Source organism: Streptomyces sp. SID8352, assembly GCF_009862265.1.
Lineage (GTDB): Bacteria > Actinomycetota > Actinomycetes > Streptomycetales > Streptomycetaceae > Streptomyces.
This window is the reverse complement of sequence record NZ_WWGX01000060.1, coordinates 1-57671: the sequence shown is the minus strand read 5'-3', so window position 1 is coordinate 57671 and position 57671 is coordinate 1. Positions and strand designations below refer to the sequence as shown.

At 75.8% G+C, this 57671-nt stretch carries 42 protein-coding genes and 1 pseudogene (1 of these 43 running past the window's edge); 32 read left to right on the top strand and 11 right to left on the bottom strand.

Annotation, left to right across the window (positions count from 1 at the left end):
• Positions 1-314, top strand: partial view of an acyl-ACP desaturase gene (locus GTY84_RS19540; RefSeq protein ID WP_161227588.1) — the 3' end only. Its footprint begins 661 nt before the window's first position; the window shows 314 of its 975 coding nt (coding positions 662-975); its start codon lies off the left edge, out of view; it ends in the stop codon at positions 312-314.
• Between the two features lie 37 nt (positions 315-351).
• Here GTY84_RS19540 and GTY84_RS19535 read toward each other — a convergent pair whose 3' ends face one another.
• On the bottom strand, positions 352-597 hold the full coding sequence (locus GTY84_RS19535; protein WP_161227608.1) for a WhiB family transcriptional regulator: 246 nt from the start codon (positions 595-597) through the stop codon (positions 352-354).
• Positions 598-786: 189 nt separating this feature from the next.
• On the opposite strand from GTY84_RS19535, the gene GTY84_RS19530 reads away from it, so the two are divergent.
• Complete coding sequence (locus GTY84_RS19530) at positions 787-1575, top strand: VOC family protein (protein WP_161227587.1); 789 nt, start codon at positions 787-789, stop codon at positions 1573-1575.
• A 373-nt stretch (positions 1576-1948) separates the two neighbouring features.
• Here the strand turns inward: GTY84_RS19530 and ligD are convergent, their stop codons facing one another.
• Positions 1949-3001, bottom strand: coding sequence for a non-homologous end-joining DNA ligase (gene ligD, locus GTY84_RS19525; RefSeq protein ID WP_161227586.1), 1053 nt, complete (start codon positions 2999-3001; stop codon positions 1949-1951).
• A gap of 74 nt (positions 3002-3075) precedes the next feature.
• Here ligD and GTY84_RS19520 point away from each other — a divergent pair, with 74 nt between their 5' ends.
• Both GTY84_RS19520 and GTY84_RS19515 read left to right on the top strand, forming a co-directional pair.
• Entirely contained in the window at positions 3076-4143 is a 1068-nt protein-coding gene (locus GTY84_RS19520; protein WP_161227585.1) for an ATP-dependent DNA ligase, read from the top strand.
• A 161-nt stretch (positions 4144-4304) separates the two neighbouring features.
• A complete protein-coding gene (locus tag GTY84_RS19515; protein WP_161227584.1) occupies positions 4305-5285 on the top strand; it encodes a DUF3048 domain-containing protein in 981 nt (326 codons plus the stop codon).
• On the opposite strand, the gene GTY84_RS19510 is transcribed toward GTY84_RS19515, so the two are convergent.
• Positions 5286-5798 (bottom strand): MarR family transcriptional regulator, encoded by a 513-nt coding sequence (locus tag GTY84_RS19510; RefSeq protein WP_161227583.1) that lies wholly within the window; start codon positions 5796-5798, stop codon positions 5286-5288.
• A 577-nt stretch (positions 5799-6375) separates the two neighbouring features.
• On the opposite strand from GTY84_RS19510, the gene pcaH reads away from it, so the two are divergent.
• From pcaH to pcaD, 4 genes are read left to right on the top strand one after another with little or no spacing between them, the layout of a single operon-like run.
• On the top strand, positions 6376-7149 hold the full coding sequence (gene pcaH, locus GTY84_RS19505; protein WP_161227582.1) for a protocatechuate 3,4-dioxygenase subunit beta: 774 nt from the start codon (positions 6376-6378) through the stop codon (positions 7147-7149).
• 5 nt (positions 7150-7154) lie between these two features.
• Positions 7155-7781, top strand: a complete 627-nt coding sequence (pcaG, locus tag GTY84_RS19500) for a protocatechuate 3,4-dioxygenase subunit alpha (RefSeq protein WP_161227581.1) — start codon at positions 7155-7157, stop codon at positions 7779-7781.
• Positions 7778-9127 carry a 3-carboxy-cis,cis-muconate cycloisomerase gene (gene pcaB, locus GTY84_RS19495; RefSeq protein WP_161227580.1) on the top strand — a complete coding sequence of 450 codons (1350 nt, stop codon included), beginning with the start codon at positions 7778-7780 and terminating at the stop codon, positions 9125-9127. The genes pcaG and pcaB overlap by 4 nt, the downstream gene beginning before the upstream one ends.
• Entirely contained in the window at positions 9124-10245 is a 1122-nt protein-coding gene (gene pcaD / locus GTY84_RS19490; protein WP_161227579.1) for a 3-oxoadipate enol-lactonase, read from the top strand. Before pcaB ends, pcaD begins: the two co-directional genes overlap by 4 nt.
• 109 nt (positions 10246-10354) lie before the next feature.
• Here pcaD and GTY84_RS19485 read toward each other — a convergent pair whose 3' ends face one another.
• Entirely contained in the window at positions 10355-13039 is a 2685-nt protein-coding gene (locus GTY84_RS19485) for an AAA family ATPase (protein ID WP_161227578.1), read from the bottom strand.
• 627 nt (positions 13040-13666) lie between these two features.
• On the opposite strand from GTY84_RS19485, the gene GTY84_RS19480 reads away from it, so the two are divergent.
• The gene (locus tag GTY84_RS19480) at positions 13667-14779 is read left to right on the top strand and encodes a DUF2510 domain-containing protein (RefSeq protein WP_161227577.1); all 1113 of its coding nucleotides are present in this window, start codon (positions 13667-13669) and stop codon (positions 14777-14779) included.
• Positions 14780-15010: 231 nt separating this feature from the next.
• On the opposite strand, the gene GTY84_RS19475 is transcribed toward GTY84_RS19480, so the two are convergent.
• On the bottom strand, positions 15011-15622 hold the full coding sequence (locus GTY84_RS19475) for a TetR/AcrR family transcriptional regulator (protein ID WP_161227576.1): 612 nt from the start codon (positions 15620-15622) through the stop codon (positions 15011-15013).
• 542 nt (positions 15623-16164) lie between these two features.
• On the opposite strand from GTY84_RS19475, the gene GTY84_RS19470 reads away from it, so the two are divergent.
• The gene (locus tag GTY84_RS19470) at positions 16165-17268 is read left to right on the top strand and encodes a hypothetical protein (RefSeq protein ID WP_345943487.1); all 1104 of its coding nucleotides are present in this window, start codon (positions 16165-16167) and stop codon (positions 17266-17268) included.
• A gap of 799 nt (positions 17269-18067) precedes the next feature.
• On the opposite strand, the gene GTY84_RS19465 is transcribed toward GTY84_RS19470, so the two are convergent.
• Positions 18068-18727 carry a hypothetical protein gene (locus tag GTY84_RS19465; RefSeq protein ID WP_161227575.1) on the bottom strand — a complete coding sequence of 220 codons (660 nt, stop codon included), beginning with the start codon at positions 18725-18727 and terminating at the stop codon, positions 18068-18070.
• A 232-nt stretch (positions 18728-18959) separates the two neighbouring features.
• Between GTY84_RS19465 and GTY84_RS19460 the strand changes: the two genes are divergently transcribed.
• From GTY84_RS19460 to GTY84_RS19450, 3 genes are all read left to right on the top strand, one after another.
• Positions 18960-19616, top strand: a complete 657-nt coding sequence (locus tag GTY84_RS19460) for a helix-turn-helix transcriptional regulator (protein ID WP_161227574.1) — start codon at positions 18960-18962, stop codon at positions 19614-19616.
• A 47-nt stretch (positions 19617-19663) separates the two neighbouring features.
• The gene (locus GTY84_RS19455; RefSeq protein ID WP_161227607.1) at positions 19664-20203 is read left to right on the top strand and encodes a toxin-antitoxin system, toxin component; all 540 of its coding nucleotides are present in this window, start codon (positions 19664-19666) and stop codon (positions 20201-20203) included.
• Positions 20204-20321: 118 nt separating this feature from the next.
• Complete coding sequence (locus GTY84_RS19450) at positions 20322-20561, top strand: hypothetical protein (RefSeq protein ID WP_161227573.1); 240 nt, start codon at positions 20322-20324, stop codon at positions 20559-20561.
• A 567-nt stretch (positions 20562-21128) separates the two neighbouring features.
• Here the strand turns inward: GTY84_RS19450 and GTY84_RS19445 are convergent.
• The 3 genes from GTY84_RS19445 to GTY84_RS19435 all read right to left on the bottom strand — a co-directional run bounded on the left by GTY84_RS19445 (position 21129) and on the right by GTY84_RS19435 (position 24267).
• Entirely contained in the window at positions 21129-21812 is a 684-nt protein-coding gene (locus GTY84_RS19445; protein WP_161227572.1) for a 4'-phosphopantetheinyl transferase superfamily protein, read from the bottom strand.
• Positions 21809-22666, bottom strand: a complete 858-nt coding sequence (locus GTY84_RS19440; RefSeq protein WP_161227571.1) for a metallophosphoesterase — start codon at positions 22664-22666, stop codon at positions 21809-21811. The genes GTY84_RS19445 and GTY84_RS19440 overlap by 4 nt, the downstream gene beginning before the upstream one ends.
• A 263-nt stretch (positions 22667-22929) precedes the next feature.
• A complete protein-coding gene (locus tag GTY84_RS19435) occupies positions 22930-24267 on the bottom strand; it encodes a 6-phospho-beta-glucosidase (protein ID WP_161227570.1) in 1338 nt (445 codons plus the stop codon).
• A 642-nt stretch (positions 24268-24909) separates the two neighbouring features.
• Between GTY84_RS19435 and zwf the strand changes: the two genes are divergently transcribed.
• From zwf to GTY84_RS19410, 5 genes are all read left to right on the top strand, one after another.
• Positions 24910-26688, top strand: coding sequence for a glucose-6-phosphate dehydrogenase (gene zwf / locus GTY84_RS19430; RefSeq protein WP_161227569.1), 1779 nt, complete (start codon positions 24910-24912; stop codon positions 26686-26688).
• Positions 26685-27620: a glucose-6-phosphate dehydrogenase assembly protein OpcA gene (opcA, locus tag GTY84_RS19425; RefSeq protein ID WP_161227568.1), complete on the top strand. Its 936-nt coding sequence runs from the start codon at positions 26685-26687 to the stop codon at positions 27618-27620. Before zwf ends, opcA begins: the two co-directional genes overlap by 4 nt.
• Complete coding sequence (locus GTY84_RS19420) at positions 27613-27756, top strand: hypothetical protein (protein WP_161227567.1); 144 nt, start codon at positions 27613-27615, stop codon at positions 27754-27756. The genes opcA and GTY84_RS19420 overlap by 8 nt, the downstream gene beginning before the upstream one ends.
• A 1-nt stretch (position 27757) precedes the next feature.
• Complete coding sequence (gnd, locus tag GTY84_RS19415) at positions 27758-28639, top strand: phosphogluconate dehydrogenase (NAD(+)-dependent, decarboxylating) (RefSeq protein WP_161227566.1); 882 nt, start codon at positions 27758-27760, stop codon at positions 28637-28639.
• 123 nt (positions 28640-28762) lie between these two features.
• Positions 28763-29335, top strand: coding sequence for a GNAT family protein (locus tag GTY84_RS19410; protein ID WP_161227565.1), 573 nt, complete (start codon positions 28763-28765; stop codon positions 29333-29335).
• A gap of 51 nt (positions 29336-29386) precedes the next feature.
• Here the strand turns inward: GTY84_RS19410 and GTY84_RS19405 are convergent, their stop codons facing one another.
• Entirely contained in the window at positions 29387-29737 is a 351-nt protein-coding gene (locus tag GTY84_RS19405; RefSeq protein WP_161227564.1) for a hypothetical protein, read from the bottom strand.
• A 512-nt stretch (positions 29738-30249) separates the two neighbouring features.
• Here GTY84_RS19405 and GTY84_RS19400 point away from each other — a divergent pair.
• The 5 genes from GTY84_RS19400 (at position 30250) to GTY84_RS19380 (ending at position 37768) form a co-directional block, all read left to right on the top strand.
• On the top strand, positions 30250-30768 hold the full coding sequence (locus GTY84_RS19400; RefSeq protein WP_161227563.1) for a hypothetical protein: 519 nt from the start codon (positions 30250-30252) through the stop codon (positions 30766-30768).
• A complete protein-coding gene (locus GTY84_RS19395; protein WP_161227562.1) occupies positions 30768-32159 on the top strand; it encodes a hypothetical protein in 1392 nt (463 codons plus the stop codon). Before GTY84_RS19400 ends, GTY84_RS19395 begins: the two co-directional genes overlap by 1 nt.
• A complete protein-coding gene (locus GTY84_RS19390) occupies positions 32156-33670 on the top strand; it encodes a VWA domain-containing protein (RefSeq protein ID WP_202551424.1) in 1515 nt (504 codons plus the stop codon). The genes GTY84_RS19395 and GTY84_RS19390 overlap by 4 nt, the downstream gene beginning before the upstream one ends.
• Positions 33671-33728: 58 nt before the next feature.
• The gene (locus tag GTY84_RS19385; protein ID WP_161227561.1) at positions 33729-34853 is read left to right on the top strand and encodes an AAA family ATPase; all 1125 of its coding nucleotides are present in this window, start codon (positions 33729-33731) and stop codon (positions 34851-34853) included.
• A gap of 170 nt (positions 34854-35023) precedes the next feature.
• Entirely contained in the window at positions 35024-37768 is a 2745-nt protein-coding gene (locus tag GTY84_RS19380) for a DUF5682 family protein (RefSeq protein WP_237532405.1), read from the top strand.
• 438 nt (positions 37769-38206) lie between these two features.
• Here the strand turns inward: GTY84_RS19380 and GTY84_RS19375 are convergent, their stop codons facing one another.
• A complete protein-coding gene (locus tag GTY84_RS19375) occupies positions 38207-38371 on the bottom strand; it encodes a hypothetical protein (RefSeq protein ID WP_161227560.1) in 165 nt (54 codons plus the stop codon).
• Between the two features lie 860 nt (positions 38372-39231).
• Between GTY84_RS19375 and GTY84_RS19370 the strand changes: the two genes are divergently transcribed.
• The 9 genes and pseudogenes from GTY84_RS19370 to GTY84_RS19330 form a co-directional block, all read left to right on the top strand.
• Positions 39232-42495 carry a non-ribosomal peptide synthetase gene (locus GTY84_RS19370; protein ID WP_161227559.1) on the top strand — a complete coding sequence of 1088 codons (3264 nt, stop codon included), beginning with the start codon at positions 39232-39234 and terminating at the stop codon, positions 42493-42495.
• On the top strand, positions 42492-48350 hold the full coding sequence (locus GTY84_RS19365) for a non-ribosomal peptide synthetase/MFS transporter (protein ID WP_237532402.1): 5859 nt from the start codon (positions 42492-42494) through the stop codon (positions 48348-48350). The genes GTY84_RS19370 and GTY84_RS19365 overlap by 4 nt, the downstream gene beginning before the upstream one ends.
• Positions 48347-49852, top strand: coding sequence for a class I adenylate-forming enzyme family protein (locus GTY84_RS19360; protein WP_345943486.1), 1506 nt, complete (start codon positions 48347-48349; stop codon positions 49850-49852). Before GTY84_RS19365 ends, GTY84_RS19360 begins: the two co-directional genes overlap by 4 nt.
• Positions 49849-52917, top strand: coding sequence for a non-ribosomal peptide synthetase (locus GTY84_RS19355; protein ID WP_161227558.1), 3069 nt, complete (start codon positions 49849-49851; stop codon positions 52915-52917). Before GTY84_RS19360 ends, GTY84_RS19355 begins: the two co-directional genes overlap by 4 nt.
• A 4-nt stretch (positions 52918-52921) precedes the next feature.
• Entirely contained in the window at positions 52922-53149 is a 228-nt protein-coding gene (locus GTY84_RS19350; protein WP_161227557.1) for an MbtH family NRPS accessory protein, read from the top strand.
• A complete protein-coding gene (locus GTY84_RS19345; protein ID WP_161227556.1) occupies positions 53146-53421 on the top strand; it encodes a phosphopantetheine-binding protein in 276 nt (91 codons plus the stop codon). Before GTY84_RS19350 ends, GTY84_RS19345 begins: the two co-directional genes overlap by 4 nt.
• The gene (locus tag GTY84_RS19340; RefSeq protein ID WP_161227555.1) at positions 53418-54959 is read left to right on the top strand and encodes a condensation domain-containing protein; all 1542 of its coding nucleotides are present in this window, start codon (positions 53418-53420) and stop codon (positions 54957-54959) included. The genes GTY84_RS19345 and GTY84_RS19340 overlap by 4 nt, the downstream gene beginning before the upstream one ends.
• Positions 54960-55024: 65 nt before the next feature.
• Positions 55025-56854 (top strand): N,N-dimethylformamidase beta subunit family domain-containing protein, encoded by a 1830-nt coding sequence (locus GTY84_RS19335; protein ID WP_161227602.1) that lies wholly within the window; start codon positions 55025-55027, stop codon positions 56852-56854.
• Positions 56855-57468: 614 nt separating this feature from the next.
• Positions 57469-57671 (top strand): annotated as a pseudogene (locus tag GTY84_RS19330) (chitinase); the annotation flags it as partial.

Genomic DNA, 57671 nt, shown 5'->3' with positions numbered 1-57671 from the left:
ACCTGACGATGCGGGCGGTGCGGGACGTCGTCGTCAACTTCCGCATGCCCGGCCACGGCATCCCCGGCTTCGAGCGGGCCGCCGCGCAGATGGCCATCGGCGAGGTCTACAACCTGCGCATCCACCACGACGACGTGCTCCAGCCCGTGCTGCGCTTCCTGCGGATCATGGAGATCGACGGGCTGGGGCCCGAGGGGCTGCGGGCGCAGGAGGAGCTGGGGCTGTTCATGGGCGGCCTGGACGCCGAGGCGGCCAAGTTCGACGAGCGGCTGGCCGCCCGCAAGGCCCGGATGGCGAGCCGCGCCGCGGGCTGAGCCGACCGTCCACGGGGCGGGGATCAGCGGGGCGGGGTCAGAGGGAGGCGCGTCTGAGGGCGAGGCGCTCCTTCTCCGAGAGCCCGCCCCAGACCCCGAAGCGCTCGTCGTTGTCGAGGGCGTACTCCAGGCAGGCCGAGCGGATCGGGCACATGGCGCAGATCCGCTTCGCGTCCCGGACGGAGCTGCCGGGCTCGGGGAAGAAGAAGTCGCCCCCGGTCTGCGCGCACAAGGCCTCCTGCTGCCAGTCGAGGCCGGGCGTCACGGTCATGTCGAAGTGCATGTGCCCGAGCGTGCCCGACGCCGCAAAACGTTTGCTCAACGCCGGATCAACGCCACCGCGGCCGGGCCCCGCCCACGATGGTGGCTCGGCCGCACCGGCCGCGCACGGCGGCGCGCGGAAGCGCCGAGCGGCGGTCGGTGGAAGACTCGGCAGGGAAGCCAACGGGATTCCTTCCCCGGGAGGGCCATCATGCTCACCACCCGCTTTGTCACCGGCGCCCCGAACTGGATCGATGTGGGCACGACCGACATCGACGGCGCCACCTCCTTCTACGGCGGCCTCTTCGGCTGGCGGTTCCGCTCAGCGGGGCCCGAGGCCGGGGGGTACGGATTCTTCGAACGGGACGGCCGGATCGCCGCCGGGGGCATGCAGACCGGCCCGGAGCAGGGGCCGCCCTCGTGGACGGTGTACTTCCGGAGCCCGGACGCCCGGGCCGCGGCCGCCGCCTCCGAGACGGCCCACGGCACGGTGCCGGTACCGCCGATGGAGGTGATGGACCAGGGCACCATGGCGGTCCTGGCCGACCGGGCGGGGGCGGCGTTCGGGATCTGGCAGCCGGGGCAGCGGGCCGGGCTCGACGTCGCCGGTGAACCCGGCGCGCTGTGCTGGGTCGAGCTGTACACACCGGACACGGCCGCCGCCGCTGCCTACTACGGCGCGGTGCTCGGGCTGGAGACGTCCGCCGTCGACTTCCCCGGCGCGGGCACGTACACCTGCGTGAACCCCGCCGGACAGGGCGAGGAGGGCATGTTCGGCGGCATCGTCCCGCTCGCGGACGACTCGGAGGCGACGCTGCCGCACTGGCTGCCGTACTTCGCGGTGACCGACACCGACGCCACCCTCGCCCGCGCCGTGGAGACGGGCGGCACCGTGGTGGTGCCGGCCACCGACATCGAGGGCGTCGGCCGCCTGGCCCGGCTCACCGACCCGTACGGGGCCCGCTTCGCGGTGCTCACGCCCGCGCCCCGGTCGGAGTGACGGCGCGCGCGGCACGGCACCGCGACGGCCTGCGGAGTCGTGCCGCGCCCCGGCGCCGCCGCAGCACGGGATGACGCGGCACGGTCCCCGGGGGCCGGCCCCGGGGCGCGGCACGGCCCCGGGCGCCGATCCGGCGCTGGGACACGGTACGGATCCGGCCTACGCGCGGTCCCCGCGGTCCCCCCGCGTCGATTCGGTACCGGTACGGGCCCCGGTACGGGCGTGGGCCCCACGCAGCGGTTGCGCACCGCCGCCCTACCCCAGTAGGGGACCGCCGCCCGACCCCGGTACGGGACCGACGCGCGGCCCCCGTACGGGCTCGGGCCCGCGGGCCGATTCGGTAGGGCCGCCCCGGGCATCGGCGCGGCCCCCGTCAGCCCTCCCGCCCGGCCCCCTCGTCCCGCCCGTCCTCCGAAGGGCGCTTCCGGGCCCTGCTCGGCTGCACCCGCCGCGGTTCCCCGGGCATCTTCGGGTACTCGGGCGGATAGGGCAGGTCTCCCAGCCCGTGGTCGTGCTCGTCCTTCGTGGCGAGGTCGAGCAGCGCCTCCAGGGAGAAGGCGTGCTCGTCCATGTCCGCGTGCAGGTCGCCGAGTTCGGCGAACCGCGGGGGCATGGTCCGGATGTCGAAGTCCCGGGGGTGCGCCACGCTCACCTCGTCCCAGCGCAGCGGTGCCGAGACGGGGGCGTGCGGGCGGGGGCGCACCGAGTAGGCGGAGGCGATGGTGCGGTCCCGTGCGGTCTGGTTGTAGTCGACGAAGATCCGCTCGCCCCGCTCCTCCTTCCACCACTTGGTGGTGACCCGCTCCGGCATCCGCCGTTCCAGTTCGCGTCCGGCGGCGATGGCGGCCCGCCGTACCTGGGTGAAGGTCCAGCGGGGCTCGATGGGCACGAAGACATGGAGCCCGCGTCCGCCGGAGGTCTTGGGCCAGCCCCGCAGTCCCCCGAACTCCTCCAGCACCGACCGCAGTTCGTGGGCTGCGCGGACCGCGTCGTCGAAGTCCGTGCCGGGCTGCGGATCGAGGTCGAGGCGCAGTTCGTCGGGGTGGTCGACATCGGCGCGGCGGACCGGCCAGGGGTGGAAGGTGAGGGTGCCGTACTGGGCGGCCCAGACGACGGCGGCCTGTTCGGTGGGGCACATCTCGTCGGCGCTGCGGCCGCTGGGGAAGGTGATGTGCGCGGTGGGGATCCAGTCGGGCATGCCCTTGGGCGCGCGCTTCTGGAAGAACCACTCGCCGTCGAGGCCGTCCGGATGGCGCTCCAGGGTGGTGGGCCGGTCCCGCAGGGCGCGCAGGATGCCGGGGGCGACGGCCTGGTAGTAGCGGGCGACGTCCAGCTTGGTGTAGCCGGGCCCGGGGAAGAACACCTTGTCGGGGCTGGAGAGCCGCACGGTCCGCCCGTCCACGTCCAGTTCCACCGCTCGCGCCATGCGAGCCACGGTAGGCGCGGCCCGGCCGCCGCGCACATCGGGCGGCCGGGGCCGCGGGCGCGCAGAATCGGACCATGGACCTGCCGGTGATGCCGCCCGTGAAGCCGATGCTCGCCAAGTCCGTGAAGGACGTCCCGCCCGGCATGCAGTACGAGGCGAAGTGGGACGGGTTCCGGGCGATCGTGTTCCGCGACGGGGACGAGGTGGAGCTGGGCAGCCGTACCGGCAAGCCGCTGACCCGGTACTTCCCCGAGCTGGTGGCGGCGGTGCGGGAGCGGCTGCCGGAGCGGTGCGTGGTGGACGGGGAGATCGTGATCGCGCGGGAGGGGCGGCTGGACTTCGACGCGCTGAGCGAGCGCATCCATCCGGCGGACTCCCGGGTGCGGACGCTGGCGGAGCGGACCCCGTCCTCACTGGTCGTCTTCGACCTGCTGGCCCTGGACGACGAGTCGCTGCTCGACGTGCCGCTGTCCGGTCGTCGGGCGCTGCTGGTCCGGGCGCTGGCTGGGGTCACCGCCCCGGTGCACCTGGCCCCGGCGACGCGGGACGTGGCGGTGGCCCGGCGGTGGTTCGAGCAGTACGAGGGGGCGGGCCTGGACGGGGTGGTCGCCAAGCCGCCGGAGCTGCCCTACCGCCAGGACCAGCGGGCGATGTTCAAGGTGAAGCACGAGCGGACGGCGGACGTGGTGGTCGCCGGGTACCGCCCGCACAAGAGCGGCCCGGTCGTCGGCTCCCTGCTGCTCGGCCTCCACGACGACCGGGGCGTGCTCCAGCACGTGGGGGTGAGCGCGGCGTTCACCATGAAGCGGCGGGCGGAGCTGGTGGCGGAGCTGGAGCCGCTGCGCATGGACGACGCCCGGGAGCATCCGTGGGCGGCGTGGGGCGAGGAGGCGGCGCACGCCTCGGCGCGGCTGCCGGGGGCGCCGAGCCGCTGGTCGGGCGGGAAGGACCTGTCGTGGGTGCCGCTGCGGCCGGAGCGGGTCGCGGAGGTGGCGTACGACCACATGGAGAACGGGGCACGCTTCCGCCACACGGCCCGGTTCCGCCGCTGGCGGCCGGACCGGACGCCGGAGAGCTGCACCTACGCGCAGTTGGAGGAGCCGGTCCGCTACGACCTGGGGAAGATCCTGGGCGGCCCGTGAGCGGTCCGCGCGCCGCCCGCGGCTCGCGCGCGGCCCTCCCCCGCGCCCCGGCTGCGCCGGACGGCGGAGCCCCGGGTGCGCGGGCGGATCCGGCCGGGTAGGGACCGGGGGTCTTCATCGGCGCACAATGTACGGCACGGAACGGGTGGCGGGTGGTCGTGATGCGACGGGGAACGCGGGAACGGAACAGCGGCGCGGGGCGGGCCGGGGTCCGGGCGGTCCTGTCGGCCGCCGTCCTGGCGGCGGTGCTGGCCTCGGGCTGCTCCGTGACCGGCTCCGGCCCGGACGGGCGGACGCCGTCCGGACGGCCGTCCGGGGGGACCGGCGCCGGTCCGGTGCTCGCGGTGAAGGTCGACAACGTCGGCGGGGCCAGGCCGCAGACCGGCCTGGAGACGGCGGACGTCATCTACGTGGAACCGGTCGAGGCGGGGCTGAGCCGTCTGATGGCGATCTACGCGACCAGGCTGCCGCACCGGGTCGGCCCGGTGCGCAGCGCCCGCGAGTCCGATCTGGAGCTGCTGCGCCAGTTCGACCGGCCGGAACTGGCGTTCTCCGGCGCGCAGAGCGCGCTGCTGCCGCTGATCGACGCCGCCCCGCTGCGGGCCCGCACGCCCGAGAAGGCACCCGGCGCGTACGAGCGGGACGGTTCGCGCCCCGCCCCGCACAACCTCTACGTGCGGCCCGGCCGGCTGCTGCCGGCGCCCGCCGGGGCCGCCGGGCTGACCACGGGCTTCTCCTACGGCGAGGCCCCCGCGGGCGGCCGGGCCGCCTCCTCGCGCTCGGTGCGCTACCCGGCGGCGGGCTTCACCTTCACCTGGTCCGGTGAGCGGCACCGGTGGCTGGTCGACATGGACGGCAGCCCGGCGCGCACGGCCGGGGGCGAGCCGCTGGCACCGGCGACGGTGGTGGTGCAGCACGTCCGGGTGCGCGCGTCGCGGTTCCAGGACTTCCGGGGGAGCAACTCCCCCTACACCGAGTCGGTCGGCGCCGGCCGCGCCGAGGTGCTGCGCGACGGGCGGGCGTACGAGGCGACCTGGCGGCGGCCGGCGGCCGGGCGGGGCACGGCCTTCACCGACCGGAACGGCGCGCCGGTGAACTTCGCGGAGGGCCAGGTGTGGGTGGTCTTCGCCCCGGACTCCTGATCAGCCGGAGGCGCCCGTGGGCGCGGGTGCCGGTGTCTCCGCCGGGCCGTCCGCCCGCGCGGTCGCGGGCGGCACCGGGTTGCGGAGCCCCTCGGCGGTGTCGGCGAGCCGCCGGACGAGGTCGAAGAAGACCCCCTGCTCCTCGGCGGAGAGCGGGGCGAGGAAGACCTGGTTCATCCGCGCGGTGCGCACGGTCAGCCGCCGGTGGACGCGCAGCCCCTCGTCGGTCAGCCGGAGCAGGAAGCGTCGCCCGTCGTGCGGGTCGCGGACCTTGTCCAGCAGCCCCCGGCGGCCGAGGCGGCTGATCACCTCCGCGATGGTGGACCGGTCCAGCCCCACCCGCTCGCCCACGGTGCGCTGGTCGAGCCCCGGTTCGGCCACCAGGGTGTTGAGGACGGCGAACTGCGGCGAGGTCGTCTCCTCGGAGACCATGGTGTTCCACAGCAGGTGGTGCGCCTGCTGGAGACGCCGGGCGAGATGCCCGGGGTGGGTGGTCAGATCGACCGCTGCCATGTGCGCTCCCCTGGGTCCACTTTCGTAGGTGCACTGACGATACCCCGGCCCTCATGGGTTCGATCAGCACCCTGACACGTCTCTCACCTTGTGTTTCTTCTCCTCTTGACGGTTCGCCCCGGCGATGGCAGCGTGTGGAGCACCTCGCCGAAATAGTCAGTGCCCTGACTAATTCCGGATCACCGGCTTCCGGTCGCACACATGGAGGCGTCCGGGACCCGGTCAGGGACCGTGGACCCGGTCCCCGGTCCGGCGGCGCGGCCGTGGGCGCACCCGCAGGAGAGGGGCTTCTCGGATGGACGAGCTGGTGGCTACGGCCGGGGACACCCCGGACCGCGCACCGGACGGCGCGCCGCCCGCAACCGGCCCCGCCGCGCCCGCGCGGAGGGTCTGCGGAACTCCGGCTCCGCACCACCGGACCCCCGCCCCACCGCCATCCCCGGCCCAGGAGCACCCCGACGCCCCGGGCCCCGCGCCGCCGGACGGCCTCGCCCCCGGCCCCGCACACGGGGCCACGGCCCCGGTCCCCCTCGGCGGGGACCGCACCCGACCACCGACCACTCCCAGGGAACCCACCATGACCCTCACCCAGGCGGACATCGACGCGGAGATAGCCGCCGCGCGCACCGCGTACCGCGAGCGGACCGCCGACGGCGCGCCCGTCGAGCACCACCCCCGCCGCGACTACGCCCCCTACCGGTCCTCGCTGCTGCGCCACCCCCGGCAGCCCCTCGTCACCGTCGACACCGCCCGGGACCCCGAGCTGGTGGAACTGTCCTCCCCGGCCTTCGGGGACCGGGACGTGACCGAGGTCGACAACGACCTGACCCGGCAGCACACCGGGGAGCCGATCGGTGAGCGCATCACCGTCTCCGGCCGGCTGCTGGACCGCGACGGGCGTCCGGTGCGCGGCCAGCTCGTGGAGATCTGGCAGGCCAACGCGGCCGGGCGCTACGCCCACCGGCGCGAGCAGCACGACGCCCCGCTGGACCCCCACTTCACCGGCGCCGGCCGCACCCTCACCGGCGACGACGGCTCGTACCACTTCACGACGATCCAGCCCGGCCCCTACCCGTGGCGCAACCACCACAACGCCTGGCGCCCGGCGCACATCCACTTCTCGCTGTTCGGCTCGGCGTTCACCCAGCGGCTCGTCACCCAGATGTACTTCCCCAACGACCCGCTCTTCCCCTACGACCCGATCCTGCAGTCGGTGACCGACGACGCCGCGCGGCAGCGGCTCGTCGCGGCCTACGACCACGGCCTGTCGGTGCCCGAGTTCTCCCTCGGCTACCACTGGGACATCGTGCTCGACGGCCCGAACGCCACCTGGATCGAGGAAGGACGCTGACCGTCATGACACAGGACACCACGGCCGGGACCGCTACGGGGACGGCCGACCCCGGCCACCCGCTGCCCACCCCCTCCCACACCATCGGCCCCTTCTACGGCTACGCGCTGCCCTTCCCCGGCGGCGAGGAGATCGCCCCGCTCGGCCACCCCGCCACGGTCACCGTCCACGGCCGGGTGCTCGACGGCGCGGGCGACCCGCTGCCGGACGCCCTGGTGGAGGTCTGGGGACCGGACCCCGACGGGAACCTCCCCTCGGTCGACGGCTCGATGCGGCGCGACCCCGCCTCCGGCGGCTTCACCGGCCGCAACGGGCTGGAGTTCACCGGCTTCGGGCGCGCCCAGACCGACGCCGACGGCCACTGGTACGCGCGGACCCTGCGCCCCGGCGGACGCGGCGGGAACGCCGGGTACCTCAGCGTGTGCGTGTTCGCTCGCGGGCTGCTCACCCATCTGTTCACCCGGATCTACCTGCCGGGCGACGAGGCGGCGCTCGCCGCCGACCCGCTGCTCTCCAAGCTGGCCCCGGAGCGGCGCGACACGCTGATCGCCGTGCGGGAGGCCGACGCCACGTACCGTTTCGACATCCGCCTTCAGGGCGAGGGCGAAACGGTTTTCCTGGAGTTCCGGTGACATCACCCGACGGCCCCGGCACCGACGACGCCGGCCTGCTCGCCCCCGGGTGGGCGGGCTCGCCGGCCGCGGCGGCGACCGGTGACCGCGCCTACCTGCGGGCGCTGCTCGACGCCGAGGCCGCCCTCACCCGGGCCCAGGCCGCCCTGGGCCTGGTGCCCGCGGCGGCGGGCCCGGCGGTGACGGAGGCCGCCGACCCCGCCCGGTTCGACCTCCGCGCCCTGGCGCTCCGGGCCCGCTCCGGCGGCAACCCGGTGATCCCGCTGGTCGCGGAACTGACCCGGGCCGTCGGCGACCCGTACGGCCCCTGCGTGCACCGGGGGGCGACCAGCCAGGACATCCTCGACACCGCGACGATGCTGGTCGCCGCCCGCACCCTGGACCTCCTGCTCGGCGACCTCGACCGCGTCCAGCGGGCGCTGGCCCGGCTCGCCGCCGAGCACCGGGACAGCGTGCTGCCGGGCCGGACGCTCACCCAGCACGCCGTGCCGACGTCCTTCGGGCTCAAGGCGGCGGGCTGGCGCTCCCTGGTGCTCGACGCCCGGGACCGGGTCACCGCCGTGCGGGACTCGCTGCCCGCGCAGCTCGGCGGGGCGGCGGGCACCCTGGCCGCCCTCGCCTCGTACGGCGCCCCGGACCCGCTCGCGCTGGTGGCCGCCTACGCCCGCGAGGTGGGCCTGCGGGAACCGGCGCTGCCGTGGCACACCCTGCGCACCCCGGTCGCCGACCTGGCCGGCTGCCTGGCCCTGACCGCCGGGGCGCTGGGGAAGATGGCGGTGGACGTGCTGACCCTGTCCCGCACCGAGATCGCGGAAGTGGCCGAGGGCAGCGGCGGCGGCTCCTCCGCCATGCCGCACAAGGCCAACCCCGTGCGCTCGACGCTGATCGCGGCGGCGGCCCGGCGGGCGCCCCAGCTCGCGGCCACCCTGTACGGGTCGCTGGCCGCCGAGGACGAACGGCCGCCCGGCGCCTGGCACGCCGAATGGGAGCCGCTGCGGGACCTGCTGCGGCTGGCCGGCGGTGCCGCGCACGAAGCCGCCGAACTGGCCGAGGGACTGCGGGCGCGCCCTGGGGCGATGCGCGCCCATCTGGACCTCACCCGCGGGCTGATCGTCTCCGAGCACCTGGCCGCCGTGCTGGAGCCGCTGCTCGGCCGCGCCCGCGCCAAGGAGCTGCTCAGCGAACTGGCCCGCCGCGCCCACGAGGAGGACCGGACCCTGGCCCGGCTCCTCGCCGACGTGCCCGAGTTGCGCGACAGCGGACTCGACCTCGACGCCCTGACCGATCCCGCCCGCCGCACCGGCTGTGCCGGCGAGCTCACCGACCGTGCCCTGGAGCGACGTTGACCCTGCTCGACCATCTTTCCGAAGGCCCCTCCTCCGCTCCCCCGCTGCTGCTGGGCCCCTCCCTGGGCACCTCGTACGCGCTCTGGGACACGGTGGCTCCCGAACTGTCCGTCCGGCACCGGGTGATCCGCTGGAACCTGCCGGGACACGGCGGTTCGGCGCCGGATCCGATCGGGCCCGGCGCCACCGTCGGCGACCTGGCCGGGCTGGTGCTGGAGCTGGCCGACGCGCTCGGGCTGGACCGCTTCGCCTACGCCGGTGTCTCCCTGGGCGGCGCGGTGGGACTGCACCTGGCCGTGCACCACCCCGACCGGGTGGCGTCGCTGGCCGTGCTCTGCTCCGCGGCGCGGTTCGGCGACGGGGGGCCGTGGCGGGAGCGGGCGGCGCGGGTGCGGGCCGAGGGCCTGGGATGGCTGCTGGAGAGCGCCCCGCAGCGCTGGTTCACCCCCGGGTTCACGGTGCCGGGGCTGCTCCGGGACCACCGGGAGGCCGACCCCGGGGCGTACGCCGCCTGCTGCGACGCGCTGGCCGCCTTCGACCTGCGGGACCGGCTCGGGGAGATCACCGCGCCGACGCTGCTCGTCGCCGGACGGGAGGACCCGGCCACACCCCCGGCACGGCTGCGGGAGATCGCCGACGCGGTGCCCGGCGCCGCGCTGGCGGAGATCCCGGGCGCCTCGCACCTGGCGCCCGCCGAACGCCCGGAGGCGGTGCTCGCCGCCCTGCGCGGGCACCTGGACGGGAACGCGAGGCGGGGCATGGCGGTGCGGCGGGAGGTGCTGGGCGACGCGCACGTGGACCGGGCGCAGCAGCGGCAGACGCCCTTCACGGCAGGCTTCCAGGACTTCATCTCCCGTTACGCCTGGGGGGAGGTCTGGACCGATCCGACGCTCTCGCGGCGCGAGCGCAGCATGATCACGCTGACCGCGCTGGTGGCGCACGGCCACTACGAGGAGCTGGCCATGCATGTGCGGGCGGCGCGGCGCAACGGGCTGACGCCGGACGAGATCGGTGCCGTCCTGCTCCAGACGGCCGTGTACTGCGGGGTGCCCGCGGCCAACTCGGCGTTCGCGGCGGCGCAGCGGGTGCTGGCCGAGGAGGACGGCGCCGGGGGGTGAGCCGAGCTGCTCCCCGGGGGGTGAGCCGGGCGACGCTCCGCGCTGCTCCCCGGGCCGCACTCCGGGTGGTGTGCCGGACGGCGCGCCGGGCTGCTCCCCGGACGGCCCGTCATCCGGCGACGCGGAGCGCGTCCAGCGCCCGGCGGGCGCGGGCCGCCAGTCCGTCGGCGCCGCAGGACAGGGCGAGGTCCAGGCCCTGCCGCAGGTCGGCGGCGGAACCGGTGAGCAGCCCGTACTCGACCCGGGCGGCGGCGTACTCGTACTGGCAGGGCGACGCCTCCAGGTAGGTGACGGCCTGGGCGGCGAGCCGGATCGCGTGCTGTCCGCTCTCCAGGGCGGCGGCGCAGCGCAGGGCCTCTCCTATGGCGGTGTCGGTGCCGAGGCGCTCGGCCCGGAGCCGGGCGTCGGAGGCGAGCCGGGCGGCGCGTGCCGGGTCGGTCGCCGCGAGGGCCCGCGCGAGGTCGACGGCCCAGGGAACGAGGACCGGGTTCTGCCGGCCGGGTGCGGTCGACGCCCGCTCGGCGGCCTCCAGTTCTGCGACGCCCTCCTCGGTGCGGCCGGTGGCGAGCAGCAGGCGGCCCCGGACGGCGTGCGGGTCGGGCAGCACGATGGTGGAGGGGTAGGGCGGGGCGAAGCCGTACTGGTCGGCCACCTCCCGGGCCTCCTCGACATGGCCCCGGGCGAGCAGGGTGTCGATCAGATTGCAGGTGGCGGACCAGTACAACGGGAGCCGCCTGCCGACCCGTTCGGCGATGCGCAGGGATTCCCGCAGGGAGCGCTCGGCCTCCTTGAGACGGCCGCGCCTGCGGTGGCCGAGACCGACGTAGGCGTGGGCGAGGGCCAGGTGGCCGCCGCTCCAGCCCGCCGACTCGTAGGCGCGCAGGGCCTCGTTGAACAGCGTCTCGGCGCGGTCGAGCCGGTCGGTGTAGGCATAGGCGCTGGCCAGCATCATGGGCAGTTCGAGGCCCCACTCGCTGTCGGTCCAGCCGAGTCCGGGCGCGAGCCGCCCGTTGACCAGGGCGCGGTCGCAGACCTCGGCGACCTCCTCCGCGCTCTCGCCGTGGATCATCGCGTCGAAACCGCGCAGGATCAGCAGGGCGCGTTCGGCGTTGTCGCGGCCGGTGCAGGTGGCGGCGAGGTCCGCGAGGCGGGCGGAGCGGTCGGGTGAGGAGGTCTGGCCGGCGTGGACGCCCTCCCACATGTACTGGGCGGCCTGGAGCCGCAGTCGGACCGCCGGGTCCTCGGTCCGGGCCGCCTCGTCGGCCACGGTGCGCACCGCCTCCTCCAACTGGTCGTTGTGGAGCAGAGCTTGGGAGAGCCGGAAGACCGCGTCGGCGCGCTCCTCGCGGTCGAGGCCGCCCACGGCGAGGGCGGCGCGCAGGTGCCCGACGGTGACGGCGGGCGCCGTGAGCAGGGTGGCGCAGCCGAGTTCGTAGAGGACGCGGGCGTGGCAGCCGGGATCCGGCGGTTCCCGCAGGGCCCGTTCGAGGCAGCGGCGGGCCGCGTCGGGGGCGCCGACGGCGAGGTGTTCGCGGGCGGCGTCGCGGAGTTGGGCGACGACCTCCTGGTCGTCGTCGGGGTGCACCTGGAGCAGATGGCGGGAGGCCGCCGCGGCGCCGAGGCCGGAGTCGGTGACCAGTTGGGCGGCGATGCCGTGCATGGCGGTGCGCAGCCCGCCGGGGATGGAGTTGTAGACGGCCGTGGCGATGATCGGGTGGACGAACTCCAGCTCGTCGCCGGGCGGACGGCCGGAGGGCCCCTCGCGTTCGGTGAGGATGCGGGCGCCGCAGAGCAGGTTGGCGCAGCGGGTGGCGGCGGTCCGGTCGAGCGTGGACAGACTTGCCACCATGTCGATGGTGATGCCGGTGCCGAGGATCGCGGCGGCCCAGGCGAACCGGGTCGCGTCGATGCCGAGTTGTTCGAGGCGGGCGACGAGTCCGCCGCCCCGGGCGGAGCTGTTGAGCGTGCGCAGGTCGCCCGCGTGGGCCTCGACCGGGTCCAGTTCGCTGTCCTCGACCTTGGCGAGGAGTTCGACGGTGTTGTAGGGGTTGCCGTCGGTGACGGCCCAGACCTCGCGGCAGAACGCGGCGTCGGCGTACTCGCCGAGGGTGGCGCGGGTGAGTCCGGCGGTCGCCTCGGGGGTGAGGGCGCTGAGCGGGGCCAGGGACCGGCCGGCGGCGGTGGCGGTGTCGAGGTGCCGGGCGCTCTCCTCGTCGGCGGGTTCACCGGGACGGCGGGCGAGGACGACCAGGACGGCGGTCTCGTCCAGTTGCCGGGCGAGCGAGGCCAGCCAGTGCAGGGTCTCCTGGTCGGCCCAGTGCACGTCGTCGATCAGCAGGACGAGCGGCCACTCCCGCCCGGCGAACCGGCGCACGGCGGCGACCAGGCCGTCGACCACGCCCTGCGGATCGGCGCGGCCCTCGCCCGGTTCCGTGATGCCGAGTGCGGGTCCCGCTATGTCGTACCAGTCGCCGAGGTACTCACGGACCTCCTCCGGGTACATCGACACCAGGGCGGGCTGCAGCAGTTGCCGTACGACGTTGAAGGGCACGGAGCTGAGGGTCTCGCCGCCGCGGGCCGACCAGACGGTGCATCCGGCGGCCTCCGCGATGCGCCGGGTCTCCGCCAGCAGCGCGGTCTTCCCGAGCCCGGCCTCACCCCGGTATTCCAGCAGGGTCCCGGAGGAGGCACGGCCCCCGCGCAGTTCGTCGACGGCTTCTCTGACGGCGGCGATCTCCGCGTCGCGCTCCCACAGGGAAGGCGAGGCGGCGGCCATGGGCCGTCCCTCCGTCATCCCGTTACCTCCCCGAGTCGCCCGAACGACGTACAGACCCGAGCGTAGCCGTCCGAGCGGCCGAGTGGTGGATGCTCGGGCCGGTAGTTGCCGTGAGGGATGACATGCGGTAAAGCGGCTCCCGGCCGTGGTCGGGAGGCCGCCCGCCGCCGGCTCCGGGCCCCGACCGGCTTGCGGGGACGGGAGGGTGGCGGCGTGTCAGCCAGGCGATCCGGCCGGAAGGGGACGCGGGGCGGGTTCCCGGGGACGGGACACGGGCTTGCCGGGGGCGCGGGTGGTGCCGCCCAGTGGGGCGTACGAGGCGGGCAGTGCGGAGGTGAACGGGCCTGGGACCGCAGCCCGTTCGCGCGGGCGGGCACCTCGGGAGGGCGCGGCACGGGGCCGTCACGGAAGCCGCGGCACTGGCCGCCAGGGAGGGCCCGGTACCGGCGTCCGGGAGGGGGTCTTCCGGCGGACGACCGGGGTGCGGGACCGCTCCGGGCGCAACGGCCGGGGTCGCGCCCTCGGCCGGGACGACCGGACCGCCGGGGGCGGAGAGGCTGCCCCGGGCGGGACGGCCGGGGCCGGGGCCCCGGTTCCGGGTGGGGCTCTCATCCGGATCTCACGGTCGCCTCATACGGTGGGGCCATGACGCAGGTGACCCCTCCCGGGTGGTACCCGGACCCCGGACATTCAGGTGACGGTCCCGTCGGCGAGCGCTGGTGGGACGGGACGGCGTGGACGGACCGGGTCCGTCCGGCGGACCGCGCCGCCGAGGGGGGACCGTCGCCCCTCCCGCCCGAGCCCCCCGAGCCGCGGCCGGACCGGACCGCCGCGCACCCGGCCGCCCCGGAGCCGTACGAGGTGCCTCCCGAGCCGTATGCCGCGGCACCCGCGCCGTACGCGGCGCCCGCGGGTCCGTACGGGGCGCCGTCCGGGCCCTACGGGGCGCCCGCGCCGTACCCCGCGCACCCCGGCTATCCGGGGATCCCGCCCAAGCCGCCGGGCGGACGGCGGCTGCGGACCGGCATAGCCGTCGCCGCCGTCGCGGCCGTGCTGGGGGCGATAGGCGTCGGTACGTACGTGCTGGTCGACGACGGCGGGGGCGGGAGCGACCGCGCCCGCCACCAGGAGGACCGGCGGCCGGGCGGGCGCGACGACCGCGGCGGACAGCCGCGTGACGAGGGGACCGCGGAGCCGGAGGCGCCCGGGGAGTCGGAGGCGCCCCTGATCAGGAGCGGTTCGGTGCCGGACCGGGTCAACGGGATCAGCCTGCCGATCCCCGAGGGGTGGTCGGGGCGGGAGCACGGCAGCGGCGCCCTGATCGCGTCGGACGACGTCTACCCGTGCCCCGGCGCCACCTCCAAGGAGTGCACGAAGGGGGGCGCGCACTCGATCCCGGCGCTCGGGGCCGAGGGCCGCAGCGCGGAGGAGGTCGCCAAGGCCGACATCGGGAAGAACGCCGAGGAGTCCTACGGCGGCGAGTCGTACGGCGGCGTCACCTCGCACGACGTGCTCGCCTCGAAGGCCGTGACGGTCGCCGGGCAGAAGGGCTACACGGTCCGCTGGAAGGCGGTCACCGCCAAGGGGTCCGACGGATACGTCGAGTCGCTCGCCTTCCCCGCGCCCGCCGACCCCGGGCGGATCGTCGTCGTCCGTCTCGGTGTGGACGTGTCGGAGACGCAGCAGGTGCTCGACGAGATCACCAACGGAATCAAGGTCTCCTCGGCGCGCGGCGGCGGCAGCGGCCAGGACGTCTGAGCGGACTCCGGGACGGGCGGACTCCGGGACGCCGCGGACGCGGGGGCACGCGCGCCGCAGGGCGTCCGGGCCGGTCCGCGTCCCGTCCCGCCAGGGTGAGGGGTGGGGCCGGGCGGGCGTCCCTCCGCTCAAAGGGCGCCCGCCCGGCCCGGGGTGTGCGCCGCCCCCGTCCCCACGGTGCGGCGCAGGCAGGCCGCCGTCCAGTCATCCCGTGGACGGCGGCCTGGGTTCTCAGGGGAGGCCCAGCGCGGGCAGCACCACGGCCTCCATGAAGCGGACGAGGTAGTCCGCGTCGGCGCGCCGCCCCTCGACGACGTCGCGCATCCGCAGCACGCCGAAGAGCTGGGTCGGCACGAACTCCAGCGCCGGGTGCCCGGCGGGGACCTCGCCCCGCTCCACCCCGCGCCGCAGGATCTCCCGAAGCGCGGCGATCTCCGGCTCCATCAGCCCCTCGCGCAGGGCGCACTGGAGTTCCCGGTCCTGGGTCGCGGCGTGGCCGAGCGCCTGGAGCAGGGTGTCCCCGCCGGACCACTCCCCCGCCATCCGGGCCACCCCGCGCAGGTCCTCCGCGAGCGACCCGGTGTCAATGCCCGCGAACCGCACCCGGCGGTGCGAGCGCAGGGCCGCCGCGACGAACTGCGGCTTGGACCGCCACTGGCGGTAGAGCGTGGACTTGCTGCACCGGGTGCTGGCGGCCACGCCCTCCATGGTCACGGCGTCGTATCCGCAGCGGCGGATCTGTTCGAGGACGGCGTCGAAGAACTCCTGCTCACGCTCGGGCGTCAGCTTGGAGCGGCGCGAGGTGCCGACCGTGTCCGGTCGGTCCGCGGCCTGCGACGTCATCGTTCTCTCCCTGTCCGGTGTGCGGTCCCGCGATGGCCCGGTGCGCGGCGACGGCACCGCGCCCCCGGCCCCCGGGAAGGGCCGGTTCACGCCATGGTGGCGTGAAGCCGTCCATCGCCACTGTACCGGTACCGAGCCGTATCGATACAGGAGCGTATCGGTACATCGTCGTATCGGTACAGGGTCGTATCGGTACACCAACGTATCGGTACACTCTCGTTTCGGAACGATGCCGTATCGATGAGAGGGGGGCGGATGACCGCCCGCACCGAGCCCGGGGAAGCGGCGCCGGACGCCCCCGACCGGCCTCCGCCGCACCGCCGACTCCCGCTCCCCGCAGGCCCGTTCCGGCTCCGCCGGAGCCCCGGCGCCTCGATGTCCGGACGGGGCCCCGACGGCTCGCGCGAGCCGCTCCGGGACCGCGCGGTCCGCACCCCCCGCCCGCCCTGCGCGGCCGCGGCCCCGACGGCGCCCCGCGATGACCGCCCCCGTGTGACCTTCGCCTCCCGCACCGGGGCGCCGGAGCCGGTGCGGGCGGGCCGGTGAGCGCCGCCCTCGTCGCCGTCCTGCTCTCGCTCGTCTCGGCGCTCGCCTACGCGGGCGCGGCGGTCGCCCAGGAGCGGCTGGCGGCGCGCGGTGCGGACGGAGGGCTGCTGCGCATGTTCGGCCGCGGCGGCTGGTGGTGGTCGGTGGCGCTCAACGCGTCCGCCGCGCTGCTGCACGTCGTGGCCCTCAAGTACGGCCCCCTCACCGTGGTGCAGCCGCTCGGCGCGCTCACCCTGGTCGCGGCGGTGCCGCTCGGGGCGCGGCTGGCGGGGCGGCGGGTGAACCCCGTCGAGTGGCGGGGCACCGGCCTGACCCTGCTGGGGCTCGGCGTGCTGCTCCTCACGGCGTCCGGCCCGGCCCCCGACGACGTGCTGAGCGTGCCGGAGGCGCTGGCGGTGTCGGGCGCGACGGCCGCGCTGATCGGCTTGCTCTCCCGGCCCGGCGCGCGGCCCGGGCTGCGCCACGCGACGGCGTCCGGGGTCGCCTCGGGGGTGGCGTCGGCGCTCACCCAGACCGTCACCGTGGCCGTCACGGACCGCTCGGGGCCGCTGCTCAGCCTCCAGGTGATCGGGGTGGCCGTCCTGGTGGCGGCCTTCGCCGCCGGAGGTCTGCTGCTGGCCCAGACCGCGTACCGGGGCGGGCTGGGCGCCCCGCTCGCGGTGGTGACCCTGGCCAATCCCGTCGCCGCGGCGGTCATCGGCGTGGCACTGCTGGGCGAACGGCTGCGCGGCGGCCCGGCTGGGGTGCTGCTCGCGCTGACGGGGGCGGCGCTGGCCGGCCTGGGCGTGGTCCAGCTCAGCCGCGCGGTACCGGAGCGGTCGTCCGGCGGCGTGTCACCGGCGCCCCCGCCGGTGACACTTCCGGCGCCCGTCCCGGCGGCCGCCCGGACGGTCCCCGGACCGATGGCGGTCCATGCAACGACAACCCTCCCCGCGGCGCGGGCGGCGGGGCCGCGTCCGGTCGGGTCCGGCACTATGGCGATGGCCGCCGAGGAGGCCGACGGTACCGGGGCGGGCGGCCCGCCGGAGGCCGTCACGGCCGTACGGGACGCGGAGCCGGCGCGTCCGCCACGGGGCGGATCGGAACGGCTCAGCGCGTAGCGCGCCGTGGGCGCGGCAATGACGCCCCGAAGGCGGTGCGGCACGCGGAGGCGGGCGACGTCACCCGGGGCGCGCCGATGACGGTGTCACCGGGGCCCGGAGGGCGGCGGCCCGGCGGGCGGCACCGCGGCCGACCGGGCGCCGGGCTCGACGGCACCGGTGCTCACCCGTCGCGGCGAGTGCCACGGGCGCGTTGGACACCTGGGCCGGGGCGAGCACCGTGCGGTGGGGCCGCCCGGGCGAGCCGGTGACCGTGCTCCGGAGGCGTGCCGGACGGCCGCGGGCACCGCGGAGGGCCAGGGGCACCGCGGCGGATTCCGCGGGCCCGGCGGGCGCCACGGGCCGCGCCGCCGGAACACGCCGATGACCCCGCCCCGAGGTATGCCGGCCGACGCCGGGAGCGGGGCACGCCGGGCAACCGCACCCCGGACCGCCCGGTGCGACGGGTGCGACGGGTGCCACGGACGTGGCGGACGCCTTGACCCGGTGCGTGGCGTGGACGCGGCGGGCACCGCCACGGGGAGTGGCGGACACCGTGGTGTGGTGGGCGCCGCGGGGAGTCGCGGGCGCCGCCTCCGGGGCGCGCCGGCGGCCGGGGCCCGGGCACGGCGGACGGCGGCTCGCGCCCGGGCACGGCGGGCAGCGTCCGGGCACGGCGGACGGCGGCCCGGCGGAGGGTGCCACCGTCGACGGCGGGGCTGCCCGTCGCCCGGTCCGGCGGACCCGGTCCGGGCGGATCCCGTCCTCAGGGGGCACCGGCGGACCCCCCGATCCGCCGGTCCGGTGTCCCCGCGTCCGCTCAGTCCCCGGCCGACACGACCCTGAGGTGGGAGGCGGAGCGCCGGGGGCGGGCGGGGCGGTGCGGGGTGCGGCGGGTCTCGCGCAGGACGAGCGTCAGCCGCGTGTACCCCTGTTCCTCCAGGGACCGGGGCGTCTCGATGACCACCCGGCACTCGGTGGCGCCCCAGCGCGGATCGGGATGGAGCAGGGGGCGCATCGCCCCGTCGTGCTCGACCGCCGCCGGGCCGACGGCGCGGATCCAGTGCGGCAGGCCCTGCCGGAAGGCGGCCTCCATCAGCGGGTCCTGGGCGATGTCGCCGCGGATGGCCTGGAGGTCGTGGTCCTGTCCGTAGCGCTCCACGGAGGCGGCGAAGTGGGCCAGCATCGGCAGGCACCAGCGCGCCTCGTGCTCCCCCAGGACCGCCGACGCGTCCGGGTGGAAGAGGACGAAACGCAGGAAGTTGTCGCAGGGCATGGCGCTCGGATGCGGCCCCACGCCCCGGAAGAGTGTCCGGAATGCACTGTTGGCGAGCACCACGTCCCAGCGGTGGTCGACGACGAAGGAAGGGAAGGAGCAGGCCTCCAGGAACGTCGCGTAGTCCTGGAGGTAGGCCTGGGCCTCGGGAGTCGTGGGAGCGGGCCGCGGCGCCGGCCGCCGCCCTCTTGCCTGAAATGCCATCGGGAGGTCACCCCTCTTGCCTATGCGGCCTTCTCGCGGCGTCCCGATCCTGCTGCCCCGACGCAAGGCGTGTCAACTATCGTGGCATTTCGTGCCTGTTGACGGCTGAAATAGGCCACAGTTGTGGCGAGACCTGGATGTGGGTTCGAGCGACAAGCTACTCTCCGGGAAGTTCACGGCGACTGCTTGTGAAAAGCCTGTGAGGCCAGTGAGAGACGTAGGAGATCTGTCGGTGACGGGTGGCTTCGAGGGTCCGGGTGCCATGCCGGCGGCCACACTGCCCGCCGTGGTCTCCCGTGTCACCGCGCTCGCGGACCGGCTCGGCGTGTCGCACGCCGAGGTCTTCGACATCGGCGGCCTGTCCGCCGCGTCCGGCGTCCCCGAGCCGGTCGTGCGGGCGCTGCTCAGCGGCCGTCCGGCGGGCGAGCCGGATGTGCAGGCGCGGTTCCTGCAGCGTCTGGACCTGCTGCGGCGCACCCGGCTGAAACCGAACGGGCGCCGGTACACCCAGCAGGAGATCGCGGACGGCGCCGGGATGTCCCGGCAGCAGGCGGGCGCCCTCATCAACGGCGACCGGCGGCCCACCATGGAGCACTGCGACGCGATCCAGCGCTTCTTCCGGGTGCACGCCGGCTTCCTCACCGCGGAGGAGCCCGAGGCGCTGATGAGCGCGCTCCAGCACACCGAGCAGGAACTGCTCCAGCAGCTCGCCGACCGCGAACGGGCGGCGGCCGCCGCCGAGGACGATCCGCTGGAGCGGCTGCTCCAGGACCACGGCGTGCGCGGCATCGCCTGGCGGGCCGCCCAGCTCCCCACCGACCAGCACCGCGACAAGGTCGCCGAATGGCTGGACATGCTCCTGGAAAGTGTCAAACGACCCGAGTCGTGAGCCGAGCGGTGAGGGTGGGGGGGGACGACGTGTGCATCCGCAGGCAGATGCGCCGCCTGTGCGGCGAGTTGGTGACGGAGCTGACCCTGTCCGCTCCCGAGTCCCCGGTCGACCTGTACGGCTCGCTGTGCGCGACGATGAGCCGTCGCCGGGGCCGGCCGGTCCGCTTCCGGATGGCCGCCTTCCCGCCCGGCACCGCCAGCGGGCTCTGGCTGGACATGGCCGACCAGGATCTCGTGGTGGTCGAGGAACGGACCGCCCCCGACCACCAGTTGGTCATCCTGGGGCATGAGCTGTGGCACATGACGGCGGGGCACCACGGCGGGATCGTCGGCGCCACCCCGGTGACCCACCGGCTGCTCGCCGGAGGCGGGGGCCCGGTGGACGAGGAGACCCTGCGGGCCACCGTGCGGGCGGTCGCCGCGCGCTCCCGATTCGACCTGGCCGACGAACGGGAGGCCGAGAGCTTCGGCCTGCTGCTGGCCAGCAAGTGCCGCACCTGGATGGCGGGTTCGACCCCGCCGGGCGCGGTGCGGCGGGACCACCTGGCCGCCCGCATCGAGGCGTCACTGGGCTACCCGGGCTGACCCGGCGGCCCCGTGCGGGCGCGGCTCGGACGGATTGTCGGTGGCGCGCGGCAAGCTGGTGCGCGGGCCGCCCCGCAGCGGGGCGCGCGACCGCCGACGCCGTTGTGGGGAGCCGAGGATGACCACCGCCGCCGTACCGACCGATCATGAACGCAGCGCCGTGCGGGCGTATCTGAGGCTGCTGCAGACCGTGCGGGCGGGTCTCGACCCGACCCCGCCGGGGTCCCTGGCGCCCCTGCCGCCGATGGTCCCGCCCGCCGTGCTCGCGGAGGCGGAACGGGCCCTGGCGGAGGCCGGGCTGGCGGGCAACGAGGAGGTGTTCTTCCGGCTGCTGCGCGACTGGTACCGGCGGCCCTGACCCCGGGCCCCGCGCGGCCCTGCCGCGCCCGGGGAGGCAAGCCGCTGTCGCCCTCGGCCGCCCAGGCGCCCGGGGTGCCCCGGCACGCCGGGCACGGGAGCGCGCGCGGCCCGGCACGGCACGGGCGGAGTCCGGCGGGCGGGGACACGGGACACGGACGGCGGGAGGCTCCGGTACGCGTCTTCCGGAGCCGACGGCGCGGGCGCGGGGCGGGGCCGAGGCGCGGCGGCCGGGAGGAGACGTGCGGCCGGGCCATGCGCAGCGCGGGCGGAGGTGCGCCCGCCCATCGACCACGGCCGGGGGCGGAGGCGGACGGCCATGGTCCGGACGTGGCCGGGACAGGTGGTCGCCCGGCCGCGCCCCGGACCGCCCGGTCACCGGCCGCTCCCATGGCCGGCACGGCGCCCGGACGCGCCGTCGGGCGCCGACGGCCGGCATCGGCCGCCGCGGTCACCCGCGCGGCGTCGGACGCCGGGAACCCTCGGTCGTGCGGGCGGCGCCGGCGCCGGACCCCGCGGTCACGTGCGCGGCAACGGGGGCTCGGCGTCGGGCGTCGGGCGTCGGGCGTCAGCCGTGCGGGACGGTGATCGCGGTGGCGACCAGCCCGTCGCGGGCGGTCCAGCGGCCCTCGAAGTGCGTGAGCCGCCGCCCGGAGACGGTCGGACCCGGCACCAGCAGCTCGGCGCGCAGCGCCCCGGTCGCCGCGGAGCCCCCGGCGTCCGGCACGATCTCGATGTCGGCCTCGCTGAAGTCCAGCCACTTCCCGGTGAGCGGGAACCACGCCTTGTACACGGACTCCTTGGCGCTGAACAGCAGCCGGTCCCAGTGGACTTCGGGCCGCCGCGCACTCAGCCCGCGCAGCCGTTCCGCCTCGGGCGGCAGGGCCACGGCGGCGAGCACGCCCTCCGGAAGGGGGCCGTGGGGTTCGGCGTCTATGCCGAGGGAGGCCAGTTCGGTGGCGTGGGCGAGGGCGGCGGCGCAGAAGCCGTCGCAGTGGGTCATGCTGCCGATCAGCCCGTCCGGCCAGAGCGGGACCCCGCGTTCGCCGCGCAGCACCGCCTGCGGGGGCACGCCGAGCCGCTCCATCGCGCGGCGGGCACAGGACCGTACGACGGTGAACTCGCGGCGGCGCTTGGCGACCGCCCGCTCCACCAGCTCGGCCTCGCCCGGGTAGAGCGGGCCGTGACCGGTCTCGTCGTGGCCGTGGGCCTCCACGGTGACGACGCCCCCCGGCAACAGGGTCTCGATCACGACGCCTTCTCCTCGGCGGGCAGGATGAGGCGCAGCCGACCGGGCGGCGTGTCGCGCTTGCGCCACTCCCTGGGGTAGCCGACCGAGACCTCCTCGAAGCGCACCCCCTCGTGCCAGGTGGTGCGGGGGATGTGCAGATGGCCGTAGACCATGGTCCGCACCCGGTACCTGCGGTGCCAGTCGGCGGTGAGCGCGGTGCCGCACCACATGGCGAACTCCGGGTGCCACAGCACCTCGGTGGGGTGCCGGTCCAGCGGATAGTGGTTGACGAGCACCGTCGGCAGGTCGGCGGGGAGCGCGTCGAGCCGCTCGGCGGTCAGCGCGACCCGCTCGCGGCACCAGGCCTCGCGGCTCGGGTGCGGGTCGGGGTGCAGCAGGTACTCGTCGGCGCACACCACACCGGTTCCGTGCGCGTGGGCGAGGCCCTCCTCCTTGGTGGTGGAGCCGGAGGGGAGGAAGGAGTAGTCGTAGAGCAGGAACAGCGGGGCGACGGCCACGGGGCCGCCCCCGCCCTCCCACACGGGGTAGGGGTCCTCGGGCGTGGTCACGCCGAGTTCGCGGCACACCTCGACCAGATGGGCGTAGCGTTCGGCGCCGCGCAGGGTGACCGGGTCCTTGGGATGGGTCCACAACTCGTGGTTGCCGGGGGCCCAGACGACCCTGCGGAACCGGCTCGCGAGGAGACCGAGCGCCCAGCGGACGTCCTCGACGGTCTCCGCCACGTCACCGGCCACCAGGAGCCAGTCGTCGTCGCCCTCGGGACGCATCCTCTCCACGAGGGCGCGGTTCTCCTGGTAGCCGATGTGCAGGTCGCTGATGGCCCACAGCTTCCCCGAGCCACCCTTGCCGGACATCGTCCCCACCCCTTCCAACCCGCCGTCGACGCAAAGAGATCACATCCGGGCCGGGAGTCACAAGACGGCCCGCTGCTTTGTCCCCCGACGGCCGGATTCGGGCTCCCGCGACCGCCCCGGCCCCTCCCTGAACCCCTTCGGGGCCCCTCACGGAGAGCACGCCAGGGGCCCCGGGGCGGCGGAGCCCCGGAGAGGAGTCCCCACGGCCTCTCGTTCGGATCATGCCGGGCTCGCGGGGTCCGGCCCGATCCGAACGAAGGACCCTAGGCGAGGTAGGCCAGGCCGGGATGGACGGCCAGGTACCCGTCGAGCAGACGCCGGGCGACGGTCACCGAGTCGACGAGCGGGTGCAGGGCGAACGCCTTGACGGCGGCGGCGCGGGAGCCGGTGCGGGCTGCGGTCAGGATCTCCCGTTCCACCGCCTTGACGGCGCAGACCAGGCCGGTGGCGTGGCCCGGCAGCGGGTCGACGGAGACCGGGTGCGCGCCGCTCGCGCCGACCGCGCACGGGACCTCGATGACGGCTTCGGCGTCGAGGGCCGACAGGGTGGCGCCGTTGCGGACGTTGAGGATCAGCGTCGCGCGTTCGTCGCGCGCGATGGCCCGCATCAGGGCCAGCGCGACCTTCTCGTAGCCGCCGGACAGGTCCTCGGGCTCGCGCTCCCCCGCGCCCGCCGTCTCCCGGTTCTCCGCCATGTAGGTGGCCTCGCGCTCGGCGCGGGTGCTGTCCCAGGCGGCGAGGGCGGGGGTGCCGGGGCTCCGCACCCCGTCGTAGAAGCGGGCCTGCTGGTCGCGCAGGAAGGCGCCCCTGGTGGGGTCGGTCTCCCGGTGGGCGCGGACGGCCTCGCGGTTGAAGTAGTAGTAGTGCAGGTACTCGTTGGGGATCGCGCCGAGCGAGCGGAGCCACTCGGCGCCGAAGAGGCGGCCCTCCTCGAAGGAGCCCAGCAGGTCGGGATCGGCGAGCAGGCGCGGGAGTTCGTCGCGTCCGTCCACGCGCAGCCCCCGCACCCAGCCGAGGTGGTTGAGGCCGACGTAGTCGATCCACGCGCGCTCCGGGTCGGCGCCGAGCACCCGGGCGATGCGGCGGCCGAGGCCGACCGGGGAGTCGCAGATGCCGATGACCCGGTCGCCGAGGTGGCGGGACATGGCCTCGGTGACCAGCCCGGCGGGGTTGGTGAAGTTGATGACCCAGGCGTCGGGCGCCAGCAGGGCCACGCGGCGGGCGAAGGCGTCGGCGACGGGGACGGTCCGCAGGCCGTAGGCGATGCCGCCCGCGCCCACGGTCTCCTGGCCGAGGACGCCCTCGGCGAACGCCACCCGCTCGTCCTCGGCCCGGCCCTCCAGTCCGCCGACGCGGATCGCGGAGAACACGAAGTCGGCTCCGCGCAGCGCCTCGTCCAGGTCGGTGGTGGCCGTCACCCCGGGGGCGTCCGGGAATCCGGCGGCCTGCTCGGCCAGGACACGGGTGATCGCGGAGAGCCGCGCCGGGTCCCCGTCGTACAGGACCACCCGGGTCACCCGTCCCTCGCCCCGGTCGCCGAGCAGGGCCCCGTACACCAGGGGCACCCGGAATCCGCCACCGCCCAGAATCACCAGCCGCACGTCCACGTCCTTCCGCCGCGCACCCCACCGGTCACCGCACGCCGATCATGGCACGCCGGGGGGACGCGGCGGGGCGCGTCGCGTCGCGTGGGGACGGTGCCGGACGACGGGGCCGGACGACGGGGGCGGCGGTGCGCCGGTGGGACCGGTGACCCGGTGACCCCGGGTGGACCGGCGCTCCCGAGGGGTCGTGGGCCGGTGCGCCGGTTGGGACCGGGCCCACGGGGAAGCCGGAGCGGGTGGGGGGCCGGGGGCACGGGCGGGCGACGGCCGACAGGAAGGGCCCGGGGACGCAGGGAACGCCCCCGGTGTCCCCGTCCACCCGGGCGAACACACGTTCCCGGACGGCACCACCCCCCGCGGACCCGCTCTCCCGGGGTGAAGGACCCGGCGTCCCGGGACACCCTGGACAGGGTGGATCCGCTCGCCCCCGGCGCCCCCGACCGCGGTGCCGGGCCGTCCCGGGTGCCCCACCGGGCACGGTGGCGCCCCGGGCGGGGCGCGGCCACCGGTGGTCGCCTCCCTGCGGGGCGGCGCGGCGCGGTGGCCGGTACGCACGGGTTCCGGCGAGGCTGCCGCGGTCCGGAGGGAGATGCTGGATACGGTGACGAAGTCGCTCGACGGCAAGGGAGTTGACGGGCAATGAGCGAGGAGCTTCCCGCCGCGGCGGTCCGGGGGACCGGACCGGCGCAGGAGGCGGGGAAGGCGGCGCCGGACCGGGCGGGGGCGGACCGGGCGCCGTCCGGGAGGCCCTGCGGGGCCGGGCGCCGGGCAGCGCCCGGCACCTCCGGCGACCGGGACGGCGGCGGCTCCCCCCGGGCCGCGGCGGGGTCCGGTGCGCGGCGCGGGGCCCGGGGCGCAGGAGGCGCCGGACGGGCCGCCGCCCCCGTGCCACCGCTCGACTGGAGCAATCCCCTCCGGGATCCCCGGGACCGGCGGCTGCCCCGGATCGCGGGCCCGTCCGGACTGGTGATCTTCGGCGTCACCGGGGACCTGTCCCGCAAGAAGCTGATGCCCGCCGTGTACGACCTGGCCGAGCGCGGTCTGCTGCCGCCGGGCTTCTCCCTGGTCGGCTTCGCCCGCCGGGACTGGGCGGACCAGGACTTCGCGCAGGTGGTGCACGACGCCGTCAAGGAGTACGCCCGCACCCCCTTCCGCGAGGAGGTGTGGCAGCAGCTCAGCGAGGGCATGCGCTTCGTCCCGGGCGACTTCGACGACGACGCCGCCTTCGGCCAGTTGCGGGAGGCCGTCGAGGAACTGGACGCCTCCCGGGGGACCAGCGGGAACTACGCCTTCTACCTCTCCGTGCCGCCGAGGTTCTTCCCGAAGGTGGTGCGGCAGCTCAAGAAGCACGGGCTGGCGGACGCCCCGGAGGGCTCCTGGCGCCGGGCGGTGATCGAGAAGCCGTTCGGGCGCGACCTGGCGAGCGCCCGCGACCTCAACGCACTGGTGCACGAGGTGTTCGAACCGGACCAGGTGTTCCGCATCGACCACTACCTCGGCAAGGAGACCGTCCAGAACATCCTGGCGCTCCGCTTCGCCAACCAGATGTACGAGCCGGTCTGGAACCGGTCCTACGTCGACCACGTGCAGATCACCATGGCGGAGGACATCGGGATCGGCGGCCGGGCCGGGTACTACGACGGGATCGGCGCCGCCCGCGACGTGCTCCAGAACCATCTGCTGCAACTGCTGGCGCTGACCGCCATGGAGGAGCCCGCCTCCTTCGACGCGGCGTCGCTGCTCACCGAGAAGCTGAAGGTGCTGCGAGCGGTGCGGCTGCCGGACGACCTCGGCGCGCACACCGTGCGCGGGCAGTACACGGCGGGCTGGCAGGGCGGCGCGCCGGTGCCGGGGTACACGGAGGAGGAGGGCATCGACCCCGGCTCCACCACCGACACGTACGCCGCGGTCGGGCTGGCGATCGACAACCGCCGCTGGGCCGGCGTCCCCTTCTACCTGCGCACCGGCAAGCGGCTGGGCCGCCGGGTGACGGAGATCGCGGTGGTCTTCCAGCGGGCCCCGCACTCCCCCTTCGACACNACNGCNACNGAGGAGCTGGGCNNGAACGCNNTCGTNATCCGCGTCCAGCCCGACGAGGGCATGACGGTGCGGTTCGGCTCCAAGGTGCCCGGCACCTCGATGGAGATCCGGGACGTGTCCATGGACTTCGCCTACGGGGAGTCCTTCACGGAGTCCAGCCCGGAGGCGTACGAGCGCCTCATCCTCGACGTACTGCTCGGCGACGCCAACCTCTTCCCCCGCCATCAGGAGGTGGAGGAGTCCTGGCGCATCCTGGACCCCGTGGAGGAGTACTGGGCCGGGCACGGCCGGCCCGCGCGGTACGCCTCGGGAAGCTGGGGACCCGGGGAGGCCGACGAGATGCTCGCACGAGACGGACGGAGCTGGCGCAGGCCATGAGGATCGATCTGACCGACACCACGGCGAGCAGCATCAACAAGGCACTGGTGCGGGGCCGCCGGGCCATCGGCACCCCCGCCGTCGGCATGGTGCTGACCCTGGTGATCGTCACCGACGAGGAGAACGCCTACGACGCGGTCAAGGCCGCCGAGGACGCCTCGCGCGAGCACCCCTCGCGCACCCTCGTCGTCATCAAGCGGCATCCGCGCAACCTGCGCGACCGCACCCGCTCGCACCTGGACGCCGAGGTCCGGGTGGGCTCGGAGGCGGGGACCGGCGAGACGGTGGTGCTGCGCATGTACGGCGAGGTGTCCGAGCACGCCGACTCGGTGGTGCTGCCGCTGCTGCTGCCGGACGCGCCGGTGGTGGTGTGGTGGCCGGTGGAGGCGCCGGAGAACCCGTCGCGGGATCCGCTGGGGGCGCTGGCGCAGCGCCGGATCACCGATCTGTACGCGGTCGAGCGGCCGATGGAGGCCCTGCGGAACCGGGTCCGCACCTACGCCCCCGGCGACACCGACCTGGCCTGGACCCGGCTGACCCTGTGGCGCTCCATGCTGGCCGCCGCCCTGGACCAGGCACGGGCGCCCGTCTCGGCGGCGACGGTGGAGGCCGAGGCGGACAATCCGGCGGCCGAGCTGCTGGCCCGCTGGCTGGAGGTGCGGCTCGGGGTGCGCGTCGACCGGGTGGTGAGCGACGGCCCGGTCGTCACCGCGGTGCGGCTGGGCACCTCCGGTGGCGAGATCGTCATCGACCGCCCCGACGGCCCGCTGGCCACGCTGACCCTGCCGGACCAGCCCCCGCGCTCCCTGGCGCTGAAGGTCCGCCCGACCTCCGAACTGATCGCCGAGGAGCTGCGGCGCCTCGACGCCGACGAGATGTACGCCATCGCCCTGCGCGGCGAGGCCCCCGAGGAGGGCCCGGCCCGTGTCTGACCCCGCCGGCGCCCGTGCCGTCACGGAGCCGGACCGGCGGCCCGAGCGGGCCGCGCCGGGCGGGCACCGCGCCCGCCCCGTCCCCGACCCGACCCCGCGCGGGCCCTTCGCCCGCGCACCGAAGGAAGTGCGCTGACATGCAGATCGGTCTCGTTGGCCTCGGCAGGATGGGCGGCAACATGCGCACCCGGCTGCGCGGCGCCGGGCACACCGTCATCGGATACGACACCGACCCCGGGCGGTCCGACGCCACCGACCTGGCCGATCTGGTCGACCGGCTGGCGGCGCCCCGCGCGGTGTGGGTGATGGTCCCGGCCGGCCACGCCACGCAGGGCGTCGTCGACCTGCTGGCGACCCTGCTCAAGCCGGGCGACGTAGTCGTCGACGGCGGCAACTCCCGCTGGACCGAAGACGAGCGGCACGCCCGGGAGCTGGGCGGGCGCGGCATCGGCTTCGTGGACGCCGGGGTCTCGGGCGGTGTGTGGGGGCTGGAGAACGGCTACGCGCTGATGGTCGGCGGCGCGGCGGAGCACGTGGCCCGGCTGCGGCCGGTCTTCGACGCGCTCAAGCCGGACGGTCCCTACGGCTTCGTCCACGCGGGCGGGGTGGGGGCCGGGCACTTCGCCAAGATGGTCCACAACGGCATCGAGTACGCCATGATGCAGGCCTGCGCCGAGGGCTGGGAGCTGCTGGAGAGGGCCGACTCCGTGGACAACGTCCGCGAGGTCTTCCGCTCCTGGCAGGAGGGCACGGTCATCCGCTCCTGGCTGCTCGACCTCGCCGTGAACGCCCTCGACGNGGACNNGCACCTGGNGNGNCTGCGCGGNNACGCCGAGGACTCCGGCGAGGGGCGCTGGACGGTGGAGGCCGCCATCGACCACGCGGTGCCGCTGCCGGCGATCACCGCGTCGCTGTTCGCGCGGTTCGCGTCCCGGCAGGACGACTCGCCGCAGATGAAGATGATCGCCGCGCTGCGCAACCAGTTCGGCGGCCACGCGGTGGAGTCGGCGAAGGAGTAGCCACGCCGGGGTACGGCGGGCGCGGTTCCCCGGGCCGGGCGCGACCGCCCCCGCCCCGCCGTCCGGCCGGGCGGCGCCGGGCCGGGTCCCGGGCAGCCTCCCCCGATCGTCTAAGGTTCCCCAATGTTCGAAGGACGGCTGGTCAGACTGCGCGCGCTGCGCCCCGAGGACGCCGGACACCACCTCCGGTGGCGCAACGACCCGGAGGTGGTGCACTGGGCGGCGGCCGGGGACCCGTTGTTCGGCCCGGTCACGGCGGAGGCGGTCGCCCTCGCCTTCGAGGGCATGCTGCGGCTGGTCCCGAGGGAGTCGGCCGTGTTCACGGTCGAGGACCTGGCGAGCGGCGCGGTGATCGGCATGGCCGACTACCGGGACCTCGACCCCTGGGCCGGGGTGGCGACGCTGGGGGTCACCGTCGGGGAGCGGGAGTTCTGGGGCGCGGGCCACGGACGGGACACACTGCGGCTGCTGGTGGACCACCTGTTCGGCGCGTACGGCCTGGCCCGGCTGGAGCTGGACACCTGGAGCGGCAACGAGCGCGCGGTGCGCGCCTTCACCGGGCTGGGCTTCCGGGAGGAGGGCCGCCGCCGGTCGGCGGTGCTGGTCCGGGGGGAGCGTCATGACCGGGTGCTGTTCGGCATGCTCCGCGAGGAGTGGGCGGGCCCGGCCCCGCGGGTGCCCTCGCGCGGACGGTGACGGGAGCGCCCCGCACTCCACCGGGCCCGCCGGGCACGGGCCGCCGCGCGGTCAGTCCCCCTGGGACCAGGCGGCCACCGGCAGGGACAGGTAGACACCGAAGTCGTCGAGCCCGGTGGCGGTGCGGATCCCCGCGTGGAGCGTGTCCACGCGCTCCTGTCTGCCCGCCTCCCGGTGCGGCGTCCACTTCGACCTGACCTCGATCACCACCGGCAGCCCGCAGCGGTCCAGCGGGCCCAGCGGCCGGAAGCGGATCTCGACGTCCCCGGGTCCCAGGTCGCCGTCGTACGGCTCCTCGGGGCACTCCACGGCCAGGGACACCAGGTGCGGCAGTACGGAGCCCAGTTGACGCAGGACGGCCTCGGGCACGGTGGGCGCGTGGGTCACTTCGACGAGCGGCATTCCCGACACGTTAGAGCACCGGCCCTCCCGTCGCGCCGAGGGGGAGCCCGTGGGCGCCGGGACCGGGCGGAGGGACCCGCGTGCGGCGGCGGCTCCCTCGCCGGGACGTCCGCGCCCACGGCCGGGGTTGCCGCAGAAGTCGTCCCCGGGGCCGTTGGACTCCGGGCCGTCCACGCGCACGGCCGGGCCGGAGTCCAAGGCGCCGCTCCCGGACGCGGCACGGGCGCGTCCTCCTCCGCGAGGCCGGGCACCCGGGCGCGGACCACCGCCGCCACGGGCCTCGACCGGAGCCGGCGGGGCGGTGGACGCCGGCGGGCGCCCCCGGCGCGCGGTGCGCGGCACCGCCCCGGCCCGTACGGCGGGGGCGGGCGGAGCGTCGACGGCGGAGGCGGAACCGGCCCGGTGGCCCGGCCCGGGGCGGGTGTTCACCGCGGACGGGGGCGTTGTCAGTGGGCCCCGCTAGGTTTTTCCCTGTTCCGCCGGGGAGGCGTGGACGTTCCCCTTTCGCATGCATGGGAGATGGTGCGTTGTCCGTCTGGGAGAGGTCGAGCACGGTACGGGTGGTGCCGTCCGCGCGGCCGCGCAAGCTTGCCAAGGTTCCGTTCGTGGAGCTGGCCGACGGGCGGTTGCAGGGCGTGGTGTCCAGCGGGTCCGACATCGGCCGGGTGTACGTGTCGTCGGTGGCGGCGGGGACGTACGCCTACGCGTGCAGCACCAACAACAACCGGCCCTGCGGCGGGGCCCGGGGCGGCTTCTGCAACCACATCCGCGCGCTGGTCGTCGAGGCCGTGCTCCAGTACGGCGTGGACCGGGTCGCCCGGTACCTCCGGGCGGAGGACGACGCGGAGCTTCCCGACGCGGGGAGCGTGACCTCCGTGATGGCCGCCGCGCGCCCCGGCCCGGGGGACTCCTCGACGGCGGCGCAGGTCTTCAGCCGGTTCCTGCGCCACCTCGGCTACCTGGAACTGGAACCGGTCACCGCGCCGCTGCCCGAGATGCACTGGTTCCCGACGGCGGGGGCGGTGGCCTGATGCGCACCGACGCGCTGATCGCGCCCGTCGACGGCCTCGACGAGGTCCTGGCCGCCGTGGACGGTTTCGACGACGCCCTGTGCGGGGGCCTGCTGCGCCCCCAGCCGGGGCAGGCGGGCGGGCTCGTGGCGCTCGCGGACGCCGTCGAGGGGACTCCGCTGGCCGCGCGGGTCGGTGAGGCCGCCGACAAGGCGGTCGCCGGAGCCTCCGGGGAGGACCATCTGGTGGCGCTCGCCGCCGCCCGGGTGGCGCTGCTCGGCTCCGCGCACGACGCGCTGGCCGCCCGTGTCGACGAGGCCACCGGCCGGCGGACCGCCGGGGAACCCGCCGGACCGGGCGGGGACGACGGGCACGCGGCCGGGCTGCTCGCCGCCGCCCGCGGCTGGCTGTGCGACCTGGCCCGCGCCGGATGGCGGGGCATCGACCACGAACTGGTCGGCGGAGCCGCCCCGGTGGTCGCCGCGATGCTGCCCGATCCCGCGCTGCGCCGCCCGGCCGCCCTGCTCGACGGCTTCGCCGCCGAACTGGCCGCCTCCTGCCCGGGGGCGGCCCTGGAGCGGGTGCCGGTGCGCCGCTGGGCGGACCTCTGGTCCCGGGCCGTGCTGCTGACGCTGCCCGGAGCCGCCGCGGCCCCGGCGGTGTCCGAGGTCTCCGGCCGTCTGCTGCCGCTCGGCGTGGACCTCCAGGAGCACGCCACCGCGGTGCAGGCGCAGGTGCACGCCGTGTTCGAACCGGCGGACGGCTCGGAGCCCCGGCTGGTGCGGGCCTCGGTCTCGGCGCCGAAGCCGGACACGGTCGTGGGGGCGGGGCTGTGGCAGGTGCTGCGCCCGCGCATGGCGCTGCTGGCCGCCGTGGGAGAGGGCCGGACCATGGACCTGGACGCGATGCCGCTGACCGCCGGGGGCGACCTGCTCTGGGACGACGGCCGGGCCCGCGCGGGCGGGGCGGCCGAGGTCTTCGCCACCGCCCGGGTCGCCCTCCCGGCGGCCGTCGCCTTCGCCGCCCCGCCGCTGGAGCGGCACCCGGCGGCCCTCGCGGCCCCCGTCCTGCTGGAGGGGTACGGCGTGGCGGACGGCGAGGACGGGATGGTGTTCGAGATCGCCGGGCACCGGCTGGCCGTCGACGCCGGGCGGCTGCCCGCCGCCGGGCCGCTCACCCGGGAACTGGTCGCCACCTCGGCGGCGTGCCTGGGCCTGCTGCGGTGGGACGCCGGGGAGTTCCGGCTCCAGCCGCTGGCCGTGGAGCGGACGGTGCGCAAGAAGGCCGTGGCCGTGCACGCCGGGGCCTGGGCGGGCGGCACGTCCGACAAGGCCGGGATCCGGGCCGAGAAGGCCGCCACCGACGCGGTCACCGTACTGCGCGAGCGCGCCGGAAAGCTGCTGCGGAAATGACCGAGGACATCCGGGAGATCCCCGGCCCCCAGGCCCGGCCCGCTCCGGGCACCGACGGCCGTGCCGGGCCCGACGGCACCGCCGCCCCGGCCCCCGACGGCGCGCGGCCCGAAGCCGGGGCCGGCACGGAGGCCGGCACCGCGCCCGACCCCGACGACAACCGTCGGCAGGTGCTCTACTGGCGGCTGCTGGCCCGCCTCTTCGACCACGAGGAGCAGGCGGCCCTGGAGTCCGCGAGCCTCGCCGTGGTCGAGGAGATCGGGCTGCCGCCCGCCCTGCTCGACCCGGACGCCTCCGTGGACTCCGTCGTGCAGCGCCACCCCGCGCTGGCCGCCGAGTTCGACGGGCTGATGGTCCCCGGCCAGGAGGAGGACGGGGCACGCGACCGCGCCGCCGAGGTGCGGCGCGCGGCGCTCGTCTCCAAGGTGCTGCTGAACGTCTTCGCCTCCGCCTCCGGCACCGTCACCGCCGGGCAGTTGGCCCGCTGGCAGTCCGACGCCGACTGGCTGGAGCGCGCCCTCGGCTGCCGCCCCGGCGAACTGCGCGGTGGCCGCGGGGGCCGGAGCGCGGGCACCGGGACCGGCGCCGGGGCGTCCCTGCCCGACCTGGGCCGGCTGATCCCCGCCATCGGTCCGGAACTCGGCGCCATCGAGGGCGACCTCGTCAAGCGGATGCACCTGCGCGAGGTGCTGGCCGACCCGAAGCTGGCCTCCCGGCTGACCCCGAGCATGTCCCTGATCGAGCAACTGCTCCGCGACAAGGACAACCTCTCCGGCGTGGCCCTGGCCAACGCCAAGGCGCTGATCCGGCGGTACGTCGACGAGGTCACCGAGGTGCTGCGCACCCAGGTCGAGAAGTCCACCGTGGGTGAGATCGACCGGTCCGTGCCGCCCAAGCGGGTCTTCCGCAACCTCGACATCGACCGCACCATCTGGAAGAACCTCACCAACTGGAGCCCGGAGGAGGAGCGGCTCTACGTCGACCGCCTGTACTACCGGCACACCAGCCGCAGGACGACACCGCAGCGGCTGATCGTCGTCGTGGACCAGTCCGGCTCCATGGTCGACTCCATGGTCAACTGCACCATCCTGGCGTCCGTCTTCGCCGGGCTGCCCAAGGTCGACGTCCATCTGATCGCCTACGACACCCAGGCGCTCGACCTGACCCCCTGGGCCCACGACCCGTTCGAGACGCTGCTGCGCACCAAGCTGGGCGGCGGGACCGACGGCACCGTCGCCATGGGGCTCGCCCAGCCGAAGATCGCGGAGCCCCGCAACACCGTGGTGGTCTGGATATCCGACTTCTACGAGTGGCGCCAGCAGGAGCTGTTCGACAGCATGGCCGCCATCCACCGCTCCGGGGCGAAGTTCATCCCGGTCGGCTCGGTGACCAGCTCCGGGCGGGGCAGCGTCAACCCGTGGTACCGGGAGCGGTTCAAGGACCTCGGCACGCCGGTGATCTCCGGCCACATCAAGAAGCTCGTGCACGAACTCAAGACGTTCCTCACCTGATCCCCGGCGTACGCCCGCGTCGCCCGTGATGACCACCGTACGGAAAGGCCCTTTCGACATGTCCGACCTGCTGCGCGCCCCCGCCGAGATCAAGTACGCCGAGGAACTCGACTGGCTGGAGTCCGTCGACGACGGCCCCAAGCCGTTCTCGTGGCGCCTGTCCCCCAAGATGGTCCGCCTGTTCATCCTCGGCTCCGAGCGCTCGGACGGCCTGGAGCGGGAGGTCGCGCAGAAGTGGTTCGGTGACCGCAGCTTCGTCGAGCGGTCCATCGTCACCCTCGCCTCGGACCGCGGTCTGCTGCTGATCGGCGACCCCGGCACCGGCAAGAGCTGGCTGGCGGAGCTGCTGTCCGCCGCCATCAGCCGCAACTCCACCCAGGTGGTGCAGGGCACCGCCGGCACCACCGAGGACCACATCAAGTACTCGTGGAACGTGTCCATGGTCATCGCCAAGGGCCAGTCCCGGGAGTCGATGATCCCCTCCCCGATCATGACCGCGATGGAGACCGGCACCATCGGCCGCTTCGAGGAGCTGACCCGGTCCACGAGCGATGTGCAGGACGCGCTGATCTCGATCCTCTCCGAGAAGTACATCTCCGTGCCCGAGCTGGAGAGCGGCGGCGGTGACGACAACATCGTCTTCGCCAAGCCCGGCTTCTCGATCATCGCCACGGCCAACAGCCGGGACCGCGGCGTCAACGACCTGTCGTCCGCGCTCAAGCGGCGCTTCAACTTCGTGCGCATCCCGGTCGTGACGAACAAGAAGAGCGAGGCGGAGATCGTCCGCTTCCGCACCGAGGAGCTGCTCCGCCGGCACTCGATCGACCTGGACGTGCCGCCGACCCTGCTGGACGTGCTGCTCCAGAGCTTCGCGGACCTGCGGGCGTCCGCCGCGGCGGCCGGCAGCGACGACGAGAAGCTGGAGTCGGCCCTGTCGACGGCCGAGCAGATCGGCGTCCTGGAGGACGCCGTCCTGCACGGCAACTTCTTCGGTGAGAGCGCCCTGACCGCCCGTACCCTGGCCTCCTCACTCGTCGGCTCACTGACCCGCCGCGAGCCGGAGGACCTGGCGATACTCAACAAGTACCTGCACGGCGTGGTCGAGCCGCGCAGCAGGGAACAGGGCGGCTCCTGGCCGGAGTTCCTCGAGGGCGGGCGCGACGCGATCGCCACCCTGTCGTGAGCGGGGTCCTGGAGAGCGGTCCCGCCACCGGCGGGGCCCCGGACGACGCCCCGGTCACCGGCGGGGCACCCGGGGAAGGCGGCGCGTTCGGCGCGCTGCGGGGGCAGTTGCGGGAGGCGGCGACCGCCTTCGCGGGCGGGCCGGACGCCCTGGAGGAGATCCTGCTGGGCATGGTCGACGACGTCGACCGGGCGTCCCGCGAGCCCCTGGAGATCTTCCCCGTCTGCCACCACTCCCCCGCCTCGGCGACAGCCATGGCCCGGCGGCTGCGCGAGAAGCGGCCCAGGGTCGTGTACCTGGAGATGTGCGAGGACATGGCACCGCTCCTGACCGAGCTGCGCAACTGCCGGCTGCCGGTGGCGGTGCAGGCCTTCGCCGGCGACGTGGACGGCTTCCCCGCCGACTGGGCCCCGCTGTCGGTGGTCGCGCCGATGACCGAGGCGTCCGCCGAGTACCAGGCCATCGCCTACGCCCTGGACACCCCGGGGGTGGAACTGGTCCTGGTGGACCGCTCCGCCGACCACGTCTTCCAGTGGGAGGGCCGTGACCGGGGCACCGGCGGGCCCGGCCCGCAGGACGACGGGGCGCCGGCCGAGCCGGAGGCCGCGCTGCACGGCGAGGCCGTCGGCGTGGAGATCGGCGACCTGCGGCCCCGCTTCGCGGAGCTGGAGCGGCATCTGCTGCGCCACGGCAGGGTGCGGCACTGGTCGGAGTGGTGGCACCAGTACGTCGAGGTGCCGCTCGCCGACGGCTCCGCCGGTCACGACACCTACCGCCAGGTCATGTTCCTGATCGGCAGCCTGTTCCGCAGGCTCGCCCCGGGCGACGGCGACCGGCTGCGGGTGGACGAGGACCGCGAGCGCCACATGTGGACCAGGATGCGCGAGCACCTGGCGGCCACCGGCACCGACCCGGCCGACTGCCTCTACGTCTGCGGGGCCTTCCACGCGGCCAGCCGGGTCGAGGAGTTCGGCGTCGGCGGCAGCGGCGGCTTCACCGTCACGCCGCGCACGGACACCGTCTGGCAGTACGGGCTGATCCCGTCCAGCCACGCGGCGATCGAGGCGCAGTTCGGTCTCGCCCCGGGCTCGGTGTCGATCGCGGCGACGGAGTGGGCCAAGGGCCTCAAGCGGGCCCGGGTGCGGCCGTTCCGGCTGGCCGGCCAGGCGGGTGCCGGGAAGAGCACGGCGAAGGCGGCGGCCCCGGCGCCCGCGGTGCCCGTCCCGGCGCCCGCGGTGCCCGTCCCGGCGCGGACCGAGGACACGGACCGGCTGTCGGGCTTCCTGCGCCGCCCGCCGGTGCTGGACGGGCTGGACGAGGCCGAGCTGCTCGGCTGGTCCGTGGGGATCGTGCACGCGGCCCGGCGCAACGGCTATCTCGCCTCGACCGCCGACGCCATCGCCGTCTTCGAGACGTCGATTCTGCTCGCCGGGATGCGCGACCGCGCCAAGCCGACCCCGTACGACTTCCAGGACGCGGCCGTCACCTGCATCGAGAAGGACCGCGTCCCCGGGCGGCGGGACGTGCGCCGGCTGGTCGAGATCATGATGGGCGGCGACCGGATCGGCCAGGTCGGCTACGAGGCGCTGCCCCCGCTGGCGCGGGACGTGCACGACCGGCTCGCGCCGCTCGGGCTGAAGCTCCAGCAGCGCGGGGTGCGGCGGGCCCTGCTGGACATGACCGCCCAGCCGGAACTGAACGCCTGCTCGGACGTGCTGTGGATGCTGCGGCGGCTGCTGCCGCACGGCGCGGCCCGTCCGGTCATGGGCGAGCGGCGGCTCGGCGAGCGCTCGGTGCAGGAGTCGTGGGACCTCGCCCTCGGCACCCATCAGCGGGCGCTGATCGAGCTGGGCTACGAGGGCGTCAGCATCGAGCAGGTGCTGGAGCAGCGGCTGCGGCGGGACGCGTACGCGCCCGGCGCGACGGCGGCGGGCGTGCTGGCCGCCGTCGAGGACGCGACGCTGTACCTGGGCGGCCGGCGCCTGGCGGAGGAGCTGGGCCATCACGCGCTGAAGGTCCTCGCCACCGAGCGCGGCGTCGACGGGGCGCCGGAGGTGCTGCGCCGGGTGCGGACCCTGCTGGCGTACTACCGCACCGGCGAACCGGCGCTCCCGGCGTGGATCGAGTCCTTCGTCCGGACCGGGTACGCGCACTACTGCACGCTGCTGCCGATGGCGTTCCGGGACGAGGACGCGACGGTCGGGCAGGTCGCGGCGATGCTGGGCTTCCTGTTCGGCATGGAAGGGCTGGCACTCTCCCTGGGCTGCGACCGGACCCAGTTGGAGCTGGCCGTCGCCCAGTCGCATCCGGAGGACCCGTCGAAGACGGCCCTGCTGTGGGCGGCGCGGGTGCGGATCGGCACGCTGTCCCGGGCGGAGCTGCGCTCCCGTTGCGACGAACTGCTCGACAACCCGCTGGTGGTGCCCACCTATCCGCAGTACCTCAGCGGCTTCGTGCACGCGCTGGAGCCGGTGCCGGCGCTGGCGGACGTGGTGGTGGAGGCGGTGTCCAACGCCTTCGGGCGGCTGCCGGACGCGGTGCTGCTGCCGTGGCTGCCCCTGCTGATCACGACGCTGCGCTCGGGCGCCGGGGAGCTGGCGCCGCTGCTGGTCCGGGAGGCGGGGCGGATCTTCCCCGGGCGGCTGGCGGAGCTGGACGCGTGGACACCGCCGTGGCGCACGCCCCCGGTCCAGGTGCCCGTGCGCCGCGCGGCCGGGGACGGCGGGCAGGGCGCGGGCCCGCGCGGTGCCGCGCTGCTGGGCAGGCACCCGGCGGCCTGCGACGCGGTGGCGGAGCTGCTGGGCTGCGAGGGGACGTGGGCTGCGCCCGGTTCCGGGGCCCCGGTCGGCGCGCTCCTCGTGTCCCGGCACCCGGCGACGGCAGCGGCGGCGGAGCGGCTCCTCGCGGGCGGCTGAGCGTGCGCGCGGGCCGCTGAGTGCGCGCGGGCGACTGAGCGTTCGAGGGCGGTGGGGTCCCCGGCGGGGCTCCGCCGCCCTGCGTGTGCCGCCCGCCCGGGGACGGCGGCACCCACACCGTTGCCGGGCGGCACCCGTCGGAGCATCCGCCCGGCGACCGGCCGCGCGCCGGGCCGTCCACGAGGCCCCGTCCCCCGTCGTGGTGCAGCCGATCAGGGCCCGCCGACTGCGCTTCGGAGTCATCCCGCACGTGCCGCCGCGTACCGTCGTGCGATCACCGCCGGTCCCGGCTCAGGGAGCCCCAACAGGGCCGCCGACAAGGGCCTTCGGACTGCGACCTGGGGATTCCGTCAGCTTCATCGGCTACACCACTCGGCGGACGCCATCGTCCACGACCGTGCCGGTGCCCGCCCATGGCGCGATCACCGGGCCACCGGCTCAGCCGTAGCAGGCGGGCAGTGGTTCGAGTCCCTCGGGCACTCCGTACTTCAGGACCGCGGTGTACGCCTCCGCGATGTCGCAGCCCTTGTCGTACCACTGGTAGGCGAACAAGCTCCAGATCAGGACGAGCACGACCAGCACCCAGCGCAGTCCCTTCGGCATACGGGGAGTGTCCCGCCCGGACCGGCGGAATACTCCGTACCGTCCGGCATCCGCCCGGATTCCACCCGCCGACCGCCCTGCACCGGGCCCGTTTCGCGCGATCCGTGAACACCTGCGACCGAAGTGTTCACCGATTCCGACGGGTTCAAGGCCCGGGGTTCAAGGCCCGGGGTTCAGGGGCCGGGGGTCGGGGGTCCGGAACGGAGTCCCCCCACCCGCTCCATGGCAGTGCCTCGCGGCAGAACTCGTGCCCATCCGGCGGGATTCCGGAGCGGAACCCGCCGTGAGTGTCCCGGGCAGCCCCCAGCGACAGAGATCCGGGCGGGCACCCTTGCCGGACGGCGGGATTCCCGCTCGGCCCACGGCACGGTTCCGGTCACCGCGAGGGCGGTGTCGGGCGCCGTCGGCGTGTCCCCTTCAGCCCCGTACGGCCCCGTTTCCCCCCTCCCCCGCGGCGGACGGATTTCGGCCGGAATTCGGCTGCTTCCCCTCAAGGAGGTTTGACGCGGCGGCACTTGGATCCGGTTCCGCCCAGCGTTCACGGCACGACCCCCCTGGAGGGGCGCGCGCCCGCACGGCGAGGCGGCTGGGCCGACGCGCCGGCGCCTCCGTATTTCCCTCCCAGCCCCCCGCAGGGCCTCCGTGCGCAGGAAGAACACCGGCGAGTACGGTCCGGGACGCATAAACTTAATGGTCCAGACCATTGACCTCGCGGGTGGTCGCTCCCTAGCATCATCGCCATCACGGCCGCCCCACGAGGGCACCCTCCCACACCCGAGCATCCGCCGCCTCGCACACGAGCGCTGTACACGGTTTCCGGCCAGGCTCGGGCACCAGCCCAGCACGGCCCCAGGAGCACCATGCCCAGAATCGACCAGGAGTCCCGTTCCTTGCCCTCCGGGACCGGCGGACCGAGACCGGGCGACGATGCCGCCGTGCTCTCCGTGGGGCAGGAACGCCTCTGGTTCCTGGACCAGTTCGATCCGGGTGACCCGGCCTACAACATCCCGCTCGTCCTGCGGTTCACCGGGCCCCTCGCCCCCGGCTCCCTGCGGGCGGCGCTGGACTCGGTGGTGGCCCGGCACGAGGCGCTGCGCAGCCGCTTCCCCGCCGTCGACGGACGCCCCTACGTGGTGATCGACCCGCCCTCTCCGGTCCCACTGGACGAGCGCGACGTGCGCGGACAGCCCGAGGCGGCGACGGCCGCAGCCGTCGCCTCACTGACCAACGCGGGCTTCGACCTCGCCCGGGGCCCGCTGCTGCGGGCGGCCCTGCTGCGCACCGGTGACGAGGCGTACACGTTCTGCCTCGTCCTGCACCACATAGCCGCCGACGGCTGGTCCCTCGGCCTGCTGCGCGCCGAACTCGCCGAGCACTACGCCGCCCACCGGGCGGGCCACGCGGCCGAACTGCCCGAGCCGCCCTCCTACCTGGCCCACTCCGCCGCCGAGCGCGCCTGGCTGGACGGCCCGGATGCCGCCGCCGCGCTCACTCATTGGCGCGAACTCCTGGCGGGCGCACCGCCGTTGGAACTCCCACTGGACCGCCCCCGGCCCACCGTGCCCGGCAGCGACGGCGCCTACCACACCCGGCTGCTGCACGGCCTGGGCCCGGAACTGGAGTCGTTCGCCCGCGCCCGGCGCATGACCCCGTTCATGGTGCTGGCCGCCGCCTACGAGACCCTGCTGCACCGCTGCACCGGCCAGGACGACTTCTGTGTCGGCGTCCCCACCGCGGCCCGCACCACCGTCGACAGCGAGCGGACCGTCGGCTACTTCTCCTCCACCGTCGTCCTGCGCGCCGACCTCACCGGGGCGCCCACCTTCGACGCCGTGCTGCGCCGCACACGCGGAGACTGGATGCGGGCCCTCACCCACGGCCGGGTGCCCTTCGAGCGGCTCACCGAGGAGCTGGGCCAGGACCGGGACACCGGGCGCACCCCCGTCTTCCAGACCCTGCTGACGGTGCACACCCAGAGCGGCGGGGCGCTCGACGAGCACGCCTTCGCGGATCTGCTGTGCACCGAGACGGACGGCGGGCACACCGCCGCCAAGTTCGAAATCACCCTGGACGTGCGGCCGGACGGCGACGATCTGCACGCCGTCTTCGGGCACCGCACCGATCTGCTGGACGGCGCGGCGGTGGCCCGGATCGCCGCCCGCTTCGAGACGCTGCTGCGCGGCGCCCTGGCGGCCCCCGACACCCCGGTGCGGCTGCTGCCGCTGCTGGACGCCGACGACCTGGCGCTGCTGCGCGCGGAGGCCGCCGGTCCCGCTCTCCCCCCGTACGAGCCGACCGTGCTCGACACCATCGACCGGGTCGCGGCCGAGGCGCCGGGCGCGACCGCGCTGACCGGGCCCGACGAGACCCTCAGCCGCGGCGGACTCGCCGACGGCTCCCGCGAGTTGGCCGGTCGGCTGCTGGCCGGCGGGGCGGGCCGGGGAGATCTGGTCGCGTTCTGCCTGCCGCGCGGGCCGAGGGCCGTGGTCGCGATGCTGGCCGCCTGGCGGATCGGCGCCGGATTCCTCCCCCTGGACCCCGAGTACCCGGCCGCCCGGCTCGACTTCATGCTCCGAGACAGCGGCGCCGCGCTGCTGCTCACCCCGGACGGCGCGCCGGTGGAGGGGCTGACGGCAGGGGTGCCGGTCCTGCCGGTCGCCCCGCCCGCGGCGCCGGAGCGGACCGCGGCGCCCGCCGACCCCCTCACCGGGCCGGGACCGGACGACCCCGCCTACGTCATCTACACCTCCGGTTCCACCGGCACCCCCAAGGGCGTCCTGGTGCCGCACCGCGCGCTCGCCGCCCGGGTCGCCTGGATGCGCGAGGGGTACGGCCTGACGGGGGACGACCGGGTCCTCCAGTACGCCTCCCTGTCCTTCGACACCAGCGCCGAGGAGGTGTTCCCCGCCCTCGCCGCCGGTGCCGTCCTGGTCACCGCGCGGCCCGGAGCCGCCCTCCCCGACCAGCTCGCGGAGCCCTACTCGGCCGGGATCACCGTCCTCGACCTGCCGACCCCGTACTGGCACCATCTGGTGGCGGACCTCGACGAGACGCCCTGGCCGGCCGGGTTGCGGCTGCTGATCCTCGGCGCCGACCAGGTGCGGCCCGAGGCCGTCGCCGCCTGGCGGGACCGGTTCGGCGACACCGTCCGGGTGGTCAACTCCTACGGCCCGACCGAGACGACCGTCATCGCCACCACCGCCGACCTGGGCGACGGCGACGCCCGGCACCGGCCGCCCATCGGCCGCCCGATCGGCGGGACCACCCTGGCCGTGCTCGACCGCCACGGCCTGCCGGTGCCGCCCGGCACCCCCGGTGAACTGGTCGTCGGCGGCCCCGGCGTGACCGACGGCTACCTCGGTCGGCCCGGCGCCACGGCCCGCGCCTTCGTGCCCGACCCCGACGGGCAACCCGGCGCCCGGCGCTACCGCACCGGCGACCTGGTGCGCCGCCGCGCCGACGGGCGGCTGGAGTTCCTCGGCCGCCTCGACGGCCAGGTGAAGGTGCGCGGCTACCGGATCGAGCCCGGCGAGATCGAGTCCGCCCTGCTCGCCGTGGACGGCGTGGCCCAGGCCGTGGTGACCGCCCGGGGCGATGCCCTGGTCGCCCACCTGGTGCCAACTCCGGGGGCCGGGGCGCCCGATCCGGGCGCGCTGCGCGCCGAGTTGTCCACCGTCCTGCCGCCGCACATGGTGCCGGGCGCGCTGGTCGTCCTCGACGCCCTCCCGCTCACCCCGAACGGCAAGCTGGACCGGGCCGCCCTGCCCGCGCCCGACCCCGGCTCGCGACTGCGCGCCGCGCACGTGCCGCCCCGCACCGAGGCCGAGGAACTGGTCGCGGACGTGTGGCGGGAGGTGCTGGGCACCGGCCCGGTCGGCGCCCACGACGACTTCTTCGACCTCGGGGGCCACTCGCTCCTCGCCACCCGTGTCGTCGCCCGCGTCCGCGCCGCGATCGACCTCGCCGTCCCCCTGCGCGTTCTGTTCACCCACCGCACCGTGGCCGCCTTCGCGGAGGCCGTCGAAGACGCCCTGGCCGACGAGATCGACGGCCTGTCGGACGCGGCGGCCGAGGAACTGCTCGCCGCGCAGGACGCACTGGAAGGAAGCCGGCCCACCTCATGAGCGCCGACACCACCGCCCCGGCGGTCCCCGATCCCGCCACCCCGGCGGTCCCGGACACCACCACCCCCGCGGCCTCCGGTCCCACCGCTCCCGCGCGGCGGGCTCCGGCCACCCCGGCCGCGGAGCCCGCCCCGGCCGACGGCTCCCGCTCCTCCGTGCCGGCCCCCCGGGGTGCCGGACTCTCCGCCGCCAAGCGGGAGTTGCTGCGCCGTCGGCTCGCCTCCCGCGCCCCGGCCCGCGCCACCGTGCCCCGCCGGGACCCGGACACGCCCGTTCCGCTGTCGTTCGCGCAGGAACGGCTGTGGTTCATGGAGCAGTACGCCCCCGGCACCGCCGCGTACAACATCCCGGTGGTGCGGCGGCTGCGCGGTGCCCTGGACACCGACGCGCTGCGCGCCGCCCTGGACGCCTGCGTGGCCCGCCACGAGACGCTGCGCTCGCGCTACCCCGCAACCGAGGACGGCCGCCCGCGCCTGGTCATCGACCCGCCCGGCCCCGCCGCCCTCGAACTGGCGGATGCCTCCGGCCGGGACGAGGCCGAGCGGCTGGTCGACGAGGCGTCCGCAGTCCCGTTCGACCTGGAGGAGGGCCCGCTGCTGCGGGCGCTCCTGGTGCGCCTCGCCGACGACGACCACGTCCTGCTGCTGGTGGTCCACCACAGCGTGAGCGACGGCTGGTCCAGCGAGGTCCTGCTCGGCGAGGTCCTGCGCGGCTACGCCGCCCGGGTGGCCGGGGAGCCCGACCCACTGCCCGAACTCGCCGTCCAGTACGGTGACTTCGCTCTCTGGCAGCGCGAACAGCTCAGCGGTGAGCGGCTCGACGCCGAGGTCGCCCACTGGGCCGGGGCACTGGCCGGCACCGAGCCGCTGGAGCTGGCCTTCTCCCGTCCGCGCCCGCCCCGCCAGACCTTCGAGGGCGCCGGATTCTCCTTCTCCGTGGACCGCGCGCTCCTGGACCGGCTCTCCGCGCTCGCCCACCGCCACGACGCGACCGTCTACATGGTGCTGCTGGCCGCCTTCCAGACGCTCCTGTCCCGCTACAGCGGGCAGCGCGACTTCGCCGTGGGCTCGCCCGTGGCCGGGCGCCCCGAGCCCGAACTCGAACCGCTCGTCGGCATGTTCGTCAACGTCCTCGCGCTCCCGGCCCGGCTGGAGGGCGACCCCTCCTTCGGTGAGCTGATCCGCCGCACCCGCGACACCTGCCTGGACGCCTACGCCCACCAGGACCTGCCGTTCGCCCAGCTGGTGAGCGAACTGAAGGTCCCCCGGGACGTCTCCCGGCCGCCGGTCTTCCAGGCCGTCCTCGCCGTGCAGAACTACGCCACCCAGCGCGACGCGACGGGCGAACTCCCGTTCACCGTCGAGTCGTTCGGGGTGCGCGCCGCCGGCACCCGGTTCGACCTGGAGCTCTTCCTCCAGGAGTGGCCGCACGGTCTCGACGGCTCCTTCAACTACAACACCGACCTGTTCGACGAGGCCGACATCGCCCGCCTCTCCGGGCACCTCGGCCGGTTCCTCCGGGCCGCCGCGGACTCCCCCGACACCCCGCTGTCGGCCCTGGGCGGTCTCACCGACGAGGAAAGGGACTTCGAGACCCGGCGTTTCAACGAGACCGCCGTGGACCGCCCCGCGACCACCCTGACCGCCCTGGTGGCCGAGCAGATCGCCCGCACCCCCGACGCGGTCGCCGTGGCGATGGAGAACCGTCCGGCCCTCACCTACCGCGAACTCGACGCGCTGGCCGACCGGATCGCCGCCCGGCTGGCCGCCGAGGGGGTCGGCCCGGGCAGCCTCGTCGCGATCAGCGCCGAACGCTCGCCGGAGCTGGTCGCCGGGCTCCTCGGCATCCTGCGCGCGGGCGCCGGCTACACCCCGCTGGAGCCCGGCTACCCCGCGGAGCGCCTCGCCTTCCTGCTGGCGGACAGCGACGCGCCGGTGCTGCTCACCCAGCGCGGGCTGCCCACCCCGGACGGCTGCGCGGCCCAGGTGCTGCTCCTGGACGACCCGGCCGAATGGCCGAAGGCCCGCACCGGACCCGCCGGCCCCCGTCCGGACGACACCGCCTATCTGATCTACACCTCCGGCTCCACCGGCCGTCCCAAGGGCGTCCCCAACACCCACCGGGCCATCGCCAACCGGCTCCAGTGGATGCAGGAGACCTACCGGATGGGGCCCGGGGACGCCGTCCTGCAGAAGACGCCCTCCGGCTTCGACGTCTCCGTCTGGGAGTTCTTCTGGCCGCTGATCTCCGGCGCCCGGCTGGTGCTCGCCAAGCCCGGCGGCCAGAAGGACAGCGGCTATCTGCGCGACGTCATCGCCGAGGCCGGGATCACCGTCGCCCACTTCGTGCCCGCCATGCTCACCGTGCTCCTCGCGGAGGAGGGCATCGAGCGCTGCACCGGGCTGCGCCGTGTCATCAGCAGCGGCGAGGCCCTGCCGCCCGACGCCGCCCGGGAGCTGACCGCCCGTCTGCCGCACTGCTCCGTCGCCAACCTCTACGGTCCCACCGAGGCCGCCGTCGACGTCTCCTCCTGGGAGTGCGAAGGCCCGCTGGAGACGGTGCCGATCGGGCTGCCCATCGACAACACCCGGCTCTACGTGCTCGACGCCGCCCTGCGGCCGGTGCCGCCCGGCGCCCCCGGCGAACTCCACATCGGCGGCACCGCCGTCGCCCTCGGCTACCACCGGCGGCCCGGACTGACCGCGGCCCGCTTCGTCCCCGACCCCTACGGGCCGCCCGGCTCCCGCCTCTACCGCACCGGGGACCTGGCCCGCCGCCGCCCCGACGGCACCCTTGAGCACCTCGGCCGGATCGACCAGCAGGTCAAGCTGCGCGGACTGCGGATCGAGCCCGGCGAGACGGAGGCCGCGCTGCGGGCCCGGCCGGACATCGCCGACGCCGCCGTCGTGCTGCGCGAGGACCGGCCCGGCGACAAGCGCCTCGTCGGCTATCTGGTGGCCGCCCCCGGTGCCGAGGAGCCCGAGCCCGCCGCGCTGCGGGCCGCCCTCAAGCGCGTGTTGCCCGACCACCAGGTCCCGGCCGCCTTCGCCGTCGTCCCCGCCCTGCCGCTCACCCCCAACGGCAAGCTGGACCGCCGTGCCCTGCCCGCGCCCCAGATCAAGCGGGCCGGGGGCGCCACCAGGCCCGCGACCCCGGCCGAACACGTGCTCGCCGCGATCTGGGCCGAGGTGCTGGGGCTGACCGAGGTCGGCACCGACGAGGACTTCTTCGACCTCGGCGGGCACTCCCTGCTGGCCACCCAGGTCGTCGCCAAGGCCCGCAACCGGCTCGGCGAGGCCGGGGCGCGGCCGATCAGCGTCATGGATCTCTTCACCCACCGCACCGTCCGCGACCTGGCCGCCGTCGCCGCCCGGGACGAGCACGACGACACCCCGAGGCCGCTGCTGCACCGGCTCACCCCGCCGGTCCCGGCCGCCCGCCGCACCCGCACCTATGTGTGCGTGCCGTACGGCGGCGGCAGCGCCGTCGTCTACCAGCCCATCGCGGACGCGCTGCCCCCCGACACGGAGCTGTGGGCGGTGGCGATCCCCGGGCACGACGTGGGACTCACCGAGGAGCCGCTGCCCTTCGACGAGCTGGCCGAACGGGTCGCCGTCGAGGTCGCCGAGCGCGTCGAGGGCCCCGTCGTGGTCTACGGGCACTGCGGGGTGGGCACCGCCCTGGCCATCGCCGTCTCCCGGCTCCTGGAGGCCGCCGGGCAGGAGCTGGAGGCGGTCTACGCGGGCGCCCAGTTCCCCTTCGCCCGGCCGCAGAGCCGTCTGCTGAGCGCGCTCAGCCGCTTCGCCTCACTGGAGCCGCTGCTCGGCGACCGGGTCTATCTGAACTGGCTGACCGGGCTCGGGGTCGACACCTCCGAACTGGGCGAGGAGCAGACCAGGTTCATCATCGGCAACATGCGCCGCGACTCCCAGGCGGCCGAGGAGTACTTCACCCGCGCCATCGCCGAGGTCGCCGCCGGCGCCCCCCGGCTGCGCGCCCCGCTGGTCTCGCTGATCGGCGACCAGGACCCGGCCGCCGACTTCTACCAGGAGCGCTACCGCGAGTGGCTGCTGCTGGCCGAGCGGTCCGCCGTCGCCGTCCTCGACCAGGGCGGGCACTTCTTCCTCAAGTACCGGGCCGCCGAGGTGGCCGAGGCCATCACCACCGTGCACACCGCCGTCCTCGACGGCACCACCGCCGCCCTGCCGGCCCCCGACCCCGACAACTCCTGGTGGTTCCACGCCGAGACCGGCCCCGCGGACGGGCCGGGGACCGGAGACGGGACGGACGGCACGGATGCCGCGGACGCCGCGGACGCCGCGGACGCCCCCGGCACGGCGGCCGGTACCGCCGCCGAGGAAGCCGGGGCCGGGCGCACCGGAACCACCGGGGACACCGGCGCCGACGGCGCGGGCACCGCCGCCACCGCCCCGGCGGGCCCGGGAGCGCCCGGGACGGGCACCCGGTCCAGGGCGGCGACCACCGCCGGGGACGACGGGCCGCAGCCCAGCATGCGCCGCTTCCTCCTCGTCGCCTCCGGACAGCTCGCCTCGATCACCGGCTCCGCGCTGACCGAGTTCGCCCTGCCCATCTGGATCCTGCTCCAGACCGGCTCACTGACCCGCTACGCCCTGTACGCGGTGGTCGCGATGGTGCCCGGCATCCTCGTCGGCCCGCTGGCCGGCGCCCTCGTCGACCGGCTGGACCGGCGCAAGGTGCTGCTCGCCGGGGACATCGCCGCCTGCTCCACCCAGGCCGGGCTGCTGACCCTGCTGCTCCTCGGCCAACTGCACTCCTGGGAGGTCTACGTCCTGCTCGGGGTGCTCTCCGTCGCCCTGACCTTCCAACGGCTCGCCTACGCCTCCGCCGTACCGCAGATCGTCCCCAAGCAGTACCTCGGCCACGCCAACGGCATCATCCAGCTCGCCTTCGGCACCGCCCAGTTCGTCGTCCCGCTGGTCGCGGTGGCGCTGATGGCGGCGATCGGCCTCAAGGGCATCCTGATCATCGACGTGATCAGCTACGTCGTGGCCATCGGCATCCTCCTCGCCGTCAAGTTCCCCCGGACACTGCCCTGGACGCGGCGCGAGTCGCTGGTCTCCGAGATCAAGCACGGCTTCGCGCTGTCCTGGCGCAACCGGGGATTCCGGGCCATGCTCCTCTGGTTCGCGGGCCTGAACATCTTCCTGTCCCCGCTGTTCCTGCTCACCACGCCCATGGTCCTGGCCTTCGACGACCTGTCGGGCGCGGCCCGGGTCGCCGTCGCGGGCGGGGCCGGGGCGATCCTCGGCGGCATCGTCATGGGTTTCTGGGGCGGTCCGCGCCGCCAGCGGCTGCGGGGCATGCTCGGCCTCGCCGGGCTGCTCGCCCTGGCCGGCGCGGTCACCGGACTGCACGCCAGCCTGTGGGTGATCGCCGCCGGGGCGTTCGGCATGTCCTTCGCGCTGTCCATGGTCAACGGCGTCTACTCGACCATCGTCCAGGTGAAGGTGCCCCAGCGGTTCCACGGCCGGGTCTTCGCCCTGAACACCCTGGTCGCCTGGTCCACACTGCCGCTCGGCCACGGGGTCATCGCCCCGCTCGGCTCCTCCCTGTTCGGCCCGCTGATGGAGCGGGGCGGAGCGCTCGCCCCGGTCTTCGGCCCGCTGATCGGCACCGGCCCGGGGCGCGGCATCGCCCTGATGTACGTCCTGTTCGGGCTCGCCATGCTCGGACTGGTCGCCCTCGGGCTGCGGCTGCCGGTGCTGGCCCGCTTCGACCGGGAGGTCCCCGACGCCGAACCCGACGACCTGGTCGGGCTGCGCGAGCGGGCCCGCACGGCCGCCGCCCGCCGCGCCAAGGCGGTCGCGCCGTGAACCACTCCCCCGCCACCCTGCCCGCGCTCCTCGCCCACCGCGCCGCCGAGCAGGGCGACCGCACGGCCGTCGTCAGCGGCGCCGCCCGGCTCGACTTCGCCTCCTGGCAGTCCCGTTCGGGCGCGCTGGCCGGGGCGCTGCGCGCGGCCGGGACCGCGCCCGGCGACCGGGTCGCCCTGTCCTACGGGGCGGGCGGCTGGACGGAGTTCGCCGTCGCGTTCCTCGCCGTCCTGCGCGCCGGGGCGGTCGCGGTGCCGCTGTCGGACCGGTCGGCGCCCGCCGCGACGGCGCACGTCCTGGCCGACTCCGGGGCGCGCCTCGTCCTGCACGGCGGGCCGGACGCGCCGCCCGGCACCCCCGCCGGCGTCCGCGCGCTGACCGAGACGGCGGCGGTGGCCGACGCGGCTCCCGGCGAACCGGAGCCGCCCGCACCCGACCCGGGGGCGCCCGCGCAGATCCTCTACACCTCCGGAACCACCGGCACCCCCAAGGGAGTCGTGGCCACGCACGCCAACCTGGCGCACGGCTGCACCCTGGACCCCCGGCGGCGCCCGCTGCGCCACTCCGACTCCTTCGTGCACGCCTTCCCGGTCGGCACCAACGCCGGGCAGACCATGCTCGTCAACGCGCTGAACGCGCACGCCCGGTGCGTCACCGCGCCGTACTTCACCCCGGCGCGCCTGCTGCGGCTGATCGCCGAGCACGGGGCGGGCAGCGTCTTCCTGGTCCCCGCCATGGCGATCGAGCTGCTCGCCTCGCCCGCCCTCGCGGCGGCCACCGCCTCGGGCGCGCTGGACGGGGTGCGGCTGGTGGGCTCCACCGCCGCCGCCCTGCCGCAGCCCGTGGCGCTCGGTCTCGACCGGGCCTTCCCGCGCGCCCAGATCGTCAACTACTACACCTCGACCGAGGCCGCGCCCGCCCAGATCACCCTGCTCTTCGACCCCGCCCGACCCGGCTCCCCCGGCCGCCCCGCCTCCCTGGCGGACCTGCGGGTGACCGGCCCCGACGGGCGGGACGCGGGGGCCGGGGAGCCGGGCGAGCTCTGGCTGCGCTCCCCCACCTCCCCCCGCGCCTATCTCGGGGAGCGGGACGGCGAGGTGTTCCGGGGCCGCTGGGTGCGGATGGGCGACCTCGGGCGGATCGACGGGGACGGCTTCCTCCACCTGCTGGACCGGGAGCGCGACGTGGTCAAGTCCGGTGCGCACAAGGTCTCCACGCTCCAGGTCGAGGACGCCCTGCACGCCCACCCCCGGGTCCTGGACGCCGCCGCCGTGGGCGTCCCGCACCCCGTGCTCGGCAGCGTCGTGGCCGCCGTCGTCGTCCCGGACGGCGAGCTGACGGCCGCCGGGCTGCGGACCTTCCTCCTGGACCGGCTCGCGGTCCACGAACTCCCCGCCACCGTGCTGTTCCTCGATGCGCTGCCCCGCAACGAGGGCGGCAAGGTCCTCAAGCGCGAACTGCGCCGACTGCTCACCCAAGAACCCCGCGAGGCCACCCGATGATCCCTCCCCGCACCGCGCCGCTCGGCACCGCCCCGCTCACCCCGGCGCAGCACGGCGTCTGGCTCACCGAACGCACCCTGCGCGCCGGAGCCGCCTACCACCTGGCGGTGACCGTCGAGCTGACCGGCACCCTCGACGCCGACGCGCTCGCCGCCGCCTGCGCGGCCGTCGCCGCGCACCATCCCGCCCTGGGCGTCGCGGTGGCCCCGGACGGCACCACCCGGCCCGCCGCGCCGCCGGCCCCGCCCCGCCCCGTGAGCTGTGCCCCCGGGCAGCTGGAGGAGCTGCTCGACCGGGAGCGGTCCCGGCCCTTCGACCCGGTGGCCGGGCCGCTGCACCGCTTCGCCCTCTTCCGCACCGGCCCGTTCCGGCACGTCCTGCTGCTGACGGCGCACCATCTCGTCTTCGACGGCGAGTCCAAGGACCGGCTGGTCGACGACCTCGCCGCCGCCTACCGGGGCGAGCCGCTGCCGCCCGCCGCCCCGCTGCCGGGCGGCGAGCCCGGCGCCGACGCCGTCGCCGCCGCCACCGCGCACTGGGCGGAGCGCCCGCACGACACCGGGGTGCCCGTGCTGCCCGGACTCGCCCCGCTCACCGACCCGGGCACCGTCCCGGCGCCCGGCGCCGAGACCTCCTTCCGCATCGACGGCGAGCGCGCCCTCGCCCTGGACGACCGGGCGCAGGAACTCGGCGTCACCCGCTTCGAACTGCTCACCGCGACGTGGCACGCGCTGCTCGCCCGCTACGGCTCCGCCGCCCCGGCCACCGCCGTCGAGCTGTCCCTGCGCCGCCCGGGGGACCCGGTCGGAATCGGTCTCGCCGTCAACGAGCTGCCGCTGGTCACCGCGCCGGACCCCGGCACCCCGTTCGCCGTCTGGGCCCGCGGTGTCCGGGACGAGTTGCGCGCGCTGTACCGGCACCGCGCCGTCCCGCTGGGCCGCGCCGTCCGGGGGCTGACCCCGCGCACCGCGCTGACCCCGCTGTCGCTGAGCTACCGGCGCCGCCCGGTCACCGCCGCGCCCGACTTCGGCGCCGGGCTGACCGCCTCGGTCCGCTGGATGGGCTTCGCCGGGACCGTGCGCAATCTGCTCCACCTCCAGCTCGTGGACAGCGCGGGCGAGATCGACGTCAGCCTCCAGTACCGGGCCGACGCGCTCACCCCCGCGGCGGCCGAGCGGATCGCCGGGCACTGGAGCACCCTGCTGGACGGTGCCCTCGCCGAGCCGGGCACCGCCCTGGGCGACCTGCCGCTGCTGGGGCTGGCCGAACGGGGCGCCCAGCTCTGCGCTCCGGAGCCGCGGCCCGGGCTCGCGGCCACCACCGTGCCCGCGCTGTTCGCCGCGCGGGCCGCCGCGGACCCCGGCGCCGTCGCCGTCGTCGGCGACGGGGAGAGCCTCGGCTACGGGGAGCTGGCCCGCCTGGTCGCCCACGCCGCCGCCGCGCTGCGCCGCCGCGGGGCGGGTCCGGGAACGCTGGTCGGCATCGCCCTGCCCCGCGGCCGGGACCAGCTCGTCGCCGTGCTCGCCGTCCTGGCCTCGGGGGCGGCGTATCTGCCGCTCGACCCCGGATACCCCGCCGAGCGGCTGGAGTTCATCCGCTCCGACGCGCGGCTGGCGCTGCGGATCACCGAGCGTCCCGAGGGCCCCGGCGACCTCGCTCCGGCGGAGCTGGCCCCCCGGGACGCCCCGGGAGCGGGGGCGGGGGTCCCCGCGCTGCCCACCGGGCCCGGTCCCGAGCACGCCGCCTATGTGCTGTACACCTCCGGCTCCACCGGCCGCCCCAAGGGCGTGGAGGTGCCGCACTCGGCGCTCGCCAACGTCCTCGCCTCGCTCCGCGACCACCTCGGTTCCGGTCCGCAGGACCGCTGGCTCGGGCTGACCTCGCTCTCCTTCGACATCTCCGCCGTCGAACTGCTGCTGCCGCTGATCACCGGCGGACGCGTCGTCCTCGTCCCCGAGGGCGACCACCGCAACGGCCCCGCGCTCCTGAAGCTGCTCCGCTCCGAGGGCGTGACCCACGCCCAGGCCACCCCCAGCGGCTGGCGGCTGCTCCTGGACGCGGGCCTGACCGGCGCCGCCCCGGGACTGACCGCGCTCACCGGCGGCGAGGCGCTGCCCCCGCCGCTGGCCACCGCGCTGGCCGGGGCCACCGCCCGCCTGGTCAACGTGTACGGGCCGACCGAGACGACCATCTGGTCCACCCTGGCGGAGCCCGCCCTCACCGCCGAGGGCCGGGTCGGCATCGGCGAGCCGGTGGCCAACACCCGGGCCTATGTGCTCGACGCCCGGCTGCACCCCGTCCCCTACGGGCTGCCCGGTGAGCTCTACCTGGGCGGCGCCGGTGTCGCCCACGGCTACCGGCACCGCCCCGGGCTCACCGCCGCCCGCTTCGTCCCCGACCCCTACGGGCCGCCCGGCTCCCGCCTCTACCGCACCGGTGACCTCGTGCGCCGGCTGCCCGGCGCGGGGCTGGAGTACCTGGGCCGGTCGGACACCCAGGTCAAGCTGCGCGGCCACCGGATCGAACTCGGGGAGATCGAGACGCGGCTGGCCGCCCACCCGGGCGTGGCCCAGGCCGCCGCCGCCCTCCACGGCACCGGGACCGACCTGCGGCTGACCGCCTATGTCGTCCCCCTCGGCCCCGCGCCCGGTCCGGACGCCCTGCGCGCCCATCTCGCGGCCACCCTCCCGGCGGCCGTCCTGCCCGGCGCCTACGTCGTCCTGGACGCCTTCCCGCTGACCCCCAACGGGAAGCTGGACCGCGCCGCGCTGCCCGAGCCCGCCCCGGTCCGCGCGGAGGCACCCCCGGCCGGTCCCGGCGGGGCGGCGGAGGAGAACGGCCCGGTCACCGAGGCGGTGCTCGCCATCTGGCGGGAGGTCCTGGAACTGGACGACCTGCGGCCCGACGAGGACCTGTTCGACCTCGGCGGCCACTCGCTGACCATCACCGCCATCGCCGCCCGCGTCCACCAGAAGTTCGGCGTGGACGTCCCCCTGGACGTCTTCTTCGACACCCCGACCGTGCACGGCGTCGCCGCCGCCGTCACCGCACTGTGCAAGGAGTAGCCCCATGAGCGACGAGACCCGCTACCTCGTGGCCGTCAACGACGAGGAACAGCACGCCCTGTGGCCGGAGGTGGCCCCGCTGCCCGCGGGCTGGCGCGCCGAGGGCTTCAGCGGCACCGAGGAGGAGTGCGCCGCCCACGTCGACCGGGTGTGGCCGGACATCCGCCCGCTGAGCCTGCGCCGCCGGCTGGCCGAGCAGACCGCCGCCGACACCGCCGGGGGCTCCCGGTGACCGCCCCCGCCGCTCCCGCGCCGCTCCGCCACCGCCTCGCCGAGCTGGTCTCCGGGGCCACCGACGGCATGCTCTCCGCCGAGGAACTCCTCGCCTCCACCGAGCCCCTGGCCGCGCTGGGGGTCGGCTCGCTCGCCCTGCTGCGGCTGGCCGACGGCCTGGAGGAGGAGTTCGGCATCCTCGTCGACCTCGGCGACCCCGCCCTGCACACCGGGGGCCTGGACGGTCTCACGGCCCATGTCGAGCGCCTGACCTCGGCGGGCGCGCCGTGACGGCGGCGGCCCCGAAGGCCCCGGCGCCGCGGGCGGCGGACCCGGGCGCCCCGGCGGCGGGAGCGCCGTCGGGGCCGCCCCCGGGCCGGCCCGCCCCGCTCACCGTCCCGTTCACCGGCGCCCGTGCCGGTGACGCGCCCCTCACCTGGGGCCAGCGCGCCATCTGGCACGCCGTGCGCCGCACCGCGCCCAACGACCACTACTTCAACATCGGCCGGGTCCTCCCCCTCGCCGACCGGGGCGCCCCCGTCGACGGGGCACGGCTGACGGCGGCCCTCACCGCGCTGCTCACCCGGCACGAGTCGCTGCGCACCCGCTTCCCCTCGGACGCCGACGGCACACCGCGCCAGCGGCTGTGCGCCGAGGGCCGCATCGAGGTCACCGTCCGCGACGAGCCCGATCCCGCGCGGACCGGGCCCGCCGCCGAGGAACTGCTGGCCTCGCTCACCTCCCGCCGCTTCGCCTACGGGACGGAGTGGCCGGTGCGGATCGGCGCCGTGCGCGGCACCGGCGGCCGGATCACCCATGTCGTCCTGGCCCTGTGCCACCTGGCCGCCGACGGGCACGGCGCCGAGGTGCTGGTGCGGGACCTGCGGCTGCTGGTGCGCCGCGGTTCGGCCGGCGCCGCCTGTGCCGCGACCCCGTACGACCTCGCGCTGCGCCAGGACTCCCCCGCCGGGCGCCGGGCGAGCCGGGCGGCCCTGGACCACTGGGAGTCCGGGCTGCGGCAGGCGCCGCCGACGATGTTCCCCACACCGGCCGCCCCGCCGCGCGCCCCCCGGTTCTGGACCGGACGGCTGGTGTCGGCCGCCCTGCCCCGCGCCGTGGACGCGCTGGCCGCCGGGCACCGCGTCAGCGGCTCCACCGTCCTGCTCACGGCCGCGACCGCGCTCGTCGCCGCCGACCAGGGGCACCGGGTGGCGGCCATGATGCCGATCGCGGGCAACCGGGCCGCGCAGGACCACCGCACCCTGGTCAGCACCCTGTCCCAGGACGCCCTGTTCGTGCTGCGCCTGCCGGAGGACCCGGACCGGCCGGACGGCGGAGGGGCTGTCTTCACCGACCTGCTGCCGCTGGCCTGGCCGGCCGCCCTCGCCGGATACCGGGCCGCCGCCTATGACCCGGCCGACTGGGACGCGCTGCTGGAGCGGGCCTCCCGGGAGCGCGGCACCGAGGTCCACCCGTACTGCTGCTTCAACGACATGCGGCTCGCGGAACGCCACGCGGTCCCCGCGCCCGCGCCGGACGCGGACGAACTGGCCGCGCTGCGGGCCCGGACCGTGCTGGACTTCCCGGCGACCCAGGACCGCGTCGCGTGCCGCTACTGCCTCCATCTGACCGGCGACGACACCGCGCTGACGGTCACGCTCACCGCCGACACCGCGTATCTGCCGCCGGAGGCGGTGCACGCCCATCTGGGCGCGCTGGAGGAGGTGCTGACCGCCTCGGCGGCCGGTTCCCCGCCCCGGCTGGCCGATCTGCCCGCGCTGCTCTCCGCCCACCGGGGCGCGGCCGCCGCCGAAGGCGCCGGGCGATGAGCGCGGGGCGGGCGGCCCGCCCGGTCGCCCGGACGGACTCCACCTCCTGCGTCCAGGGCGGCCGGATGCGCTTCGGACTGGCCGCGGGCGACGGCGGCCCCCTCACCGGCCGGGTCGTCGTCACGGACGTCGTCGGTGACCGGGAGGTGCTGCGGGAACCCGTGCGGGGCACCGAGTGGACCCTCGACGTCCCCGGGGACTGGGCGAGTTCGCTGTACCGGGCGAGCTTCCACGACGACCGGCCGGAGGTCCCGGAACCGGAGCGCGACGCCGAGCACGAGGTCTGGTTCGTGGTCCGCGCCGCCCGGCCCGGCGCCGCCGCCACCGTCCTGGTCTCCGTCCCGTTCGCCACCTGGCGCGCGTACCACCGGGCGGGCGAACCGGGCCGCAGCATCTACTACGCCGAACAGCCGCACCGAGCCGCCCGGGTCTCCCTGACCGGGCCGGGCGGCGGCCCGCCGCCGGAGCGCTGGGAGGAGCCGCTGCTGCGCTGGCTGCCGCGCGCCGGGTACGAGGTCGAGTTCTGCTCGGGCTTCGACCTGGACGACGGTGCGGAACTCCTCTCCGCCTATCGCCTGCTGGTCGTCAACGGGCACGACGAGTACTGGTCGGCCGGGATGCGCGACAGCGTCGAGGAGTTCGTCCGCCGGGGCGGCAACCTGGCCGTCTTCGCGGCCAACACCTCCTGGTGGCAGATCCGTCTGGAGGACGGCGGGCGCACCATGGTCTGCCACCGCGACGCCGCCGCCGACCCGGTCACCGCCGTGGACCCGAGGCGCGCCACGGTCGAGTGGTCCAGCTCCCCCGTCGACCGGCCCGAGAACACCATGACCGGGGTCAGTTTCCGGCACGGCGCGGGCGCGTGGGGCGAGGGCATGGCGGTGATCGGCCGGGAGGCGTACACCGTCCGCTTCGCCGACCACTGGGTCTTCGAGGGCACGGGCCTGTCCGACGGCGACTCCTTCGCCCTGGGCGCGCTCGGCTACGAGACCGACGCGGCCGAACTGGACTGGTCGCTCGGTGTACCCCGGCCCACCGGGCGGGACGGCACCCCCCGCTCGTTCGCCGTGCTGGCCACGGCCGACCTGCGGCACTGGCGGCGGTACGGCCAGGGCGGCTGGGCCACCATGGGGGTCTTCCGGCTGGGCGGCGGCACCGTGTTCAACGCGGCCACCATCAACTGGTGCAGGGCGCTGGGCGATCCGGCCGTGGACCGGGTCACCCGCAACGTCCTGGACCGCCTCTCCGAAGCGGCCCCCGCCCCCCGCTGGCACACTGTGGGCCGTGCACCGGGGCTGCGGGCGCTCACCGCCTGCGAGGGGCTGCTGTTCGCGGTGGCGGAGGACGGCCGGACCCTGCTGCACCGTGAGCCGTCCGACCAGAACCTGCCCTGGACGCCCTGCCCGCCCGCCACGGGACCGGCACCGGAGATCCGCTGCCTGACCTCCGCGCGCGAGGCGTGCCACCCGCTGCCGCTGGCGCTGCTCGCGGTCTCCGCCGACGACCGTCTCCTGTACCGCGATCCGGTGCCGGAGGCGGCGCCCTGGGTGCCGGTGGGGCCGGTGCCCGCCGGGACGACGGCGCTCGCGATGTGCGACAACACCCTGTTCGCGGTGACCGCGCACGACGACGCCCTGCACCACCGCCCGGCCGGGGACGCGACGGCCGCGTGGGCCCCGCTGGGCTCCGCCGCCAAGGCCGCCTCCCTGACCGTGCTCAACGCCCGGCTGCACGCCCTGACCCCCGACGGCCTCCGCACCCGCCCTCCGACCACCGTCCCCGAACCCTTCACCCCGGCCGTCCCGTTCCCGCCCGCCGTGCTGCTGGCGTCGTACGCGGGCCGCCTCCTGGCGACGACGGAGGACGACCACCTGATCAGCCACCCGCCCCTGTGACCCGGCCCGCCCGGCGGACCACGGCCGCCCGAGGGGTGACGGCCGGGACCGCCCGGGCCGGGCCGCAGCACCGCAGCACCGCAGAACCGCAGAACCGCAGCACCGCAGCCAACGCGCCGTGGTCCGGAAGGAGTTCGGACATGCCCCGGACCCCGGCGCGTCGTCCCGCGCACCGGCCGCCCCGCGCGTCCCGGCGGACGGGCCCGGCGCCCAGCAGGTGCGGACGCCGGTCGTGCGCGCGGACCCGCCGGCCCCCGAGGGCACTCAGGGATCCGCCCGCCCTGCGCGAACCCCTCGTCCCGGGCGGGTCACAGGACGGAGCCGATGACCCGGTGGACCACGGGGCCGAGCCGGGCGCGCGAGGTCATGGACCACCTGCCCCGGCACCCGGCGCCGCGCCGCACGAAGCGGTGGAGCCGTGGGTCCCGGAGGCCGCTCGAAGGCCGGGGACCGGCGCGGCACGACGGGTCCCCGGTCTTCCCGGCGCCCATGGACGGGGGGCGAGCGGTGGTGCGCGCGAGAGGTGATCCGCGCGAGGGGTTGACAACCACATTGGTCTGGACCAAGTTGAACGCGCTCCGCCCTCCCCATCTCCCCCATGTCCGGAGGCATTTGTGGATCGCTCCAGACCACTGACGCGTCGTCCGCTGATCGCGTTGGTCACCGCCGCGGCTCTCGCCGTGCCCGGTCTGACCGTCATCTCGTCGGCCGCCCGTGCGGCCGACGCGGAACTCGCCCGCAACGGCGGGTTCGAGTCCGGCCTGGACGGCTGGACCTGCACCGGCGGCGCGGCCGTGACCACGCCCGTGCGCAGCGG

What these genes read in the sequence shown, in the direction of transcription:
- GTY84_RS19535 (WP_161227608.1), bottom strand. Translation starts at nt 597, where the DNA reads ATGCACTTCGACATGACCGTGACGCCCGGCCTCGACTGGCAGCAGGAG.
- GTY84_RS19530 (WP_161227587.1), top strand. Translation starts at nt 787, where the DNA reads ATGCTCACCACCCGCTTTGTCACCGGCGCCCCGAACTGGATCGATGTG.
- ligD (WP_161227586.1), bottom strand. Translation starts at nt 3,001, where the DNA reads ATGGCGCGAGCGGTGGAACTGGACGTGGACGGGCGGACCGTGCGGCTC.
- GTY84_RS19520 (WP_161227585.1), top strand. Translation starts at nt 3,076, where the DNA reads ATGGACCTGCCGGTGATGCCGCCCGTGAAGCCGATGCTCGCCAAGTCC.
- GTY84_RS19515 (WP_161227584.1), top strand. Translation starts at nt 4,305, where the DNA reads ATGCGACGGGGAACGCGGGAACGGAACAGCGGCGCGGGGCGGGCCGGG.
- GTY84_RS19510 (WP_161227583.1), bottom strand. Translation starts at nt 5,798, where the DNA reads ATGGCAGCGGTCGATCTGACCACCCACCCCGGGCATCTCGCCCGGCGT.
- pcaH (WP_161227582.1), top strand. Translation starts at nt 6,376, where the DNA reads ATGACCCTCACCCAGGCGGACATCGACGCGGAGATAGCCGCCGCGCGC.
- pcaG (WP_161227581.1), top strand. Translation starts at nt 7,155, where the DNA reads ATGACACAGGACACCACGGCCGGGACCGCTACGGGGACGGCCGACCCC.
- GTY84_RS19485 (WP_161227578.1), bottom strand. Translation starts at nt 13,039, where the DNA reads ATGACGGAGGGACGGCCCATGGCCGCCGCCTCGCCTTCCCTGTGGGAG.
- GTY84_RS19480 (WP_161227577.1), top strand. Translation starts at nt 13,667, where the DNA reads ATGACGCAGGTGACCCCTCCCGGGTGGTACCCGGACCCCGGACATTCA.
- GTY84_RS19475 (WP_161227576.1), bottom strand. Translation starts at nt 15,622, where the DNA reads ATGACGTCGCAGGCCGCGGACCGACCGGACACGGTCGGCACCTCGCGC.
- GTY84_RS19465 (WP_161227575.1), bottom strand. Translation starts at nt 18,727, where the DNA reads ATGGCATTTCAGGCAAGAGGGCGGCGGCCGGCGCCGCGGCCCGCTCCC.
- GTY84_RS19455 (WP_161227607.1), top strand. Translation starts at nt 19,664, where the DNA reads ATGCGCCGCCTGTGCGGCGAGTTGGTGACGGAGCTGACCCTGTCCGCT.
- GTY84_RS19450 (WP_161227573.1), top strand. Translation starts at nt 20,322, where the DNA reads ATGACCACCGCCGCCGTACCGACCGATCATGAACGCAGCGCCGTGCGG.
- GTY84_RS19440 (WP_161227571.1), bottom strand. Translation starts at nt 22,666, where the DNA reads ATGTCCGGCAAGGGTGGCTCGGGGAAGCTGTGGGCCATCAGCGACCTG.
- opcA (WP_161227568.1), top strand. Translation starts at nt 26,685, where the DNA reads ATGAGGATCGATCTGACCGACACCACGGCGAGCAGCATCAACAAGGCA.
- GTY84_RS19410 (WP_161227565.1), top strand. Translation starts at nt 28,763, where the DNA reads ATGTTCGAAGGACGGCTGGTCAGACTGCGCGCGCTGCGCCCCGAGGAC.
- GTY84_RS19405 (WP_161227564.1), bottom strand. Translation starts at nt 29,737, where the DNA reads ATGCCGCTCGTCGAAGTGACCCACGCGCCCACCGTGCCCGAGGCCGTC.
- GTY84_RS19400 (WP_161227563.1), top strand. Translation starts at nt 30,250, where the DNA reads ATGGGAGATGGTGCGTTGTCCGTCTGGGAGAGGTCGAGCACGGTACGG.
- GTY84_RS19395 (WP_161227562.1), top strand. Translation starts at nt 30,768, where the DNA reads ATGCGCACCGACGCGCTGATCGCGCCCGTCGACGGCCTCGACGAGGTC.
- GTY84_RS19390 (WP_202551424.1), top strand. Translation starts at nt 32,156, where the DNA reads ATGACCGAGGACATCCGGGAGATCCCCGGCCCCCAGGCCCGGCCCGCT.
- GTY84_RS19385 (WP_161227561.1), top strand. Translation starts at nt 33,729, where the DNA reads ATGTCCGACCTGCTGCGCGCCCCCGCCGAGATCAAGTACGCCGAGGAA.
- GTY84_RS19380 (WP_237532405.1), top strand. Translation starts at nt 35,024, where the DNA reads ATGGTCGACGACGTCGACCGGGCGTCCCGCGAGCCCCTGGAGATCTTC.
- GTY84_RS19375 (WP_161227560.1), bottom strand. Translation starts at nt 38,371, where the DNA reads ATGCCGAAGGGACTGCGCTGGGTGCTGGTCGTGCTCGTCCTGATCTGG.
- GTY84_RS19370 (WP_161227559.1), top strand. Translation starts at nt 39,232, where the DNA reads ATGCCCAGAATCGACCAGGAGTCCCGTTCCTTGCCCTCCGGGACCGGC.
- GTY84_RS19365 (WP_237532402.1), top strand. Translation starts at nt 42,492, where the DNA reads ATGAGCGCCGACACCACCGCCCCGGCGGTCCCCGATCCCGCCACCCCG.
- GTY84_RS19355 (WP_161227558.1), top strand. Translation starts at nt 49,849, where the DNA reads ATGATCCCTCCCCGCACCGCGCCGCTCGGCACCGCCCCGCTCACCCCG.
- GTY84_RS19350 (WP_161227557.1), top strand. Translation starts at nt 52,922, where the DNA reads ATGAGCGACGAGACCCGCTACCTCGTGGCCGTCAACGACGAGGAACAG.
- GTY84_RS19335 (WP_161227602.1), top strand. Translation starts at nt 55,025, where the DNA reads ATGCGCTTCGGACTGGCCGCGGGCGACGGCGGCCCCCTCACCGGCCGG.